This is a genomic window from Pseudomonas sp. QD4 (assembly GCF_049199125.1).
Classification (GTDB): Bacteria; Pseudomonadota; Gammaproteobacteria; order Pseudomonadales; family Pseudomonadaceae; genus Aquipseudomonas.
In genome coordinates, this window is sequence record NZ_JBLZOM010000002.1 from 171,340 (window position 1) to 225,013 (window position 53,674).

A 53,674-nucleotide genomic window follows, 5' to 3' on the forward strand; every position below is an offset into this window, starting at 1 on the left:
CCAGTAACCGTCGAAACGGCTCATGAGGATCACATCGTTGGCGCGCCAGTCATTGAGCACAAAGGCGCCACTGCCGGCGGCGTGGGTCACCAGCCAGGCGGCGCCCAGGTCGTTGTTCTTCTGGTGCTCCAGCACCTTCTTGCGGTCGAGGACAAACGCGCTGGGCGAGGTGGCCAGGGTGTTGAGCACCAGGAGCGGGTCGGTCGGCCGTGGCAGCTCGATGACAAAGGTAGTGGCGTCGGTGGCGCGCATGTACTGCTCGACGTTTTCCGCGCTGAAACCGTAGGCCTTCCAGGTCGAGGCCAGGGCCAGGTTGAGCTTGAGTACCCGCTGCAGGGACCAGGCGACGTCTTCGGCGCTCAGGGGGTTGCCGGACTGGAACTTGACGCCGGGACGCAGGGTGAAGGTCAGGGTCTTGCGGTCGTCGCTGACCTGCCAGCGTTCGGCCAGGGCCGGAACCAGGCGATCAGGCTGGGCCACATCCTGCACCAGCAGCATGTCGTAGAGGTTGGCGTTGATCTCCGAGACATCCAGCCCGGTGGCGGCGGCAGGGTCCAGGGACAACAGGTTGATCATGCTCATGCCGACAATCAGTTGATCGGCCGGGGTCTTGGCATAAGCGACAGGCAAGGTGGAGATCGCCAGAGTAGCCGCAAATACCCGCGCCCAAAGCGAGGGGAGAATGCTCATAGTGAGAGTGCCTTTCTTATATTTATTCAGGGCTCTCGGACGACCCGGCCTGGACCGGGAAGCCCGCGTTACACATCAGAAACTGTTGAGCGTGTTGGTCTCGATGAACTCGAAGTCGATCTCTTCACCCAGGCCCGGCAGGTCGGACAGATGGACGAAACCGTCGCTGTCCATCGGGTCGACCAGACGCTTGAGGTAGGCCGGGACTTCGTCGTAGTCCAGGTACGGGTGCAGCAGGCCACGCTCGTACCAGGTGCAGTTCTTGATTGCCCCGACCACCGCCAGGTTGGCCGCGCCATTGCCGTGGATCTCGCAATCCATGCCGAAGGATTCGGCCATGTGCGCCACCTTCAGGCAGGGGGCAATACCGCCGACACCGGCGACACCGGCGCGCAGGATGTCGCAGACATCGTTCTTCACCCAGCTGGCACGGCTCAGGTGCTTGCCGGCCAGGGTTTCCGGGCCGAGTACCGGAATATCCAGCTGCCCCGCCAACCAGGCGTAGGACTCGGCGGAGTCTTCCATCATCGGTTCTTCGAACCAGGCGAAGTCGAGCTTCTGCAATTCGCGACCAATGTAGAGAGCGTCGGTGCGGTTGTACCAGTGGTAGCCATCGAGCATCAGGGCGATGTCCGGGCCGACCGCTTCACGCACGGCGGCGCAGGCCTTGACGTCGATACGCGGGCTTGGCGCAAACGACACCGGCGGCATCCAGGTGTGCAGCTTGATCGCCTTGTAGCCGCGCTGGACCAGGGTCTCGGCAAAACGGCCGTAGTCTTCCGGGGTCGCCAGGCCGCCTGGCAATTCATCGCCACACATGGTCGAGCCGTACGCCGGCACCTTGTCGCGGAAACCGCCGATGAGTTTGTGCACCGGCACGTTGAACTTGCGCCCGGCCCAGTCCCACAGCGCCTGTTCCACCAGGGCCAGGGCACGGTCGGTGAGTTGGCTGGCGCTGCCGCGTTGCCAGTGCACCAGGTCGTGCCAGATCTTTTCGCGATCGAGGGCGTTCTGCCCGATCAGCACCTTGCGCACAAAACCATCGAGCACATAAGGACGGATCAATTCAGGGGCGCCGAAGGCATAACCCTCATTGCCGTCTTCGGTCTGGATGCGCAGCAGGGCCATCTTGGCCTGGGCGACATCACCGGGGTGGGCGTGGCCCGCACTGTCGACAGCGCGACGGGTCGGGTAGGAAAAAACCTGGACGTTGACTGCTGTAATTCTCATGGACGTCTTTAGCCTGCTTATTAGATTTATGACAGGAATGTCGCCTGCTGAAAATGATCATACGTCATCGTACAACACTTGAAAAGACGAAAAATAACCTCCGAATTTCCGCGCATTTTACCCCGTAAGCCCCGCAAAAGCCCCTATTTAAAGATGACTTAAAGACAACATAGTGATCTCTAGAGCCCTATCTATAGGCTATATATGTAACAAGGTGTTACAAACAGGGCCATAACCCGTAGACACCCCCATGGTCGTACGATAACGTATATCGACACCAAGAAATGAGACCTCCGCAACACCTCTGCTGCCAGCCGCACTGTTCACAAACCCAACAAAAACAATAAAAGAAGACTCCATGAACATCACATTCCGTACCCTCGTTACGCTCGCCACACTCAGCCTGCCTTTCTGCGCCAGCGCCGATTCCGCCAACATCAACTACCGCCACCAGTTCACTGAAGACGACAGCGCCCACGCCGATCGGATCAAGCTCGGCTATCGCCTGGACAGTGGTCTGGGGTTTGAGGCGGAGATGAAATACCGCACGGCCGGCGATCGCGAAGACGTCGCCTACGACAACATGGTCAACAACGGTCACGAGTTCACCGTCAGCTACAACTACAAGCTGAGCCCCCAGTCGACCCTGACCCCGGCGTTCCAGATGGACAGCTCGAAGGACTCGACCAGCTACAAGTTCGGGCTCAAGTACAACTACAAGATCAACGATGCCTTCTACGTCGCCACGCGCTACCGGCTCGATGCCAAGAAGCTCGACCGCGACCAGATCAACGAAGACTTGCCTGATCGCGCCAAGGACAACCAGAACACCAACCGTTTCGAAGGCTGGCTGGGCTATACCCCGGCCAGCAAGTGGGCCTATGAGTACCAGTTCATCTACTTCAAGACCGACTACATCCGCTACGACAACAAGAAGAGCGACTACGAGCAGAACATGATCGTCAAATACAAACTCACCAAGGAGTGGGTTCCGTTCATCGAGATCGGCGACGTCAAAGTCAATTCCACCAGTGATGACCGTCAAGCCCGCTGGCGCTTCGGGATCCAGTACAACTTCATGTAACAGTCGAGCCGGCCTGGCGATCGCGCATCGTTCACCAGGCCTGGCCGCCCCCTCCCCCTTCGCAACCACAGCTCTATGGAAGACCCGACCATGACCACACAGCCCCCTTCGCGCAAACCCTTCACCCGCATCCTGCTGACGGGCGCCGCCGGTGGCCTGGGCCAGATACTCAGGGAAACCCTGCAGGCCCACGCCGCCGTCGTCCGCTCCTCGGACATCAGCCCCATGGCACCCAGCCGCGGCGCGCATGACGAAGTGATCAACTGCAACCTGGCCGACAAGGCCGGGGTCGAAGCCCTGGTCAAGGACGTGGAGGCCATCGTCCACCTCGGCGGGATTTCCGTTGAGCGGCCCTTCGAAGAAATTCTCGATGCCAACATTCGCGGCACCTTTCATATTTACGAAGCGGCGCGCAAACACGGGATCAAACGCGTGGTGTTCGCCAGCTCGAACCACGTCACCGGCTTCTACCCGCAGGACGCAGAACTCGACGCCCACAGCCTGCGCCGCCCGGACGGTTATTACGCGCTGTCCAAGTCCTATGGCGAAGACCTGGCGACCTTCTACTTTCACCGCTACGGCATCGAAACCGTGAGCCTGCGCATCGGTTCGTCATTCCCCGAACCGCGCAACCTGCGGATGCTGTCCACATGGCTCAGTTACCAGGACCTCGACCACCTGGTGGAACGCGCACTGCTGGCCAGAGATGTCGGGCATAGCGTGGTCTACGGCGTATCCGCCAACCGCGACCTGTGGTGGAACAACCGTCACGCCGCGCACCTGGAGTTTGCCCCGCAGGACAGCTCGGAAAAATTTCGCCCGCAGATCGAGCAGCAGCCCAAGCCTGCGGCCGATGATCCCAACAGCCTGTTCCAGGGCGGCGCGTTTACCGCAGCCGGGCCGTTCGGCGACTGAGACTGCCCCTCTCCCTGCGCGGGGGGGGCCCCGGCCCCCCCCCCCCCCCCCCGGGGGGGCCCCCGGCTGTCTTGCCTTAACGCTGCTTCAAACGGTCGATAACCACCGCCAGCAGCAGGATCGAACCGCGAATCACGTACTGGTAAAACGTGTCGATGTTCTTCAGGTTCATGGCGTTCTCGATGATGGCCAGGATCAACACCCCGGCAATCACGTGGCGGATCATGCCGATCCCCCCGCTCAGGGACACCCCACCCAGTACACAGGCCGAGATCACCGTCAGCTCGAACCCCTGGCCGATCATCGGCTGGCCCGAGGTCATGCGCGACGCCAGGATGACCCCGGCCAGGGCACCGATCAGGCCGTGCACGGCGAAGATGATGATCTTGGTGCGGTCGACGTTGACCCCGGCCAGCAACGCCGCTTCCTGATTGCCGCCGATAGCCATGGTGTTGCGCCCATAGGTGGTGTAGTTGAGCAGCCAACCGAAGAACAGGAAGCACACCAGGGTAATCAGGATTGGCACCGGCACCCCGAACAGTTGCCCGTTGCCAAATACGAAGAAGCTTTCCTGGGAGACCCCCACGGCCTTGCCGTCGGCAAAGATATAAGCCAGGCCCCGGACAATCTGCATGGTCGCCAAGGTGGTGATCAGGGCATTGACCCGCAGCTTGGCGATGACGATGCCGTTGATCAGCCCCACCACCAGGCCCATCAGCAGCGCCGCGCTGACGCCGAGAAACACGCTGTTGGTAGAGCGCATTACCACCGCCGCGACGACACCGGCGCAGGCGATGACCGAGCCGACCGAAAGGTCGAAGTGCCCCGACGCCAGGCAATAGAGCATGGTGCAGGCCGCGATCCCGGTGGTGGAAATCGCCAGCCCCAGGCCACGCATGTTCAAGGGCGAAAGAAAGTTGTCGATCAGCAAGGTACACAGGGCGAAGATCGCGATTGCCGCCAGCAGCATCACCCAGTCATCCAGGAAGCGGCGCAGGTCAGGGGCTTTGCGCGGTGCACTCAAGGTGGTGTTTTGCGTACTCATAGAGACCTCTCGGATGGGCCAGGGCCTTGGCTGCGCTGGCCTGGCAATGCCAGTTGCAACAGATTGGATTCATTGGCCCGGGCACGGGGCAATTGGCCGCGTACCGCGCCTTCGCAAAGCACCAGGATGCGGTCGGAAATGCCCATGACCTCCATCAGGTCGCTGGAGACCACTATCACCGCGATGCCACTGGCAGCCAGGTTGTGGATGATCTGGTAGATCTCGGCCTTGGCGCCGATATCGATGCCCCGGGTCGGTTCGTCCAGCAGCAGGACTTTCATCGGCATCGACAGCCAGCGGCCGAGAATGGCCTTCTGTTGATTGCCGCCGGACAGGTACATGATTTTTTGCCCGGGCGATGGGGTCTTTACCTTCAGCGCCTTGATCTGCCTGTCGGCATTGCTCCGCTCCCAGTCGCCGCGCAGCAGGCAGCCCAGGGTCGAGTGGGCGCCACGGGCGCTGATGTTGATATTTTCCGCGACGCTGGCCAGCGGCAGGATGCCCTCCTTCTTGCGGTCCTCGGGGCACAACAGCACCCCCGCCGCGATCGCATCCCGGGGCGAACTCAGGGTCAGGGGTCGCCCCGCCAGTTCCAGGCTGCCGGCACTCTTGCGCGCCAGGCCGCTGAGCAACCGCAGCAACTCGGTACGGCCGGCGCCCACCAACCCGAACAGGCCGAGAATCTCGCCCTCGCGCACGTCAAAACTCACCGGCTCACGCAAGCCCGGGCCGAGCAGACCCTCGACCTTGAGCGCCACCGCGCCCGGCTCCCGCGGGCGGTAATCGTAAATATCCTGAATGTCCCGACCCACCATGCAGGTCACCAACTGGTCGTGGCTCAGCTCGCTCATCTGCTCGAACGTGCGCACATAACGCCCGTCCTTGAACACCGTCACCGCGTTGCAGATGCGGAACACTTCTTCCATGCGATGGGACACGTAGAGCACCACTTTGCCCTCGTCCCGCAGGCGCGCAATGATCGTCATCAGGCGCTCGATTTCCCGGGAAGACAGGCTGCTGGTGGGCTCGTCGAAGGCAATCACATGGGCGCCACGGGACAGCGCCTTGGCGATTTCAACCAATTGCCGCTGGCCCAGGGACAGCCGGCCGACCTTGTCCTGGGGGTCGATCTCATCGGCCAGGCCCTTGAGCAATGCCAGGGCTTTGCGCCGCAACTCGGCGCCTTTGACCAAGCCGAAACGCGACGGCAGATGACCGAGAAACAGGTTCTCGGCCACGGTCATTTCCGGCACCAGATGCAGCTCCTGGTGAATCACCGCGACCCCACTGGCAATGCTCTGCGCCGTGGACTTGAAACTCAGCACCTGCTCGCCGATCTGCAAGTGGCCGCTGCTCGGCGCGTAGGCCCCGCCAAGGATTTTCAGCAACGTCGACTTGCCCGCGCCGTTCTCCCCCATCAGGGCGTGAACCGTTCCCGGGTGCGCCACGAAGCTGATATCCGCCAGTGCCTGGACCCCGGGGAAACGCTTGCCGATGCCCGTGAAGCGAAGGCTGCCGCCCACGTTCACGGCCGCTGTAGTTGTTTGCGCCTGCATAGCCCCTCCTCGATCCGACGAGTGCGGCAACTGCCGCCCTCGCCTACCACCCGTTCAAGCGCCCCGGACCCGGGCCGCCAGCGACTCGCCCGGCGCTCAGTTCCACAGGCCGATTTTTTCCAGCTCCTGCTTGAAGTTGTCCCGAGTGATCAGGGTCACGTCGTCCATGGCGGTGTATTTGGGGGGTTCTTTGCCGGTGGTGATCCACTCGAACATCATGCTCGCGGTGTTGTAGCCCTCGATGTGCGGGCTGGGCAGCATCGAGCCGAAGAAGCCGCTGTTGACCTTTTTCAGCTCGCCAATAGCGTCGGTGCCGTTGATGCCGATGCCGATCACGTTGGCGGCGGCAAAGCCGGCGCTTTCCGTGGCCCGCACGCCACCGAGCACGGTGTTGTCGTTCATGCCGCCGATGATCAGGTTCTTGGCCGCACCTGGCAGCTTGACCAGGGCCGAATTGGTGGCGTCCATACTGCCTGGTACGTCGAGGGTCTTGAGTGCCGAGAAGATGATGTGATCCTCTGGCAGGCCGGCGTCCTTCAGGGATTTGACCGAGCCGTCAGTGCGCTTCTTGCCGGTGTCCAGCTCGTTGAAGGTGTTAATCACCGCGTAGGTGTCTTTCCAGTCCCAGCCGCGCTTCTTGGCCTCGGCAGCCATGGCGTTGCCCTGTTTCTGCCCGACTTCGAAGGCCGCCATTCCCAGGTAGGGAACGTCCTCCATGAACTTGCCGTTGGCATCGACGAAGCGGTCGTCCACCGCCATGACCTTGAGGTCGTTGAGCTTGGCCTTGGCCATGATGGCCGGGCCCAGGGACACATCCGGCGGGCAGATGACGAATCCTTTGGCGCCATTGGCCGCCAGGCTGTCGATGGCCGAAAGGGTTTTCTCGCCATCGGGCACGGCGATTTTGATCAGGGTAAAGCCCTTGTCCTTGGCGGCTTTTTCCGCGAAGGCCCATTCGGTCTGGAACCAGGGCTCTTCCGCCTGCTTGACCAGAAAGCCGATTTTTACCGCTTCGGCCGCCAGCAAGCTGCTGCTCAGGCTGACTGCGGTCACCGCCAGGGCGGCGCGACACAGGGAACGGAACCCACGACGACGATTCATAGCTCACTCCTTATTTTTATTGAAAGCCAACCGCCTCCAGGCACCACCTCCGATTGGGGGCTTTGCGCAGCCTGGCGGCGTATCTCGTTGCAGTCACAACTTCAAGCGAATAGTCATATCATATGATCATTGCGCTTCAGGCGAAGTTCTCAGCCCGAAACACTCCACCGTCAGTCGTGGTAGAGCACTGATCGCCCACCATCGATGGTGATGCACGACGCATTGATGAACGGCGCTTCATCGCTGGCCAGGAATACCGCGGTCATTGCCACCTCGATTGGCTGGCCGATGCGTCGCGGCGGGTGCAGGTCCAAGGCCCGCTGGCGCTCGGCATGGGGATCGGCAAAACCGTTCCAGTAATCGACGTTCAGTTGGGTCTCGATGTAACCCGGGGCGATGGCGTTGACCCGGATGCCCTTGGGCGCGTATTCGATGCCCAAGGCCCGGGTCAGCCCCAGCAGGCCGTGCTTGGCCACCGGGTACGGGAAGCAGCCGGGAATGATGTGGGTGGAGTGGGTCGAGGCGATGTTGATGATGCTGCCGAAGCCTTGCTCGATCATCTGCGGCAGCACCGCCTTGCAGCCGTACCAGGCGCCGTCCAGGTCGATGGCGAAGCAGCGTCGCCAGTCGTCCTCGGTCATCTGCAACGGGTCGCGGAACACATTGACCCCGGCGCAGTTGACCAGTACGTCGATCCGGCCGTGCAGCTCGATGGCCTGCCGGGCCAGTGCATCGAGGTCCGCCTGCCGCGACACATCGGCGCGCAGGGCCTGGACATCAGCGCCCTGCTCCCGCCAATGAGCCGCCACGCCCTCGACCTTTTCCGCCTGGATATCGCTGATCACCAGTTTTGCCTGCTGCGCGGCGAAGCAGGCAACAATCGCCTCGCCGATTCCCTGGGCCGCGCCGGTCAGCAGCACTACCTTGTTTTTCAAGCGTTCGCCCCGGGGCGGTTCAGGCACCGGCGGCAAGGAAAGAGCATCAGCCATGAATCGGGACTCCTGTGGCAGGGCACGACGAACGCCGGGCATCCAGGGATGACCGGCCAGCATCGACAGGGGTAGGTATGAACCGCGCACCGGCAGGCGCCGGCCGGCCTTGATGGCCTGAAACATCGACTCCGCTAAGGAGTGCGTAGGAAGATCTCTGCATCGCGTCACCGGTATTATTTTTTTAGTGTGAGTGCGTGGAGCTGTGGCCGACTATAAACCCGGCCCTTAAGAAATCTCAATATATAATTTTACATCCCACATATAGGGATTTAACCCGCGAAACGCGTGCATACCGTGCCCGCCACCGAGACCCGAACTGCCAGCACTGCACCGTCCAGCCCATGCGCCTGCGGGCTGGCGGCACTGGTGACGTACAGGGTCTGCAAGTCCTCCCCACCAAACACACAACTGGTGGGCCGACTGACCGGCAGCTCGATAACCTGATCCACCTCTCCATCCGGGGTCAGGCGCAGCAGGCAACTGCCATCCCAACGGGCGTTCCACAGGCAACCTTCGGCATCCAGTGCCGAGCCATCCGGCCCTCCACGGGGATGCTGCCCCAGCCAGGCTTGTGCCGGCCCGAGGCTGCCGTCAGCCGCGACGACATAGCGATTGAGGGTGCCGTCCAGGCTGTCGGCAAAATGCAGGGTGGCGCTCTGATCACTCCAGATCAGGGTATTGGGAATCCCCAGCCCCTGGAGCAGCGGCGTCACCTGCGCATTGGCGTCGACCCGGAACAGGCCGCCGCTGCGCTGCACCACGGGCAGGTCCTCGCCGTGGGGTCCGATGTTGTTCTGCATGGTGCCGAGCCAGAGTCGCCCCTGCTCATCGCAACGCGCTTCGTTGGCCCGGTTACCGGGGTGCGGATCGGCGACGCACAACAATTGCAGCCGGGGCACATCGGCCGGGGACTCCAGGTCGAGCCGATAGACCCCGCTGCTCAGGGTCACCAGGGCATCGCCACGCACCGTAGGAATAAAGGCAGACACGTGTTCCGGCAGGTGCCAGACCCGCAAGCCGCCATCCTTGAAGCGCAGCGCCTGCTTTGCAGCAATGTCCACCCAGTACAGGGCCTGTTCGGCACCGTCCCAGAATGGTCCCTCGCCCAGCAGGGCCCGATGCGGGGTAACCGCCTTCCAGTCCATACAAACTCCCGCTCTTATGGTGGTCAGGTGATATCAGCGTCCGGCAGCGCTGGCGGCCTTGCCGGCCATCAGATCCGGGTAGTAGCGCTTGATCGCCAAGGCCGCGTTGTCGATCAGGGTCATGCAGGCCCAGACGCTGCGCCCGGTATCCCGGGCGGCAATGGCGTGGGCCAGGTCCTTATGAATGGGCAAGGTGCGCCGCAGTTCGTCGGGGTCGGCGGCCGAGACTTCGAAGCACACCGCGAGCAGGGCCCCCAGGGCCGGCACCATTTGCTCGATGAACTGGTTATGGCTGGCGGCAAGAATGCACTCGTGGAAATACTGATCGGCGAGGTTGTAATCCAGGCCGCTGTCGACCGCGCGCTCAAGGGCGTTATAGGCCAGCGTTATGGCCTCGATCTGCTCCACCGACGCCCGCTCGCAAGCCCAGCGCACGGCCATGGGTTCGATGGTGCGACGCAGATCCAGCAAGTCGTCGACAAAGTTTTCCGGCAAGCCGTTGCGTGACAGCCAGCCCACCACCTGCGGATCGAACAGGTTCCAGCGCCGCACCGGCAATACCCGGGTGCCAACCTTGGGCCCGACTTCCAGCAAGCCTTTGGCAACCAGGGTCTTGATCGCTTCGCGGATCACCGTGCGACTGACCCCGAGCTGCTGGCCCAGGTCCGCCTCGACCTTGATCGCCTGCCCGGGCTGAACATGCCCGGCGGCAATCCAGGCGCCCAGCCAATCGACCGTCGACGCGTGAAAACTGTTGGACATGGACACCCTCGTGATGAAGAAAAACGGAGCCGTGCAGCATCGGCTCACGCTATTGATCATATGATTGGCTGTCAAAGGTTTTTCGACGGGCAGGCGACAACCTCAAGCAGCGTGATGCCGAGGTATCAACTGAGGGTAGCGCCTGGAGTCAGGGCTCAAGGCCGATAGGAAAGAACACACCGCCGCTCCAGACCCCGAGCCAGCGCTGGCCGTCGATTTCACGGGGCACTGCCAGCTCCACCAACTGGTAGAAGACGTTGCGATGAATCAGGGCTTCGAGGTTGCTGCGGATATGGACGTACGGCGCCGGTTCCTGGGTCTGGGGGTCGATGACCACGCGCAACGGATGCTCGGTACCGGCTTCGGCCTGCTCCTCGACGTTGGTGGTAAAGCGCAGCAGCTGGTGCTCGCCTTGGCCCTGCACGTCCAGGGTTACCGCGACAAAGGGTGCGTCGTCGACCTTGATCCCGACCTTCTCCACCGGTGTGATCAGGAAATAATCGTCACCTTCGCGCAGCATGATGGTGGAGAACAGCTTGACCATCGGTTTGCGCCCGATCGGGGTACCCAGGTAGTACCAGGTGCCGTCGCGGGCGATCCGCATGTCGATATCGCCACAGAAATCGGGGTTCCACAGGTGGACCGGCGGCAAGCCTTTTTCAGACTTGGGAATTTGCGCCAACAGGTCGTTGGCTTTGCCTGGACCACTCATCGATGTACTCCTTGTGCGTTGCTCAGTCGCTCAACCCCAGCAAACCACGGGCGTATTGCTGGAGCGGCGGACCGAGCAGGTCTTGCGGTTTGTTGTCGTGGAACGTCAGTAAACCGCCACGACTGCGAATCCGTGCAGTATCGATCAAATACTGGGTGCTGGTCTCGATCAGCATGATCTGGATGACGCCGGTGTCGACACCCAGGCGGTCCACAGCCTCTTGATCGAACCACTCATCGGAGTTGCCGATACGGTCGTCGGCCTTGGCAAAGCGAGCATAGAGCAGGTAGTGCGCACCGACTTCCCGGGCTTCTGCCATGGCCTGGTTGAGGCCTTCGGGCGCTCGGGCGCGGCGCACCATCGGGAAGTATTCGATAAAGCCGTTAAAGGCTTCTTCCGCCACGACGTTAGGTCGCGGATAGGCGCTGCCAGGCGGCACAAACGCGCCCTGGGCGATAAATATGAACGAGTCCGGCTGAATGCGGAACGAACTCGTGCGGCGCGTATCGCTGTGATCGAGCATGCCCGAGTCGCTCAAGTGATAACGCACGCCCTCGCCCATATCGCTGACATTCATGCAGCCGCCAAGCGCCAAAAAGGCCAGCAGCAAAACCAGGCTACGCATCCTACCCTCCAGAAGCCGGTGACGGAAAACCGGCGAATGGGCACGAGATGCAGCTTCCGCGCCAGCTTGCCCGACGGCCAGCAATGACCACGGCCAGCGATCAGCCACCGATGATTTTCATCACCGTTGCGCCACCGGAGAATGCAACCTCCTGCTTATCGCCCAGGGCCTTCATCAACAGCCCCTGCAGCGCCGGCAATGCCTGGTGCCGAGGCTTGTCCAGCAAGTCGCCGACGTAGTGCCGATTGCTCGACGACAGGCAGCCGTGCAGCCACCCCGTGGAGGACAACCGCAGGCGCGAGCAGGTCCGGCAAAACGGCACGCTTTCGTTGGCGATCACGCCAAAGTGCCCCCTTCCCGGAATCGCATAGCGCACCGCCGTCGCATCCACCGGCGCGTCGGCCTGCTGATATTCATAACGCTCGCCGATCAGACTCAGCAGTTGCTGCAGGCTGACAAACTGTTGCAGGAAGGCATTCGAATCACTGGCCAGGTGGCCCATGCGCATCAATTCGATAAAGCGCAGCTCGTAGCCCCGCTCCAGGCAGTAATCGAGCAGCGGCATGACCTGGTCCAGGTTCTGTCCACGCAGCGGCACCATATTGACCTTGATCTTCAACCCCGCTGCGCTGGCCTGATCCATGCCGTCCAGCACGGTGGCCAGGTCACCACCACGGGCAATGCCACGGAAGGCCGCAGCGTCCAGAGTATCCAGGGAAACGTTGATCCGGCGGATACCGGCGTCTACCAGCAGCGGCAGTTTGCGCGCCAGCAACTGGCCATTGGTGGTCAGGCTGATATCGTCCAGGCCCATTTGTCCGACGGCGCCCATGAAGGCTTCCAGCTTCGGACTGACCAGCGGTTCGCCGCCCGTAATGCGCAGGCGCTCGATGCCCGCGGCTTCGATCAGGTAGGCCACGCCTCGCGCCATTGCCTCGGCCGACAGTTCATCCTGCGCAGCCACCAACCGCTTGCCATTGGGCACGCAGTAGGTACAGGCGTAGTTGCAGGCTGAGGTCAAGCTGATCCGCAGATTGCGAAAACGCCTGCCTTGACGATCAACGATCATGGGGTACTCCGGCGGAGGAAGTAGAGAACCGGCAAAACCTGACTTATAAATCAGGTTTTGGCAAGTCCCATGCCTGAGTATATTCCTGGGGCACTGCGCCATATAGGAGAATCACGGCGCAATCAGGCTGCTGAATGAATCAGCTGCTCGGGGTGTCGGTGTCGCGCTTGCGCTTATTGCCCATGCGCACGCCGATATCCATCAGAAACTGGAAGAAGCCTTCCTGATCTTCCAGCACATTGCTCCAGAACGGCGAGTGATACAGCGCGACCGCGCCGTGCACCAGCGCCCAGGCCGCGCAGTAATGGAAGTAAGGCGGCACGTCTTCAAGCTTGCCTTCGCTGATGCGCCCCTTGATCAACAAGGTCAGGCGTTCGAAGTTGGAGGCACGGATCTTGTGCAACTCCTCGACCATCTCCGGCACCTGGTTGCCCTTGACCACTTTCTCTTCCAGGCGATCGAACAGCCGATAACGCTGCGGATCGCGCATGCGGAATTCAAAGTAGGCGCGGGACAGGGCTTCCTTGTCTTTGTCGACATCGGCCGAGTGCAGCAACTCGTTCAAATCGCGCTCGTAGTCGAGCATCAGGCGCAGATAAATCTCGGCCTTGGATTTGAAGTGTTTGTAGATGGTGCCTTTGCCGATACCCACGGCATCAGCAATCATCTCGACGGTGACGCTGTCTTCACCTTGGTCGAGGAACAGCTTGAGCGCGGTATCGAGAATTTCTTGCTCACGGCGACGAAACTCACGGACCTTACGAGGTTCTTTCTGCATAAGAAAAGGTCTGTCGGGGTCAAAATCGAAGCCGCGTATTATGCCTAACTTGCGCAAAAATGCACGGATCATCCGAAGATGACGATGTATCTGGATGATTTTGCATCGACTGCGGGTGCCAGCCATTTGCCCCGGGGGCTCCGGCCCTGCTCCTGCTTATCCAGCCGATGCGGCCTTGGCGCAGCGGAAAAAACACAGAACTCTAAAGCCACTCCGCGGCGCCATCGAGACTCTACAGTACTTGCGCAGCAATTGTATGAACGCTTATCCGACCCACCACATCCAATATCGACGCCTGATGCGCAACGGGTCAGAAACACAGCGTAGGCCAGCCCTGCGTCATCTTGATAGTGTTTTCACGAACGGGCCCGCATCAGCCAGGGAGGCCTTCCAGGCACCTGAACTGCAACAGGGTGTGTGCTGGAAGCGCCTTGAGAAACCCGGGCGTTGGCCGCTGTTGACGACAGATAGGCGCTGATCCGCCAAAGCGTCCGATGGTGCCGGGCCGTCCGGGACAATGAGAACCCAACCGAAGCGGGCGTATTCCAAAATTGTTTAAAAAACGAGCAGCCCTAACTGGACTGAACGCGATAGTGATCAATACTTGAACTGTCGGCGTGACATCTCCCCCAAGTGAAGCGCCGATGAAGGTACCGAAGGACCGCGTGCCTTTGTTTTACTCCTAATGGTCTTAACCCGGATTCACCCCCCAGAACCCGGGTTTTTTTTGCCCGGGATTCAGCCAGGCCCCTCCCCTTGGACCCACCCCGCGCCGTTACAGCGGCGTTCTCAGTCAGCTCGCCCGACATGGGCCAACGGAAACAGGCGCTGGAAATTCTCGGTGGTCTGTGCGGCAAAGGCGTCGTAGGACTCACCGCGCAGCATCGCCAGGAACTCCGCAACTTCGCGTACGTACTGCGGCAGATTGGGCTTGCCGCGATAAGGGATAGGCGCCAGGTACGGCGAGTCGGTTTCCACCAGCAGGCGATCGGCCGGCACCTGGCGCGCAACATCACGCAGCGCGTCGGCATTGCGGAAGGTGACGATGCCAGAAAGAGAAATATAGAAACCCAGGTCCAGGGCCGCCTTGGCCATGTCCCAGTCTTCAGTGAAGCAATGCAGCACGCCGGCCTGAGGCAGGGCCGCCTCGCGCAACAGCGCCAGGGTGTCGGCCCGCGCCCCACGGGTGTGCACGATCACCGGCTTGCCGGTCTGCTGGGCCGCTTGCAGATGTAGACGAAAGGACGCCTGCTGCAACTCGGCGGCTTCCGGCTCGTAGTGGTAATCCAGCCCTGTTTCGCCGATGGCCACCACCCGCGGATGATCCAGCTCGCGCAGCAGCCAGTCGAGAGCAGGAGCGGCCCCCGGTTGCACGTCCAGCGGGTGCACGCCGACCGAGCAATCGACATCGGCGTAGCGCTCGGCCAGGGCCTTGACGTCGGCAGCGTTCTCGACGCTGACCCCGATACACAGGAAGTGCCCGACGCCGCGCTGGCGCGCCGCGTCCAGCGCAGCATCCAGAGAGCCGTCATGAGCGGCAAGGTCAAGGCGATCGAGGTGGCAATGGGAATCTACGAGCATAAGAGGCCGCAACTACATCCAGTCAATGAAAGGGCCGCAGCCGGGGCGGCGGCCAATGGTTCGGTGTGCTTGAGGACGGGGCTTAGCGCTGGCCGGGCAAGGCCGCCCACTGCACCAGCAGGGCTTCGAGCAGCAGCACACGGTTGAGGTTAGCCTTGCTCAGCACTTTCTGGCGGTGAGCGAGGATCCAGTCCTGAATATCCAGGACCTTGCCCTGAGTCGACTTCTGCGCCAGGTACTGCACCACTTTGCGCATATCGGCCAAGCCCAGGCCCTGCTCATCTTCGGTCAATTGATAACGCAGGATCAGGCTCGACCAGTCGCAGAACCAATCGAACAGCAACAGCAGCGGAATCGCGTTCCAGCTTTCAGCCAGTTGGGTCGGGGATTGCTGCTGCTTGAGCAGCTTCTTGACCCCTTCCACCACCTGCGCCCGCTGCTCGCGAGCGCCCTGGGTGTGCAAGCTCACCGCCGCCAGCGGCGAACCGGCAGCCAGGGTCAGCAGCTCCACCCGCTCTTCTTCGCCGCAATCCGGCAGCGCCCGGGCCAGCCATTGCAGACTCAAGGCCTCGCTGGGCAACGGGCAGGCCTGCTGCACACAGCGGCTCTTGATGGTCGGCAACAAGCGGCTCGGCTGGTGGCTGACCAACAGCAACACCGTCTCTCCGGAAGGTTCTTCGAGGCTTTTCAGCAGGGCGTTGGCCGCGTTGATGTTCATCGACTCCACCGGCTCGATCAGCACCACCTTGCGCCCGCCCAGCTGCGCGGTCTGCACCACGAAACTGACCAGATCACGCACCTGGTCGACCTTGATCGCCTTGTCGGCCTCTTCCGGCTCCAGCACGTAGTTATCCGGGTGGCTGCCAGCGTGCAGCAACATGCATGACTTGCAGGTCCCGCACGCATCCAGCCCATCCGGACGCTGGCACAGCAAGCGCGCCATCAGGCGCTCGGCCAGGGCCCGCTTGCCGATACCGACCGGGCCATGCAGCAGATAGGCATGGGCATGCTGGGTACGGCCCGCCAGCTGCTGCCAGAGGGCGTCCTGCCAGGGATAGGCCTCAGCCACGGTAAAGCTCCAGTAATTGCGGCAGCAATGCATCCAGCGCCTGCTGGACCTGCGTCAGCGGTTGCGCCGCGTCAACCAGGCGATAACGCACAGGGTCCGCTTCGGCACGGGCCAGGTAAGCGCTGCGTACCGCATCGAAAAATGCCCGGCCTTCCTGCTCGAAGCGGTCCAGCCGACCACGGGCGCTGGCGCGCGCCAGGCCGACTTCTACCGGCAGATCAAACACCAGGGTCAGGTCGGGACGCAGGTCGCCCTGGACGAAACGCTCCAGGGTGGCAATACGCTCCACCGAAAGGCCACGGCCGCCGCCCTGATAGGCGTAGGTCGAATCGGTAAAACGATCACAGAGCACCACGGCGCCACGGGCCAACGCCGGGCGAATCACCCCGGCCAGGTGCTGGGCGCGGGCGGCGAACACCAGCAGCAGCTCGGTGTCTGCATTCATGACTTCGTCACCAGGGGTCAGCAGCACTTCGCGGATGCGCTCGGCCAATGGTGTGCCGCCGGGTTCGCGGGTCAGCAGCACTTCGATACCCGCGGCGCGTAAACGCTCGGCGAGGTATTCGCGATTGGTGCTCTTGCCGGCGCCTTCCGGGCCTTCCAGGGTAATAAACAAGCCAGTCACGGGCGGTCCTTAATCAAAGTCATTGCGGGCTTTTCGGCTCAGGCTCGACGGGAGCCTCGGCCGGCGCTTGCTGCGGTACAGGCGCGGGCGGCGCGGCATCCGGTTCGGCTGCCGGTGCCGGGCTCGGTACCTCCTGAACCGCTGGGGCAGGCGCTGGCGTCGGTGCCGGGCTGGAGCGGTAGTCGGCGCGGCGTTTTAGCTGGAACTCGCGAACCGCGCTGTTGTGCGCGTCCAGGTCATCGGAAAACACATGACTGCCATCGCCACGGGCAACAAAGTACAAGCTTTTGCCCGGCACCGGGTTGAGCGCGGCATGAATCGCCTCGCGACCGACCATGGCAATCGGCGTCGGCGGCAAGCCGGCATTCACATAGGTGTTGTACGGGGTCGGCTCCTTGAGGTGAGCCCGGGTCAGCTTGCCGGTGTAGCGCTCACCCAGGCCGTAGATCACGGTGGGGTCGGTCTGCAGCAGCATGCCGATCTGCATGCGCCGCACGAACACCCCGGCAATCTGCCCGCGTTCCTGAGGCACGCCGGTTTCCTTCTCCACCAGCGAGGCCATGATCAGCGCCTGGTAGGGGTCGGTATAGGGCACATCGGCGGCGCGTTTGCTCCACTCCTTGGCCAGCACGTCATCGAGCCGGTCGTAGGCTTTTTCCAGCAGTTCGGCGTCGCTCATGCCACGCACAAAGCGGTAGGTATCGGGGAAGAACCGGCCTTCGGGAAAGACCCCGGGGTGGCCGAGTTTTTCCATGACCTGGGTGTCGCTGAGGCCGGTCAGGGTCTGTTCGAGTTTTTCATGCTTGGCCAGGGCGGCGCGTACCTGGCGGAAGTTCCAGCCCTCCACCAGGGTCAGGCTGTATTGCACCACTTCGCCACGCTGCCAGACACCGATCAGGCTTTGTGCAGTCATGCCGGGGGTCATGCGGTATTCGCCACTGTGCAGTGGCTGGCCATTGAGGTTGAAGCGCCAGTACAGGCGCAACCAGAACGCGTCCTGCAGCACGCCGTCGGCCTCCAGGCGATTGAAGGTCCCGGTCGGTGTCGAACCTGCGGGCACATCGAGCAACTGCTCCTGTGGCAGGTTGAGCGGTTGCTCCAGGGCCGAGTGCAGTTTCCAGGCGCAAGCGCCCGCCAGCAGCCCTGCCAGAACCAGTCCGGTTTCCAGCAGAAGCAGTAATTTACGTCTCACGAATCAAACATCCAGTAGCGCGCGGGAAATGCCCTGCAGTTTACGGGTGAGCGGCCCAACCGACCAGCTCAGGTCAGCACAGGCCCGTACCGGCCAGATGCCATAAACGCTATTGCAGACAAAGACTTCGTCGGCCTGTCGCAACCGATCGAGGCCGATATCGGCGATTTCCACGGGAATGCCCAAGGACTCGGCTTGAAACACTATTTCAGCGCGCATCACCCCGGCCACGCCGCAGCGGCTCAAATCCGGGGTCAGCAAGCGCCCTTCAGCCACCAGGAACAGGTTGCTGAACACGCCTTCGATCAGGCGGCCGCCTGTGTCGCACATCAGCCCTTCGGCATGCTCGACATCGCGCCACTCGGAGCGAGCCAGGACCTGCTCAAGACGATTGAGATGCTTGAGACCGGCCAGCAAGGGCTGCTCGGACAGACGGGTGGCACAGGGGAACAGGCAAATGCCCTGTTCGGCATGGGCGGCAGGATAAGTGGCGGGCGGGCTGCCCTGGAGAATCCGACGCGCCTGGGCGGCAGGGTCGGCGGCATAACCGCGCAAGCTGTCGCCACGGGTGAGGATCAGCTTGAGCACACCCTCCCCCAACGCTGCCGCATAGGCCAGCAGCTCACTGCGGATCAGCGAGTGGTCCGCAGTGATCGCCAGCCGCAGACAGCCCTCGGCCAGACGGGCCAGGTGCCGCTCCAGCAACAGCGGCTGCCCGGCCTTGACCGCAATGGTCTCGAACAGGCCGTCGCCATACGCCAGGCCCCGGTCTTTTAGCGACAACGTGTCCGCCGGCTGACCGTCGACCCAGCTCTGCATCACTCGGCGAACCGGCGGAACACCAGGGAGCCGTTGGTCCCGCCAAACCCGAAGGAGTTCGACAGCACTACGTCGATGTCCATGCTGCGCGCGGTGTGCGGCACGAAATCGAGATCGCAGCCTTCATCGGGCTCATCCAGGTTGATAGTCGGCGGCGCCACCTGGCTGTTGATCGCCAGCACGCTGAAGATCGCCTCGATCGCGCCCGCAGCACCCAACAGGTGACCGGTCATCGACTTGGTCGAGCTCACGGCCAGCTTGTAGGCGTGATCGCCGAACACCGTCTTGATCGCCTCGGCTTCCGCCAGGTCGCCGGCCGACGTCGAGGTGCCGTGGGCGTTGACGTACTGCACCTGCTCGACGTTCAGCTTGGCATCCCGCAGGGCGTTGGCGATGCAACGCGCAGCACCTGCGCCATCGGCGGGTGGCGAGGTCATGTGATACGCATCACCGCTCATGCCGAAACCTATCAGCTCGGCGTAGATGGTGGCGCCACGCGCCTTGGCGTGCTCCAACTCTTCAAGCACCAGGGCCCCAGCACCGTCGGACAGGACGAAACCGTCGCGGCCCTTGTCCCACGGACGGCTGGCACGGGTCGGCTCGTCATTGCGGGTCGACAGCGCACGGGATGCGCCAAAGCCACCCATGCCCAGGCCACAGGCAGCCATTTCGGCGCCGCCGGCGATCATCACGTCAGCCTCGCCGTAGGCGATATTGCGCGCAGCCATGCCGATGCAATGGGTGCCGGTGGTGCACGCCGTGGAAATGGCGTAGTTAGGTCCCTGGGCACCCAGATGGATGGACAGGAAACCGGAAATCATATTGATGATCGAGCCTGGCACAAAGAACGGAGAAATCCGTCGTGGGCCGGAATCATGAAGTGTGCGGCTGGTTTCTTCGATATTGGTCAAACCGCCAATACCCGAGCCCATGGCTACACCGATGCGCTCGCGGTTGGCGTCAGTGACTTCCAGACCGGAGTTGCGCACCGCCTGAAACCCTGCGGCCAGACCGTATTGAATGAACAGGTCGAGCTTGCGCGCTTCCTTGACCGACAGGTATTCCTCGACATTGAAGCCCTTTACCGAACCGCCAAAACGGGTGGAATAGGCAGAAAGGTCGGTGTGTTCGATCAGACCAATGCCACTGCGGCCAGCCAGAATGCCCTGCCAGCTGCTCGGCACATCTGTACCCAGTGGCGACAACATACCCATACCGGTGACTACGACGCGTCTACGCGACACAGCACTCTCCTTTTTCTAATGACGACTTTGCATCAGGCCTAAAGAAAAAACCGCACGCCATGAGGCAGTGCGGTTTTTCCATGACAGCAAGCAACGACTACAAACTATTACGCCTGGTGGCTAGTAACGTAGTCGATAGCAGCTTGAACAGTAGTGATCTTTTCAGCTTCTTCGTCAGGGATTTCGGTCTCGAATTCCTCTTCCAGAGCCATCACCAGCTCAACGGTGTCAAGGGAGTCGGCACCCAGGTCTTCAACGAAGGAAGCGGTGTTAACAACTTCTTCTTCTTTAACGCCCAGTTGCTCAGCAACGATTTTCTTGACGCGCTCTTCGATGGTGCTCATACCTTGTTTTCACTCCTAATGGACAAATTCAGGCAGCTGGCCAGTGGGTAAGTGTATAGAAAGGCTTTTCAGCTTTTCAACTGAAAGCTTCACTCCTCAAACCCTTTGGCCATCTGCCTATAAATAGATTGCAGCTTTATAACGGATTTTAGACAGCTCGTATGACATTTTTTTGAAGCAATCCGTCACATTTAACTCACATATACATCCCGCCGTTGACCGGGATTGTAGCCCCAGTAACGTATGCCGCACCGTCAGAAGCCAGAAAAGCGACCACTTGCGCGATCTCTTGTGCCTGCCCCAGACGGCCCAGCGGAATTTGTGTCAGCAAGGCATCACGCTGCGCTTCAGGCAATTCGCGAGTCATGTCGGTATCGATGAAACCCGGTGCTACCGAGTTGACCGTAATCGACCGCGAACCCACTTCACGCGCCAGAGCACGACTGAAACCTTCCAGACCCGCCTTGGCGGCTGCGTAGTTTACTTGGCCTGCGTTGCCCATGGCACCCACTACCGAGCCAATACTGATAATTCGACCCCAACGAGCCTTGGTCATGCCGCGCAAAACGCCTTTGGACAGGCGAAACAGACTGTTCAAGTTGGTATCGACCACGTCGTACCACTCGTCATCTTTCATGCGCATCATCAGGTTGTCACGGGTGATACCGGCGTTATTGACCAGGATCGCCGGCGCGCCGAACTGCACCTGAATGCTCGCCAGGACCGCCGCAACCGATTCGTCGCTGGTGACATTGAGCTCAAGGCCAGTGCCTTGAATGCCGTGTTCCTTGAGGGTCGCAGCAATGCGCTCGGCACCCGAGGCGGAAGTCGCGGTACCCACGACAATCGCGCCCAGACGACCCAGCTCAAGCGCGATGGCCTGGCCAATACCGCGGCTCGCGCCAGTCACCAGTGCAACTTTACCTTGCAGACTCATGCAGGCTTCTCCTAATTCAGGCCAGTGCTGCGCGAGCGGCAGCAAAGGCATCGGGGGTATTCAGGTTGGAGGTCGATACGCCTTCGGCGCAGCGCTTGTTCAGGCCGGCAAGGACCTTGCCCGGACCGCATTCGACCAGCTGGGTCGCACCTTTGGCTGCCAGGGCCTGGACCGACTCGACCCAACGCACCGGCTTGTACAACTGCTCCAGCAGGTCGCGCTTGAGGGTCTCGAGGTCTGCCGGCACTGCCGCGCTGACGTTTTGCACCACCGGGATCTGCGGCGCCTGCCAGTCGATCGCGGCGATCGACTCGGCGAAACGCTCGGCAGCCGGGCGCATCAGCTCGCAGTGCGACGGCACGCTGACTGGCAACGGCATGGCACGCTTGGCGCCGCGCGCCTTGCAGCCTTCGATGGCGCGCTCTACAGCCGCCTTGGCACCGGCGATCACCACCTGGCCAGGGGAGTTGAAGTTGACTGCGCTGACCACTTCACCTTGAGCCGCCTCGGCACAGGCCGCCAGCACGTCGGCATCTTCCAGGCCGAGAATCGCAGCCATGCCGCCCTGCCCCGCAGGAACAGCTTCCTGCATCAGTTGGCCACGACGCTCTACCAGCTTCACCGCGTCACCAAGACTCAGGCTGCCAGCGGCGACCAGCGCGCTGTATTCACCCAGGCTGTGGCCTGCGACGAACGCCGGGCGAGCACCGCCTTCTGCCAGCCACAGACGCCACAAGGCGACGGACGCAGTCAGAATGGCCGGCTGGGTTTTATGGGTTTGATTGAGCAGCTCTTCCGGACCTTGCTGGGTCAGAGCCCACAGGTCGTAGCCCAGAGCATCGGAGGCTTCTTTGAAGGTGTCGAGGATCAACGGGTATTGCGCGCCCAACTCGGCCAACATGCCGAGGGACTGCGAGCCCTGTCCTGGAAAGACGAATGCGAGGGAAGCAGACATGTAACAAGCCCCTAATGATCTTGTCGTCGGAGAATTGACGCCCTGCCGAAGCGGACGCAAGAAACTGACAGTTGGATGGCCAATTGAACTGAGCGGTCACATTTAAGCACTCCCGAGGGGAAACGCCTAAAGCAACAGATCCTCAAGCCGCCCGTGCAGACGCTCGGGAAGGTTCTCCTGAATCTCTATCAGCGCCCGCTGGATGGCACTCTGAAAGCCCTGAACTCCTGCCGAACCATGGCTTTTCACCACGATCCCCTGCAAACCCAGAAAACTCGCACCATTGTGCCGCGCCGGCGCCAGATCAGCCTGCAGACGCCGCATCAGCGGCAATGCCAGGGCTCCCACCAGGCGCGAAGCGACATTGCGCTTGAACAGCGCCTCGATCCGCGCGGCAATCATGGTCGCCAGGCCCTCGCTGGACTTGAGCAGGATATTGCCGACAAAGCCGTCGCACACCACCACATCCGCTTCGCCGCGATACAGCCCATCACCCTCGACAAAGCCGATGTAATTCAAGCCACGAGCATTTTGCAGCAAGGTCGCCGCGAGCTTTACCTGCTGGTTACCCTTGATGTCTTCGGTGCCGATATTCAGCAGCGCGACCCGCGGACGCGCGATGCCCAGCGTCTCGGCCGCGACCGACCCCATCACCGCAAACTGGAACAGGTGCTCGGCGCTGCAATCGACGTTGGCCCCCAGGTCCAGCAACTGGCAATAGCCACGCTGGGTCGGGATGGCGGCCACCATCGCCGGACGATCAATCCCCGGCAGGGTTTTGAGCACATAGCGCGACAACGCCATCAGCGCACCGGTATTCCCCGCACTGACACAGGCCTGGACCTTGCCTTCACGCAACAACTCAAGGGCCACCCGCATAGAAGAGTCGGGTTTGCCGCGCAGAGCCTGGGAGGGCTTTTCGTCCATGCCGATCACTTCGGCGGCCGGCACAATCGTCAGGCGAGCGCGATCCACAGCCGAATGGCCGGAAATCAGATCTTCTAAAAGGGAGGGTTGACCGACAAGGGCCAGGTGCAGCGAGGGCGTAGCAGACAGGCAAGCAAGACTGGCCTGAACAATGCTGCGGGGACCGAAGTCCCCGCCCATTGCGTCAATCGCGATGACTTGAGCAGACAAGTGATTACTCGTCAGCGCCCTTGTCGATCACTTTACGGCCACGGTATACGCCTTCTGGCGATACGTGGTGACGCAGGTGAATTTCACCGGTGGTTTTTTCTACAGACAGAGTGCTCGCCGTCAGGGCGTCGTGCGAACGACGCATGTCACGGGCAGAGCGGGATTTTTTGTTCTGCTGAACAGCCATAATTGATTAACTCCTAAACGTTTGGGTCACGCTTTAACTGCGCCAATACACTGAACGGGTTGGACCGCGTTACCTCGTCCTCGCTCGGTTCGGGCTCATCGAGACCCGCCGGCTGCTGGCATTCTTCCGGATGATGAGCAGGCACAATGGGCAAGGCGAGCAGAAGCTCCTCCTCGATCAGTGACTGCAGATCCAAAGGATCTTCGCCCAGTTCCAGCACGTCATAACCTTTCGGCAACGACTGGGTATTCGCACCCTCCTTCACCACAGCATAACTGCATTCGCTATGGATCGGCAGGGTGACCAGCTCAAGACAACGCTGGCAAACCATTTTGACTTCGGTGTCGATAAAACTGTGAATTACCACAGCCTTACGTTCATCTCGTTCAAAAACGAATTTTGCCTGCACCGTACCGACATCGTCGGAAAGCGGGTCGCAGAGTCTCTTCAAATCGGCCAGCAGCAGTTCACCTTGAAGGGTGGTGCCACGGTCAGCCAATTTGCGCGGGTCAACGTGAGGTGGAATCGGGTCATTCAACATAGGCGCAGCATTATAGGGATGCACCCGGCCATGTCAAAGGAAATTCAACCCTGTCGGTCACTTGCAAGCCTCGCTAGAATCCGCAACCCGCCTCAGGAGATGCGCATGCTGCCTTTATTACTCGCTTCAAGCTCGGTCTACCGCCGAGAATTGCTGGCCCGCCTGCGGCTGCCGTTCACCTGCGCCTCCCCGGACATCGACGAAAGCCGTCGATCCGGAGAGACCGCCACGCAACTGGTCAATCGCCTGGCCAGGGAAAAAGCCCAGGCGCTCGCCGCCACTCATCCGCAACACCTGATCATCGGCTCGGACCAGGTTGCCGTGCTCGGCGAGCGCATCATCGGCAAACCTCACAGCTTCGAAAAGGCCCGCGACCAGCTTCTCGCCGCCAGCGGCAACAGCGTGACCTTCCTCACCGGCCTGGCCCTGCTCAACAGCCAGACCGGAGCCTGCCAGGTCGACTGCATTGCCTTCACCGTACACATGCGCAGCCTCACTGCAGAACGCATCGAGCGCTACCTGCACGCCGAGCAACCCTACGACTGCGCCGGCAGCTTCAAAGCTGAAGGCTTGGGTGTCAGCCTGTTTCGCAGCACCGAAGGCCCTGACGCCACCAGCCTGGTCGGCCTGCCGCTGATTCGCCTGGTGGACATGCTCCTTGCCGAAGGCATCGAGATTCCCTGACCCGCGCCCACGAAAAAGCCGGCGCGAAGGCCGGCTTTTTCCTGGATACAGAAGAACTTAACGCAGGGCAGGCCCCTGGAAGCCCATCCACATTGCCAACTGCTCAGCCACACTGGCGCCGAGCTTCTTCGAGAAGCGATCAAACGGCGACTCCTGAACGGTGAAGTCCACCAACTCTTTCTCACCAATCACATCGCGCGCCACCGAACTGGTATTACCCAGGCCGTCGATCAAGCCCAATTGCAGCGCCTGCTGACCCGACCAGATCAAACCGGAGAACAGCTCGGGGTGATCCTTGTCCTTGAGACGATCGCCACGCCCCTGCTTGACGCTGGCAATGAACTGCTGATGAGTGGTATCGAGCACACCCTGCCAGAACTTGGTTTCGTCGGGCTTCTGCGGCTGAAACGGATCGAGGAACGACTTGTGCTCACCCGAGGTGTAGGCGCGCCGCTCCACCCCCAGCTTCTCCATGGTGCCGACAAAGCCGTAACCGGCCGCCGTCACACCAATGGAGCCCACCAGACTGGCCTTGTCGGCGTAGATCTGATCAGCAGCGCTGGCGATGTAATAGGCACCCGAGGCACCCAGGTCGGAAATCACCGCATAAACCTTGGTGTCGGCATGCAAGCCGCGCAAACGGCGAATCTCGTCATAGACATAGCCGGACTGCACCGGACTGCCGCCCGGGCTGTTGATGCGCAAGACAATGCCCTTGACCTTGGGATCCTCGAACGCCGCGCGCAGGCTGCCGACAATATTGTCAGCACTGGCCGCTTCCTTGTCGGCAATCACACCCGTCACGTCGATCACCGCCGTGTAGCCCGCCCCCCGGGTGGCACTTTTTTCCATGTCCATCAGCGGCGTAAACAACACCAGCGCGCCGAACAGGTAAATAAACGTCAGAAACTTGAAGAAGATCCCCCAGCGCCGCGAACGCCGCTGCTCCTGCACACTGGCCAACAGGGTCTTTTCCAGGAGCTTCCAGCTCTTGTCATCGCCGCCTTCAGCGCTCGCCTTGCTCGGCGCCTTCCATTCATCGGTCATGCCATCTACCCCAGCAAAAACTTAATTGGCGCGCAGGCTAAGCCAGGCGTGCAACTCAGGAAAACTATCAATAGCGATGCGCGGCTCGAATGCGCGCAAGGCCTCCAGCGATTGAGCTCCGTAACTGACAGCAACCGAGTCCATGCCCGCATTGCGTGCCATCAACAGATCGAAAGAGGAGTCACCCACCATCAGCGCCTGCTCGGGACGCACGTCGCAATGGGCAAGAATCTGCTCCAGCATCAGCGGATGGGGTTTGCTGGCGGTTTCATCGGCAGCGCGGGTGATATCAAAATAATCCTCCCAGCCATGAGCCCTCAACACCCGATCCAGCCCCCGCCGCGCCTTGCCTGTAGCCACCGCCAAGCGGTAGCCCTCCGCCCGGAATGCGTCAAGGGACTGCACCACCCCAGCGAACAGCGGCGAAGGCTCCGCCTCAAGGGCGATATAGCAATCAGCATAATGCTGGCGAAAGGCAATTAGCTGCTCGTCGTCGATTTCCGGGTACAGGGTGCGAATCGCCTCCGGCAGCCCAAGACCGATAATGCCCTTGACCGCGAAGTCATCGCGACGCGCAAAATTGGAACGATCGGAGGCCACATGCATGGCCTCGACAATCCGACCAACGGAGTCGGCCAGAGTGCCGTCCCAATCAAAAATCAGCAGCTTGTAATCAGGGTGCACTCAGGCGCTCCACAGTCTTGGCCCAGATCTCATCCACTGGCGCCTGCAACTTGAGCTCACCCCCATCGGGTAGCGGCACAGTCAGCATGTAAGCGTGCAGGAACAGGCGCTTGCCGCCCAGATCACGAATTTCCTTGCTGAAGTCGTCGTCGCCATACTTGGTGTCGCCGGCAATGCAATGCCCGGCGTGCAAGGTATGGACGCGGATCTGGTGAGTCCGGCCGGTGATCGGCTTGGCTTCGATCAGGGTGGCAAAGTCGCCGAAACGGCGCAGAACCTTGAATACGGTGACCGCTTCCTTGCCTTCGTCTTCGTCGACCTCGACCATCCGCTCGCCGGAACGCAGGTTGCTCTTGCCCAACGGCGCCCGAACTTGCTTGATCGAGGCCGCCCAGTTGCCACGCACCAGCGCCATGTAGCGCTTGTCCACGCCATCGCCGCGCAGGGCCGCGTGCAAGTGCCGCAACATGCTGCGCTTCTTCGCGATCATCAGCAGGCCGGAGGTATCACGATCGAGCCGGTGAACCAGTTCCAGCTCCTTGGCATCAGGGCGCAACTGGCGGAAGGCTTCGATCACGCCGTAGGTCAGGCCGCTGCCGCCGTGAACCGCAATGCCGGTGGGCTTGTTGATCACGATCAGCGCCTTGTCCTCGAAGACAATCGAGGCCTCAAGGCGCTGCAGCAGGCCCTGTGCCAGCGGCACTGGCTCGTCGCGCTCAGGCACGCGAACCGGAGGCACGCGCACGATATCGCCCGCCTGCAGCTTGTATTCGGGCTTGATCCGCCCCTTGTTCACCCGCACTTCGCCTTTGCGCAAAATGCGATAAATCAAGGTTTTGGGCACGCCTTTGAGCCGGGCGAGAAGGAAGTTGTCAATTCGTTGGCCGGCATATTCCGGCGAGACTTCAAGCAGTTGCACGCTTGGAGTCGAGGGGGCAGTAGTCGTCATGCCGCAAATGATAACAATTTTTTATGGAATTGAAGCACTTAATGATTGCTGCTATAGTCGCGAACGCCGCCAAAAGCGGCCTGGACAGCGGACTAACGGTCAAAAACCGGCCCTGACCAACGCAATTCACCAGGACGCGAGGCCGTCCTACGGGGCTTTCGCTACGTAACGGTGGAGTTTGCAGGTGTAACGAGCGCAGGTGACATGAGGCCTGAATCAAGCGGCAAAGCAGAGTTTTCACTCGCCTTGCGAGCCAATATTCATGGCCAGTTCACAAAGTGCAGTCAGCTGCGAATGACCCCGAGCGAAGGCTTCGGAAACAACGCCTAAATTAGCCATGATGCGTGACCTCCCCTTTCGGAGCTCACGGTAAATGCCAACCCGCTGCGGATTCTGCGCGCGGCAGCACCCGAACTATCAGGGATACGTGTAGGGTGGAGATGCACAACCGTCGGACTGTGTAGCATTAGGCTTTATCAAGACGCTTCATCTCGTCCACAGTTACCGGTTGATTCCTCCTCCTGACAAACTTTTGCTTAAGCGGTGCCTTATGTCACCACAGCAAGCAGGACGCGTGAGTCGCGACTTCGCCCCCTTTGGTCGAACCTCGCTAGACACTCGAGTGGCCAACCACTCCTGACGCACCTGACACCGACCGTGAGAAGTCGTGTGTGCCGAACGCCGTTTCCGGCAGCCCGGAAACCGACGGTACTACATGAAAAGAATGCTGATTAACGCAACTCAACCCGAAGAGTTGCGTGTTGCACTGGTAGATGGCCAGCGCCTCTACGACCTGGACATCGAATCCGGTGCACGCGAGCAGAAAAAGGCCAACATCTATAAAGGCCGGATTACTCGCATCGAACCAAGCCTCGAGGCTGCCTTTGTCGATTTCGGCTCTGAGCGCCACGGCTTCCTGCCCCTCAAAGAAATCTCCCGCGAATACTTCAAGAAAGCCCCCGAAGGCCGCGTGAACATCAAGGACGTCCTGAGCGAAGGCCAGGAAGTCATCGTTCAGGTCGAGAAAGAAGAACGTGGCAACAAGGGCGCCGCCCTGACCACCTTCATCAGCCTGGCCGGTCGTTACCTGGTTCTGATGCCGAACAACCCGCGTGCCGGCGGCATTTCCCGTCGCATCGAAGGCGAAGAGCGCAACGAACTGCGTGAAGCTCTGAACGGCCTGGTTGCCCCGGCTGACATGGGTCTGATCGTGCGCACTGCCGGCCTGGGCCGCAGCAGCGAAGAAATGCAGTGGGACCTCGATTACCTGCTGCAACTCTGGACCGCCATCAAAGAAGCCTCGCTGGATCGCTCCGCGCCCTTCCTGATCTACCAGGAAAGCAATGTGATCATCCGCGCGATCCGCGATTACCTGCGCCAGGACATCGGCGAAGTGCTGATCGACAGCGTTGAAGCCCAGGACGAAGCCCTGACCTTCATCCGCCAGGTGATGCCGCAGTACGCCAGCAAGATCAAGCTGTACGAAGACAGCGTTCCGTTGTTCAACCGTTTCCAGATCGAAAGCCAGATCGAGACCGCTTTCCAGCGCGTCGTTGAACTGCCTTCCGGCGGCTCCATCGTTATCGATCCGACCGAAGCCCTGGTGTCCATCGACATCAACTCGGCGCGCGCCACCAAAGGCAGCGACATCGAAGAAACCGCCCTGCAGACCAACCTTGAAGCTGCCGAAGAAATCGCCCGTCAGTTGCGCCTGCGCGACATCGGCGGCCTGATCGTCATCGACTTCATCGACATGACCCCTGCCAAGAACCAGCGCGCCGTGGAAGAGAAAGTCCGCGAATGCCTTGAAGCCGACCGCGCTCGCGTGCAGGTCGGTCGCATCTCGCGCTTCGGCCTGCTGGAAATGTCCCGTCAGCGCCTGCGTCCATCCCTGGGCGAAAGCAGCGGCATCGTCTGCCCACGTTGCAACGGCACCGGCATCATCCGTGATGTGGAATCGCTGTCGCTGGCCATCCTGCGCCTGATCGAAGAAGAAGCCCTGAAAGACCGCACCGCCGAAGTTCGTGCCCAAGTGCCGATCCCGGTAGCTGCGTTCCTGCTCAACGAAAAACGCAACTCGATCACCAAGATCGAACTGCGCACCCGCGCCCGCATCGTCATCCTGCCGAACGATCACCTCGAAACGCCGCACTTCGAAGTTCAGCGCCTGCGCGATGACAGCCCGGAAGCCAGCATCAACCAGTCCAGCTACGAAATCGCCGCTGCCGCTGCTGAAGTTGAAGAAGTCCAGCCAGCCGCCGCGACCCGCACCCTGGTTCGCCAGGAGGCCGCCGTCAAGACCGCACCGGCACGTGCCAACGCTCCGGTTCCAGTTGAAGCCGCAGCGCCGGTCGCCGCTCCAGTTGCAGTCGCCGAGCCAAGCCTGTTCAAGGGCCTGGTGAAATCCCTGGTCAGCCTGTTCGCAACCAAGGAAGAGCCTGTCGCCCCGGTCGTGGTTGAAAAGCCTGTGACCGAGCGCCCTGCTCGCAACGAGGAGCGTCGCAACGGTCGCCAGCAAAGCCGCAACCGTAACGGTCGCCGCGACGAAGAACGCAAGCCGCGTGAAGAACGTGCACCTCGCGAAGAACGCGCCCCACGTGAAGAACGTGCGCCGCGCGAAGAGCGTCAGCCACGTGAAGTACGCGAGGCTCGCGAAGAAGTTCAAGCCACCGCTCGCGAAGAACGCGCACCACGCGCGCCACGTGAAGAGCGTCAACCACGTGCACCGCGCGAAGATCGCAAGCCTCGTGGCGAGCGTGAAGAGCGTCCGGTCCGTGAACTGCGCGAACCTCTGGATGCCGCCCCGGCCGTTGCAGCTGCTGCTGCCGCGACCACCGAGGAACGTCCAGCTCGTGCGCCACGCGAAGAACGCCAGCCGCGTGCACCGCGTGAAGAGCGTCAACCTGCTGCTGAACAAGCGGCTGCCGTTGCCGATGAAGAGCTGCTGAACAACGAAGAGCAACTGTCGGAAGACGGCCAGGAGAACGCCGAGGACGATCGTCCACGTCGCCGCTCCCGTGGCCAGCGTCGCCGCAGCAACCGTCGTGAACGTCAGCGTGATGCCAACGGCAACGTGATCGAAGGTTCGGAAGAGAACAGTGAAGAACCAAGCTCTGCCGATCTGGCTGCCGGCCTGGCAGTCACTGCCGCCGTTGCCAGCACCGTGATCAGCGCACCTGCCGAAGCCCAGGCCAACGAGCAGGCTGAGCGCGCTACTGCCGCTCTGGAAACCGCAGTGGTTGAAGCGCCTGTGGTTGAAGCCACCACGCCGGTAGAAGCACCTGTCGCTCCTGCGGTTGAAGTACGCGAAGTTCGTGAAGTTCGCGAAGAGCAACTTCAGCTTGAAGTCTCGGTCGAGCCTGCTGTCATTGCCGAACCGGCCACTCCAGTTGTGATCGAGCAACCGGTGATCAGCGAAGCCGTTACTGCAGAACCTGAGTTCCAGGCTCCTGCCGAGCAGGCCGCTGCACCTGCCGAAGAAGCGCCAAGCGCTTTCGAACGCATTGCCGAATCGATCGTGGTCGAAGCACCTGTCGAGGCTCCAGCCCCGGTGGTTGAGGCCGTGGTTGAGCAAGCAGCTCCAGTGGCAGCCGAAGTCGTTGAACCGACTCCAGCCGCCGTTGAAGCTCCGGTTGCTGCCGAAGTGGTTGAGCCAGTGGTCGAAGCCGCTCCTGTGAGCGCCTTGGGCAGCAATGGCCGCGCGCCGAACGACCCACGTGAAGTGCGTCGCCGCAAACGTGAAGCCGAGCGTCTGCAGAAAGAAGCCGAACAGGCTGGCGCCGCAGCTCCAGTTGTGGCGCAAGAGCCTGCTCCGGTTGCGGCCCAAGCCGAACCTGCGGCAGTGGTCGAGCCGGTTGTTGAACAGCCAGCTTCCATCGACGAGAGCCCTCGGGTGGTCGAAGAAGCGGTAGAGCAGCAACCTAAAGCCCTGGAAGAAGAGCACGAGCCTAAACCCCTCGTCTGATTCCGGTCGCTACTGAAAAGCCCCGCCTGGTCACCCAGGCGGGGCTTTTTTATGGCTATTGTCGTGCTCCTGCACTCAACCGCTGAACAGCAGCGCCTGCGGCACATCCACATCCCACAGCACACCTGGGTCCGTTACCGACACCGGAACCAGCGTCCCCTGCGCAAACAGCCGCCTGGCCCCACGATCACCGGACAACCCCAGCAACGCAGCGCCATAGCCTCGGCCAAACCCCACCGGATGCCCATACTCGGCGCCCAGCACGGGGACGCTGATAGCGCCCTCCTCCATCTCCTGCAACACGCGCTCGACAGTCGACGCCAGGATGAACGGCATATCCCCCGGCATCACCAGCCAACCGCCCGCATCGGTACAGGCGCCGACCCCGGCCGCAATGCTATGGCCCATGCCCGGCGAATCCACGCGCAGCACCTGGCACCCATAGGCTTGGCCCAGGCGTGCGACTGCGTGTCGATCTGCCGTCGTCACCAACAGCCGCCGGGACAACCGCGCAGGCAGGTTGACCAGCACGTGCTCAAGCACCGGTCGCACCACCCCATCGCGACCGATACAGGGCGCTAACAGCTTGTCCTGATCAGCCCCCGCCAACTGTCGGTAGCGGCTGCCCTGCCCCGCCGCCAGCACAATCACCGCAGGCTCCTGACTCAAGCCGGCGCCTCGTCCACGACCAGCGCGGGCTTTTTCTGCAGCAAGTCGATGCCATTTTTGATCGCCACAATCTCCGACATCAGGGACAGGGCAATTTCGGCCGGCGTATGACTGCCGATATGCAAGCCGATCGGCCCATGCAACCGCTCGATGGCGTCTGCCGACAGCCCCAGCTGGGCAAGGTTGTCTCGCCGCTTCTGGCTGTTGATCCGCGAGCCCAGCGCGCCGACGTAGAACGCCGGCGAATTCAGCGCCGTGAGCAACGCCATGTCATCCAGGCGCGGGTCGTGGGTCAGCGCGACAATCGCCGTGCGCTCATCGGTCTCGATAGTCAGCACCGCGTCATCCGGCATACCACCGACGAACCGACCCTGCTGGTCTTCCCAGCCATGGACGAACTCCTTGCGCGGGTCACAGACCAGGACTTCGAAATCCAGCAAGCGCGCGATCTGCGCCACGTACCGCGACAATTGGCCGGCCCCGATCAACAGCAAGCGCCAGCGCGGTCCGTAGATTGCCCGCAGGGTCTGGCCATCGCAGCTCAAGACGTCGCTCTTGCTCGCCACCTCAAGCTCGACCGCCCCGGTTTTCAGGTCCAGCACCCGGGCGACGATTTCATGGGCCTCGCAGCGCCGCAGCAGTTCGGCGACCCAGGCCGGATCGCCGACCCGCTCTTCGGCCAGGCGCAAGGTGCCACCACACGGCAGGCCGAAACGCGCGGCTTCGTCACGACTGACACCGTAGGTAATCCACTGCACCGGCGGCCCCTCTGCGGGCAAGCGCCCGTCTTGCAAGCGGGCAATCAAATCATCTTCGATGCACCCGCCGGACACCGAGCCAATCACCACTCCATCTCCGCGCAAGGCCAGCATGGCGCCAGGGGGCCGCGGCGCACTGCCCCAGGTCTGGACCACGCTGTAGAGCACCACAGCGTGCCCGGCACGGCGCCAATCCAGCACACTGCGCAAGACATTCAGATCGACGCTGTCCATCAACTGGCGGCCTTTTGCTGCCAGCCCTGCAACTGATAGCGCACCGGCAGGTTGCGAATCCGCTGCCCGGTGGCGGCAAAGATCGCATTGCACAACGCCGGGGCGATCGGCGGCACGCCCGGCTCACCCACTCCACCCAGGGGTACGTTGCCCGGCGGAGTGACCAAATGCACCGCCACCTGTTTCGGCGCCAGGGACATCCGCGCCACTTCGTACATATGGAAGTTGTCCTGCTGGACCTTGCCCTCCTTGAAGCTGATCTCACCCAGCACCGCATTGCCCAGCCCCATCACGCAGGCGCCTTCGAACTGCGAGCGAATGCGCTCAGGGTTGATCTGCGGGCCGCAGTCCACGGCAATGTCGGCCTTGTGCACGATCAGCGTGCCATCGTCCTTGACCTCCACTTCAATCACCGCCGCCACGTAGGTGACAAAGCTGTAGTGCACCGCCAGCCCCAGGCCTCGGCCTTTGGGCAGGCTCCGGCCCCAGCCGGCGGCCTTGGCTGCGACTTCCAGCACGCCACGCAAGCGCGCGGTATCGATGGGATAACGTTCCGGGGATTCGCCGTAGTTCCACTCTTCGCTGAGGGTTCGCGGATCGATCTGACGATCCGGCCCCAGCAGCTTGAGCTGGTACTTGAGTGGGTCCTGCCCCGCCTTGTGCGCCAGTTCGTCGACAAAACTCTGAATCGCGAAGCCGTGGGGAATATTCGACACCGAGCGATACCAGCCGACGCGGGTATGGGCTGCAGCCTCGGGGTTCTCCAGGCGCACGTTGGGGATCGCGTAGGCCATGTTGGTAAAGCCCATGCCCAGCTCGAACGCGCCCTCGTGGTTCATGCCCGGGGCAAACAACGCGGTAATGCTGGGCGCCACGGTGCGGTGCAACCAGCCGGAGGGCATGCCGTCCTTGCCCACGCTGGCCTTGAGGTACTCCGCCGAGACGGTATGGAAGTAGGAGCAGTGGATGTCGTCCTCCCGGGTCCATTGCACCCGCACCGCCTTGCCGGGCACCGCCTGAGCCAGGATCGCGGCCTCGAGGATGAAGTCCGGCTTGGATTTGCGGCCGAAACCGCCCCCGAGCAAGGTCACGTTGACCGTGACCTTGTCGAAGGCAATCCCTAAGCGCTCGGCGATCCGCTCGCGGGTGACCTGTGGCGCCTGGCTCGGAGCCCAGGCCTGGCATTCACCGTTTTCGAAACGGGCCACGGCCACCATAGGTTCCATGGGCGACTGGGCCAGGTGCGGCAGGTAGTAGGCCGCTTCCAGGCTGCTGTCGGCGCTGTTCAGCGCGGCATCGATATCGCCGGTGCTGCGCACGACCTTGCCGGGCTTGCGGGCGGCATCCTCCAGTTCCTTGCGGTAGGCAATCGAGTCATAACCGGCATTGATCCCGTCATCCCACTCGATCTTCAAAGCTTCGCGGCCCTTGATCGCCGCCCAGGTGTTGCTGGCAATGACTGCTACACCGCCCAGGGGCTGGAACTCCGAAGGCAGCGGCCGACTGTCGATCTGCAACACCTTGATCACTCCAGGCACTTTCAGCGCTGCGCTGTCATCGAAAGATTTGACCTTGCCGCCATAGACCCGTGGGCGCGCCACGGTTGCATACAGCATGCCGTCGAAATGCACGTCGGCGCCGTACAGCGCCCGGCCATTGACGATATCCGCGCCATCGATGGCGCGGGTGGCCTCCTTGCCGATGTAGCGAAACTCCGACGGCTGCTTCAGCCGCAGGCTGTCGCGAGCCGGTACAGCCAAGGCCGCCGCGGCCACGGCCAGGGCTCCGTAACCCAGTTCACGCCCGCTGGGTGGATGCACCACCTTGTGCAACTGCGCCCGGCATTCACCCAGCGGCACATTCCACTGGGCGGCAGCGGCCTGTTCGAGCATGGCCCGTGCCGCAGCGCCGCAGCGCCGCATGGGCTCGTACCAGTGGCGCATGCTGCGCGAACCGTCGGTGTCCTGGTTGCCAAAGCGCACTTCATCGCCCGGGGCCTGTTGCACCTTGACCAGGGCCCAGTCGGCGTCCAGTTCATCGGCGACCACCATGCTCAGGCTGGTACGTACCCCCTGGCCCATTTCCGAACGGTTGCAGACCACCGTCACGCTGCCGTCGGCGGCGATGCTCACATACACCTTGGGATCGTCGACCCAGCCATGGGGCATGCCATCGGCGCCGAACTTCTTGTCGTCGGCAAAGGCATCCTGCCAACCCCAGCTCGCTGCCAACACCAGGGCACCGGTCGCACCGACGCCCTTGAGAAAACTGCGCCGGCTGAGGTTGCTCAGGGTGAAATCATGGGGTAACTGGCTCATGCCCGGCCCTCCTTGAGGTGGGTCGCGGCCTGGCGAATGGCGGTCTTGATCCGGTTATAAGTGCCGCAGCGGCAGATATTGCCCAGCATGGCCTCTTCGATCTGCTCGTCGCTGGGGTTGGGGTTGACCTTGAGCAAGGCGGTGGCGGACATGATCTGCCCGCCCTGGCAGTAGCCACATTGCGCGACAGCGGTGTCCAGCCACGCCTGCTGCACGACTTGGCCGACAGGGTCGGCGTACAGGTTGTCGATGGTGCCGACGTTCTGCCCGAGTACCGAGCCGATCGGCGTGATGCAACTGCGTGCCGGCGAGCCGTCGATATGAATGGTGCAGGCACCGCACAGCCCCATGCCGCAGCCGAATTTGGTGCCGTTGTAACCCGCCACATCGCGGATCGCCCAGAGCAGTGGCATGTCCTCGGTGACATCCAGTTGATGATCTTGACCATTGAGCTTCAGGGTAATCATGGGCACGCCCGCATAGGTTCGGTTATGGGGTCGAGCAATCTGCCGTGGGATGGCGCGGTTCGCGGCGCAAACAGATTGACTCAGGCTAATGGGCTCTCTTGTGAGGACGAATCTTCACCGGGCCTTTTGGGGGGCAAAACAGCTGCATTGTCAGCAGGTCACGTTAAGCCGCCGTTAATAAAAAAGCCTTGCCTGGAGTGACCCAGGCAAGGCTTTGGTTCAAGCATTGAGACTAGCTCAAGCCAGGATACTCAATAGAGGTTGGGCTCCATCTCAAGGTTCACTTTGAAACGCCGGGCAACGTCCTGCTGGATCTTTTGCGCCAACTGCAACAGCTGCAAACCGGTGGCCGCCCCGTAGTTGACCAGTACCAGCGACTGCAGGCGATGCACCCCGGCATCGGCCTCGCGAAAACCCTTCCAGCCTGCTTGCTCGATCAGCCAGCCAGCGGCCAGCTTCACCTGCCCATCGGCTTGTGGATAACCCACCAGCCCCGGGTATTGAAGCTTGATCTCGGCCGCCAGGGCCGCCGGAATCACCGGGTTCTTGAAGAAGCTGCCGGCATTGCCCAATACCGCAGGATCCGGCAGTTTTTCGCTGCGAATGCTGCAAATGGCCCTGCTGACATCGCTGGCGGTCGGCTGATCGATGCCCTGCTCGGTCAGGCGCTGGCGCACCGGGCCATATTCCAGGTGCAGATGGGCCACTCGCTGCAAGGTAAAACGCACGCGCAGAATCAGCCAGCGCCCGGCCTGGCGTTTGAACAGGCTGTCGCGGTAGGCAAAGTCGCAATCGTCGACACTGAACTCGCGCAACTCGCCGGTCTGGCGATCGAGGGCGGTCAGGCCGGCGAACACATCCTTGATCTCCACACCATAGGCACCGATGTTCTGCATCGGCGCGGCGCCGACAGTGCCGGGGATCAGGCTCAGGTTTTCCAGACCGGACAGGCCCTGGCCCAAGGTCCACAACACAAACGGATGCCAGGCTTCACCGGCTTCGGCCTCGACCACGACCCGCTGGCCGTCGTCGCTCAGCAAACGCAGGCCACGGGTCGCCATGCGCAGCACCAGTGCCGGGATATCGGCAGTCAACAACAGGTTGCTGCCACCGCCGATCACCAGCAGCGGCAACTGGTGTTCGGCGCAGTAGGCCAGGGCCTCGCGCACGTCGGCATCGTTATGGGCCTCGGCGAACTGCTGCGCCTGCACATCGACGCCAAAGGTGTTGAACGACTTGAGGGAAACACGGGCCTGCACCTGCAAGGTCATAGGCGCCCCTTCAATTCGATCACCAGCCGGTCACAGGCCTGTTCAATCAGGTCCAGCACCTGCTCGAAACCCTGGTCGCCGTCGTAGTACGGGTCCGGCACCTCATCCACCACGCCTTCGTAGCGGCGCAGGAACAAGTCCAGCTCAGCCTTGGCCCCCGCTGGCTGCAGGGCCTTGAGGTTGCGCAGGTTGCTCTGGTCCATGGCAAGGATCAGGTCATAGCGAGCGAAGTCTTCGCGGCAGGCCTGCTGGCCACGTTGCGCCGACAAATCGTAGCCCCGCGCCAGGGCCGCCCGCTGGCTGCGAGCATCTGGAGGCTTGCCGACGTGCCAGTCGCTGGTGCTGGCCGACGCCACTTCGACCTGCTCGGCCAGGCCCGCCTGAAGCAGCTTGTGGCGCAGCACGCCCTCGGCGGTTGGCGAGCGACAAATGTTGCCCAGGCAGACAAACAGAACCCGCATCAGGCCTCCAGCAGGCGACGAACGCGCTCAAGGTCTTCGGCGGTATCCACCCCCGGCGGCGGCGCTTGCAGCGCGTCGGCCACATGGATACGCACGCCGTGCCACAGGGCACGCAATTGTTCCAGGGATTCGGTGTTTTCCAGCCAGCACGGGCCCCAGCTGACAAAGTCATGCAGGAAGCCGGCGCGGTAGGCATAGATGCCGATATGCCGCCGATACGGTACGCCTTCCGGCAACAGCCCGGGGTTCCTGGCGAAGGCATCACGGGCCCAGGGCAAGGTGGCGCGGCTGAAGGTCAGCGCCAGGCCATTGAGGTCGCTGACCACCTTGACCACGTTCGGGTTGAACAGGGTCTCGACGTCTTCGATCGGCTCGGCCAGGGTCGCCATGCGCGCCTCGGTGTGGGCGGCCAGGTTGGCGGCCACCTGATCGATCACCGCAGGCGGGATCAAGGGCTCGTCGCCCTGCACGTTGACCACGATGGCATCTGCCGCCAGGCCCAGCTGGGCAGCCACTTCCGCCAGGCGGTCGGTGCCGGAGTTGTGGTCTTCACGGGTCAGCACGGCTTCGGCGCCAAAGGCCTGGCAGGCCTGGAGGATGCGCGCATCATCGGTCGCCACCACCACGCGCTCGGCGCTGCTTTTGCAGGCCTGTTCCCAGACATGCTGGATCATCGGCTTGCCGGCGATCAGGAGCAGCGGCTTGCCCGGCAAGCGGGTGGAGGCATAACGCGAGGGGATGACAACGGTAAAGGCGGTGGTCATTTATCCAGGCGCTCGTCATTGCTGAGGGTACGGGCTTCGCTTTCCAGCATCACCGGAATGCCATCGCGGATCGGGAAGGCCAGGCCGGCGCCCTTGCTGATCAGCTCGGTCTTGTCGGCGCTGAGTTTGAGCGGCCCCTTGCAGATCGGGCAGGCGAGGATATCGAGCAATTTGGTGTCCATGAGAATTCCCTGGATAACAGCGTTAAGGCAAAAGACGAGCAGGCAACAGGCGCATCAGTTGGGTATCGAACCAGGCCACGAAGGCCGGCGACGGCACCGCATCCACCGCCAGGTACCACCAGTCGGCCGCCGCAAAAGTGCGGCACTTCACCGCGTCCTTTTCGGTCATGACCACGGGCAGCGACGGCGTGAAACTCAAGGCCTGGGCACTGTATTCGGCGTGGTCGGCAAAAGCATGGGGGACGGGTCGCCAGTGTAGCGTTTCAAGGGTAGTGAAGAAACGTTGCGGGTTGCCGATACCCGCCACCGCATGCACCCCCTGGCCTGGCGCAAAATGCTCGAGCCCACGGCGCTCGCCAGTCAGCAGGTTGACCAGCGCCGTGGGCTCCAGGCGAAAGGCAAAGCCATCCTCGCGATCATCACCGGCGCCGTTATAAAGCACGGCATCGACGCTTTGCAGACGCTCCACCGGTTCACGCAGGGGGCCGGCAGGCAGGCAGCGGCGATTGCCCAGGCCCCGGGCGGCGTCGATCAGTACCAGCTCCAGGTCACGGGCCATGCGGTAATGCTGCATGCCGTCGTCGGAAAGAATCAGGTCCAGAGGTTCGGCGGCGAACAGCGCTTGCACGGCACGGCTGCGATCCGGATCGATCATCAACGGCACGCCGCTGCGCTGGACAATCAGCAACGGCTCGTCACCGGCGACCTGCGCGCTTTGCTCGGGCGTGACGCGCCAGGGCAGTTGTGGCGGCTTGGCGCCATACCCTCGGCTGACCACGCCAACCCGCAAACCGCTGCGCTGGCAGTGTTCAATCATCCACAAGATCAGCGGCGTCTTGCCGGTGCCGCCAACGGTGATATTGCCGACCACGATCAACGGCACCGGCGGCTGGTAGACAGCCCCCTCTCCCGCCAGAAAGCGCTCGCGCTTGCGCACCACCACCCGTCGATACAGCCATTCCAGGGGCTGCAGCAGCTTCAACGCGGGATGGCCGTTGTACCAGGCGGCGAGCAAGCGATCAGAAAGTGCCATCAGGGTGCCGGTGCCGCCTCGACGGTGGTCATGCGCAAATGGCTGAAACCGAGCTTGCCGGCGGCGTCCATGGCTGTGATGACCGCCTGGTGCTGGGTCTTGCCATCCGCACTGATGGACAGCGGCATATTGGTGTCACCCCCCGACTCCTTCTGCAAGGCATCGATCAGGCCGGCCAGGTCGTTTTTCGGCAGCAATTGGTTGTTTACCGAAAACACCCCATCGGCACTGATGGCGATATCCAGTTGCTTGATCTGCTGGTCTTCAGCGGGCGAACCGCTGACGGCCTCGGGCAGGTCGACACGCAATTGGGTTTCGCGGGTGAACGTGGTGGTGACGACGAAAAACAGCAACAGGATAAACACCACGTCGATCAATGACGCGAGGTTGATATCGACGGTTTCCCGAGGTTTGCGGCGGAATTTCACGCTTTGCCCTCGACCATGTCGACGTCACGGTCGCCCTGTACCACTTCGACCAGCTTGATCGCTTCCTGCTCCATGCCCACGACCAGTTCATCGACCCGGCGTTGCAGGAAACGGTGGAAGAACACCGCAGGGATACCCACCATCAAACCGGCCGCTGTAGTAATCAGCGCCTTGGAGATACCACCCGCCAGCACCGCGGCGTTGGTGGTCATGCCCGAGCCCATGAACGAGCTGAAGATATCGATCATGCCCAGTACCGTCCCCAGCAACCCAAGCAATGGGGCCATGGCGGCGATGGTGCCGAGGGCGTTGAGGTAGCGCTCCAGTTCATGAATGACCCGGGCCGCTGCCTCTTCGATGCATTCCTTCATGATCTCGCGACCATGCTTGGAGTTGGCCAGGCCCGCCGCGAGGATTTCCCCCAGGGGCGAATCGGCACGCAGCTCCTTGAGCTTGTCTTTATTGAGTTGTTTGTCCTTGATCCAGCGCCATACCTGACCCAGCAAATGGGGCGGAGTGACACGGCTGGCGCGCAGGGTCCACAAACGCTCGGCGATGATGCCGACAGCGGCGATGGAACTCAGAATGATCGGCAACATCATCCAGCCGCCGGATTTGACCAATTCCCACACAGTGACAGCCCCCTCGAAAAAGTGCGCCACTCTAACATAGGGTCCGGGCGCACCGAAGACCGTGATGTCGCATCCTCCGACGCTTTAATAACTCACGGCTATTTAAGGAGATGCTGACGCCTGGCGCCAAAACCTGGGTTGCGCGCGCATCACCTGCGGCGCGCTGAAAGTGCCCAATTGCAGCCTCAGGGCGCCGTGGCGCGCGCTGTCGTACACCTCGCTTCCGAGCCGCCGATAACGCTCCAGCACCTCGGGGTGCGGGTGGCCAAAACTGTTGCCGTGGCCCCGGGAAATCAGCACCGCCTCCGGTGACAACTGCTGCAACAAGGCCATGGATGACGAACTGCGACTGCCATGGTGCGGCGCCTGCAACCAGTCGGTGGCGACCGCCAATGGCCCTGCGAGCAATCGGGCTTCGGCCCAGGTGTCGATATCTCCCGTCAGCAACAGGCGCTCGCCATTGGCCTCGACTTGCAGCACACAGGAACGCTGGTTGCCGGTCGCCCCGTCGAGTGCCTGCCAGAGCCTGAAGTTCACCCCATTCCACTGCCAACCGCGTCCGCTTTCGCAAGGACCGGCCTGCAAGCCGGCGGGCAAGGCACCCGGCTCACCACTGACGACCTCAGCCACGGGCAAGCCGCGCTGAACTGCCAAGGCTCCGCCCGCGTGGTCGGCATCGGCATGACTGAGCAACAACAGATCCAGGCGCCGGATCGCCAGTTGCCCCAGGGCCGGCAACACCACGCGTTCGCCCAGGTCGAAGTCGCCAAAGCGCTGGCCGGCGTCGTACAACATCGCGTGATCGCGGGTGCGCAGAATAACCGCCAGGCCCTGTCCGACATCCAGTTGCCAGACTTCGACCTGTCCTTCGGGCACCCGGTTGCCCGGCGGATACACCGCCAGCAGCAACATCGGCCAACCCAGCAGGCGCATCGGCAGGCCCTTGGGCAATAAAAGCAACAGTGCGCCCAAGGTGCTGATCACCCAGGCCCAGAACGGAATCAGCGGTGCGACCCAGGCCGGCCAATAGCCGGCCACCAGTGCCAGGGCCCAGAACAAGCCGTCGAGTAATCCACCGGCCAACCACAGCAACCCTTCGCCCACAGGCGGCAGCGGCAGCAGCAAGGTCCCGAGCAGGGCCAGCGGCAACACCACCAGGCTGACCCAGGGCACCGCCAGCAAGTTGGCCAAGGGGCCGCTGAGACTGATAGGCAGCCCCAACGCCAGCAACACGGGGCACAGGCCGATGGCAATCAGCCATTGGGCACGGGTCCAGGCCTGCCACCAGCGCCACGCCCCCAATCGCCCGCCAAAGGTGAAGATCAGCACCGCCACCGCGGCAAAAGACAACCAGAATCCCGGCTGCAGGCTGGCCAGCGGCTCCCACAACAACAGCGCATTCAATGCCAGTAGCAGCGGCCACCAGGCCCCCAGATGGCGAAAGCGCAGGCGCCAGAGCAATACCAGGCCGACCATCACGCAAGCGCGCTGCACCGGCACATCGAACCCCGCCAACAGCCCGTAACCCAGCGCAGCGGCAAAAGCCAGCGCACAGGCACACGGCAACCAGGGCACGCGTCGTGGCCACAGCCCGTAGCGTGCCAGCCCTGCAACCGCGGCGTAGATCACCCCGGCCAGGAGGCTGATGTGCTGCCCGGAAATCACCATCAAGTGCACGGTGCCGGTGTCCTGCAGCACCCGCCAGTCCTCCCTCGTCAGCCCTGATCCGTCGCCCAGCACCAGGGCCACCAGGCCGCCTTCGCGACCTTGGGCATCGACTTCCAGCAGACGCCGGCGCAGGTCATCACGCCAGGGCGCGCGGGCGGAGCGCAGTAACTGGCCGTCCTTGACCGTGCCGGTGGCACCGATGCGCTGGGCAAATAACCACGCCTCATAGTCAAAGCCTTGCACATTGAGCAGCCCCACCGGACGCTTGAGTTTGACCGCCAGCCGCCAGCGCTGGCCGGCATGAATCGGCGGCCCGCCATACCAGGCAAGGCGCAGACGCTGCGGCAAGCGCCCACGCCTGGAGCGAGCCTCTTCCAACTCAAAACGCACCACGCCGTCCACCTGCTGCGGCAAGCCGCTGACCCGCCCTTCAAGCCAGCGGGTCTGGCCGTCGAGCTCAAGCGACAGACGGTCATTCAACGCCCACTGCGCGCTGATGCAGGCCCAACTGAAGCCAAGCAGCCAAAAAGCCAGCGGATAACTGCGAAACGGCAACAGCATCAATGCCAGTAACGGCATCGGCCACAACAGCCAGCCAGGCGGCAACTGCGGCAGAAAACGCAGCGTCAGCAGCCCCGTAGCCAGCGCCAACATCCCTGTGCGCATAAGCCAGTCCTTGAGAATCCCCTCTCCTGGCTTAGCTCAGCGGCGGCCGCCACCGCTATATCATTTGTCACAAAGTCTGAATGGGCGCCTCGTATAATCCGGGCATACTTGCCCCTCGAACCGACCGAGAAGCCTTATGCCCCGGCGCTTAATCAGACGTTACATGCCCGATCCGAGCAGCATCAGGGAACACAAATCCTTACGCTTTCTAGGCACCCTGCTGCATGACCCGAACCTCTGGCACCTGAACCGGCACTCGGTGGCCCGAGCCATGGCGGTGGGTCTGTTCGCGGCCTTTATCCCGATACCGATGCAGATGCTGCTCGCCGCCGTGCTCGCGGTGACGGTGCGCGGCAATATGCCGATTGCAGTCAGCCTGGTGTGGCTGACCAACCCCATCACCATGCCTCCCGTGTTCTTCTGCACTTACCAGCTCGGCGCCTGGCTGATGAATGTACCGCCTCGCAGCTTGCCCGATGAGCTGACCTGGGAATGGATCAGCAGCCAGCTCTCGACCCTGTGGCAACCATTCCTGCTGGGTTCGGTGGTGGCCGGCGTGGTGCTTGGCGCCCTCGCCTATTGCCTGACGATGCTCTATTGGCGCTGGTGGGTGGCTCGACAATGGAAGCGCCGCAAGCGCAGCCGCTCCTGAAATGCAAAAAGGCCTCCACATGGGAGGCCTTTTTCATGCAACGGTCGTGGCCATGACGCCTACTGGCGCATGCCGCGCCCGCTGACCAGCAACCGCGCGCACCCGATGTACAGGACCACGGTCGCCACCAGCATAAAGGTGATGGCCACGCTGATCTTGATGTCCGAGACACCCAGGATGCCGTACCGGAAGGCATTGACCATGTGCAGCACCGGGTTGGCCAGGGATACGGTCTGCCAGAACGGCGGCAGCAGGGTAATGGAGTAGAACACCCCGCCCAGGTACGTCAGTGGCGTCAGGACGAAGGTCGGGATAATCGATATATCGTCGAAGTTGCGCGCAAAAACGGCGTTGATAAAGCCCAGCAGGGAGAAGATCGTCGCCGTCAGCACCACCACCAGAATCGTCAGGCCCAAGTGATGCACCTGCAAATGGGTGAAGAACAGCGAGAGCAAGGTCACGATCACCCCGACCATCAACCCGCGCAGCACGCCGCCCAGGGTGTAGCCGATCAGAATGGTGTGCGGCGACACCGGCGATACCATCAGCTCCTCGATGGAGCGCTGAAACTTGCTGCCGAAGAAACTCGACACCACGTTGCCGTAGGAGTTGGTGATCACCGACATCATGATCAGCCCCGGCACGATGTACTCCATATAGGTGAAACCACCCATATCGCCGATTTGCCGACCGATCAGATTGCCGAAGATCACGAAGTACAGAACCATGGTGATCGCCGGCGGCAGCAGGGTTTGGGGCCAGATCCGGGTAAACCGCCGCACCTCGCGGTAGACAATGGTGTTGAGCGCGACAAGGTTGGGCTGCAGCTCGGAACTCATACCGCCACCTTCGACAAGTTTTTCTCCACCAGGGACACGAACAACTCCTCAAGGCGATTGGTTTTATTACGCAGGCTCAGGACTTCGATGTTCTGCAATGCCAACTGCCCGAACAACGCAGTGATGCCCACGGCTTTGTCGACCTGCACTTCGAGGGTGTGGCTGTCGACCAGACGGTTCGGGTAACCGATCAGTTGCGGCGCCACCTGCATGTCGTTTTTCAGATCGAGCAGGAAGGTTTCCACATGCAGCTGACCCAGCAGGTTACGCATGCTGGTGTTCTCGACGATGGTGCCGTGGTCGATGATGCCGATGTTGCGGCACAGCTGTTCAGCCTCCTCCAGGTAATGGGTGGTGAGGATGATGGTGATGCCTTTCTGGTTCAGTTCGGTGAGGAAGGTCCACATCGAACGCCGCAGCTCGATGTCCACGCCAGCCGTCGGTTCGTCGAGAATCAACAGACGCGGTTCGTGCACCAGGGCCCGGGCGATCATCAGGCGCCGCTTCATCCCACCGGACAGCGAGCGTGAGGGCACATCGCGCTTGTCCCACAGGCCAAGCTGGGTCAGGTACTGCTCGGCGCGCTCCTTGGCGATTTTCGCCGGGATGCCGTAGTAGCCCGCCTGGGTCACGACGATGTCGAAGGTCTTTTCGAACTGGTTGAAGTTGAATTCCTGCGGCACCACGCCAATGCAGCGCTTGAGCGCGGCCGGTTGACGATCCAGGTCGTGGCCGAAGATGTTCACCGTACCGCTGGTCTTGTTCACCAGGGTCGAGAGGATGCCGATGGTGGTGGATTTACCGGCACCGTTGGGGCCGAGCAAGGCAAAAAAGTCACCTTCGGCGACGTCCAGATCGATACCACTCAGGGCCTGGAAACCGTTGCCGTAGGTTTTGGTTAACTGCCGGATGGACAGAGCGGAACTCATATCGGATTCATGCACCAAGAAGGGGGAAAGAGAATAAATAAGGGCGCACCGTTGCAATTACAACGGCGTCGAACCCGGCAATGTTGCTTGGCGACGCCGCACAAGTACAGTCACGCGTAGTGATAGTCAGTATTAAGTCAACGCGGTCATGACCGCCAGGCGATACGCAGGGCGCGCCTTCAAACGTTGATACCAGGCCTCTAGATTGGGCATCTGCGGCCGCTCGACGGGCATCTCGAACCAGGCATAAATAAAGCTGCCGAGGGGAATATCGCCGACACCGATTTCCTCGCCGGACAGGTACGGATGCTGCGCCAGTGCCTGATCGACCACCTGCAACAGATCACCGCAAGTTTTCAGCGCAGCGTTGATCTTGACCCAGTCCTGCTCCGCCGCAGGAGTGCGCAACACGCCCCAGAACAGATGCCGGAACGGTTCGGCAAAGGTCGAGGTGGTCCAGTCCATCCACTTCTCGGCGCTGGCTCGGGCCTGGGGATCAGCGGGGTACCAGGACGAATCGGCGGCGTGGCGCGCGGCCAGGTAGCGCACGATAGTGTTGGATTCCCAGAGCACGAAACCGTCGTCCTCGATCAACGGAATCCGCCCGTTGGGATTCATCGCCCGGTATTCAGGCGTATCGACCACACCAAAGGCGCCTCCGGCATCCAAGGCCTGGTAGCTCAGCCCCAGTTCCTCGGCGCACCACAGTGCCTTCCTGACGTTCGATGAGTTTTTCCGACCCCAGATCTTCAGCATGACCGCTCCTAAATAGTGAGTGCGCAGCAGTCTACGCCGGATCAGCCGCGACTCAAATCACTCTGCATGTCCCCCAACAGCTGGGGTTGCTGCTCGCCAAACAGGTGGGGATAGCATTTTTCCAGGTGGGCAAAGAAGAAGGTCTCGGGCACATCGGGGAACTGGCCGTGGTCCACCAGATACTCCATCAGCGGCGCGCCCTGACGGTTGAACGGGTGGAACACGCTGTCGTGCACCCCGTCGAACTCCAGCGGCGCCACATCGAACAGGGTGCACAAACCTTCGTTGAAGGCAGGCGTGGCCTTGACCCAACGGCCTTCCAGGTACAGCTCGGTATAGCCGTGCATGGCAAACACATCGCTGCGCAGCAACGCCAGCAGGCGCGGAGTCGACAGATGATTGCGCACGTCGGCCAGGCCGATCCGCGCCGGTATCGCGCACTGCCGGGCACAACCGGCAAGCAGGGTGGCCTTGGGCACGCAGTAGCTTTCGCCAGCCTGCAACGCGTAGCTGCCGCACAGGGTCTGGGGATCGAGACTGAAGGTGTAGGGGTTGTAGCGCACCGCTTCGCGAACCGCGTAGTAGAGGCTTATCGCCTGCTGTCGAGGGTCACGACTGGAACCTCGATGAGTTTCGGCGAACTCCACCACCGCTGGGTGGTCACTATCGATGAAGCGGCTGGGGCTCAGGTACTGATGCATGAGGCTGGTCTCCGGCGCAAACCTGGAGTCTAACCAGGCATCCGGCCCAGAGATAACGACGTTTCGGCCAATTATCAGTGCCTGGCGCTGTGTGCTGCACCCCACTCAAGAACCCGCCTGACGTTGTCTGTCGGCTATTTCTTACCGATTCAAAGGTACCGCGCTGATCACCCGTTTTATCGGATGCCGACTAAGCTCTGAGGGTGATTTTGCCCCTGGTTTCACGGAGGATTAAATATGCTGTTGTTGTGGATACTGGTTCTGGTGGTCGGTATTGCCTATCTGGCACACCGGCGCATCGCCCCCCTGCCCGCCCTGGGTGTGGTCGCCGTTTACCTGTTGGCCATGGGCGCATTCAGCCACGCGCTAGGCTGGCTGCTGCTGATTTTCTGGGTGCTGCTGGCGGCCGTTGCCGCGCCGTTGCTGCTGCCTGACCTGCGGCGCAAGCATTTCAGCGCGCCGCTGTTCAATTGGTTTCAAAAAGTATTGCCACCGATGTCGCAGACCGAACGCGACGCCATCGATGCCGGCACCGTCTGGTGGGACGGCGAATTGTTCAGCGGGCGGCCGAATTGGGACACCCTGCTGGCCTACCCCAAAGCCCAGCTGAGCGAAGAGGAACAGGCCTTTATCGATGGCCCGACCGAAGAGCTCTGCGCCATGGTCAGCGATTGGCAGATCGGCCAATCCATGGACCTGCCGCCTGAAGCCTGGGACCACATCAAGCAACATGGCTTCTTTGCCCTGATCATTCCCAAGGAGTACGGCGGCAAGGGCTTTTCCGCCTACGCCCACTCGCAAGTGGCGATGAAGCTGGCGACCCGCAGTGGCGACCTCGCCTCCACCGTGATGGTCCCCAACTCCCTCGGCCCGGCCGAATTGCTGCTGCACTACGGCACCGACGAGCAACGCAACCACTACCTGCCGCGGCTGGCCCGTGGCGACGATATTCCCTGCTTCGCCCTGACCGGCCCGTTGGCCGGCTCCGACGCCGGTGCGATGCCCGATACCGGGGTGATCTGCAAAGGACAATGGCAAGGCGAGGAAACCCTCGGCCTGCGTCTGAACTGGGAAAAGCGCTACATCACCCTCGGCCCGGTCGCCACGTTGCTTGGCCTGGCCTTCAAGGCCTATGACCCGGACCATCTGCTGGGCGACAAGGAAGACCTGGGCATCAGCCTGGCATTGATCCCGACCGAAACCCCGGGTGTCGACATCGGCCGGCGCCACCTGCCTCTGGGCGCGGCGTTCATGAATGGCCCGAACTCGGGCAAGGATGTGTTCATCCCCCTCGAATTCCTGATCGGCGGCCAGGAAATGCTCGGCAAGGGCTGGATGATGCTGATGAACTGCCTGTCGGTCGGGCGCTCCATCTCCCTGCCGGCGGTGGGCACCGGCGCGGCCAAGTTCACCAGCCTGGTGACCGGCCAGTACGCCCAGGTGCGTGAGCAGTTCAATGTGCCCCTGGCCGCCTTCGAAGGTATCCAGGAAGCCCTGGCGCGCATCGGCGGCAACGCCTGGCTGATGGACAGCGCGCGCATGCTGACCGCCAATGCCGTCGACCTCGGGGAAAAACCCTCGGTGCTCTCGGCCATCCTCAAGTACCACCTGACCGAACGCGGCCGCGAATGCATCAGCCACGCCATGGATGTGCACGGCGGCAAGGGCATCATCATGGGCCCGAACAACTACCTGGGCCGCAGCTGGCAGGGCGCACCGATCTTCATCACCGTGGAAGGCGCGAATATCCTGTCGCGCAACCTGATGATCTTTGGCCAGGGAGCAATTCGCTGCCATCCGTTCGTGCTCAAGGAAATGGCCCTGGCCGGGCGTGAAGACAAGGATCAGGCCCTGCGCGAATTCGATGGCCTGCTGCTTGACCACATTGGGTTTGCGGTGAGCAACGCCGCCAGCACCCTGGTCCTGAACCTCGGCTTCGGGCACCTCGAACAGGCCCCCGGCGACAAGCTCAGCCAGGGCTATTTCCGCGCCCTCAACCGGCAGGCAGCGGCGTTTGCCATGCTGGCCGACCTGAGCATGATGCTGCTGGGTGGCGAATTGAAGCGTCGTGAACGCCTCTCGGCGCGCCTGGGCGACGTGCTCAGCCATATGTACCTGGCCTCGGCGGCGCTCAAGCGGTATCACGATCTCGACTCGCCGGAATACCTGCAGCCGCTGTTCGCCTGGGCCATGGAGGAAAGCCTGGGGCATTCCGAGCGCGCACTGGATGAACTGCTGAGCAACTTCCCGAGCCGGATTCTCGGCTGCCTGTTGCGAGTGGTGGTATTTCCCTTTGGCCGTCGTCACACCGGGCCTTCGGACACGCTGGACGCTGAAGTCGCGGCCATCCTGGGTCGGGCCAAAGGTGACCCGGCGCTGGAGGCGGTGCTTGCCGGCTGTTATCGCCCGCAATCGAGCGACGACCCGGTGGGTGCCCTGCAACACGCCTATGACTTGCTGGGCGCCAGCCATCCGCTGCAGAAAAAACTCCACGAGGCGCTCAAAAGCGGCCAGGTCAAACCTGCCGCGGGTGAACATGCCATCGACGCCGCGCTGCAAGCCGGCGTCCTGCAGCCTGGGGAAGCCCAGACCCTGCGTGATGCAGAAGCTGCGCGCCGCCGCGTGATTGATGTGGATGATTTCGCCAAGGAAGAGTTGACCTTGAGCGAGGGGAAAATCCGCTAGGCCAGATCGCCTCGCAGCGGGGCGATTATGAAACCGGGCGCCGGAGCTATATACTCCCGCGCCCGTTTTGCTCTTGAGGACTTATGTCATGTCCAACGTCGTCGCCGATCATCTTGTCCTGCTTGACCACCTGCGCAGCATTCTGGTCGCGGTAGGTGAAGCCGAGCAGGTTCCCGAAGAAAGCCACGCCCTGTTTCTGGAACGTTTCGACGAACTGCGTGCCCTGCTGCCGGTCGACCCGATCGAAAGCCAGTACCTGGGCCAGGACCTGATGTGCCAGGTCATCCAGCGTTATCCACAAGTGGCACACCTGGTGCCGCGGGATTTGCTGTGGTTCTTCGCCGGTGACTGCCTGCACTACATGCCCGATGAAGAAATCGACCTGTACCAGGCCCTCGAAGAGCGTCGCTTCGAAGCGGAGCAGAATGACGAGCCGTTCGATTGGAACCAGGAAAAACAGCTGCTGGCGCTCTCCGCCCAGGACAGCAAGCACTGAGCCCGAATCGCTTGCTAAAAAGGCCCGCACGGTAACCCCGGCGGGCCTTTTTTTATGCTGGAACCGGCGCCCTAGAGCAGGCCGTCGCACTCGGGCAATTCGTATTTACCCGCAACCCGCATCGCGTCGCCCTGCTTGCCCGGCTTGCTCAAGGTCGGCTCCTTGGCCAGGCACTCCACCAGGTAGTCGATAAACACCCGCAACTTGGGCGGCAGATAACGGGTCGGTGAATGCAGCAGCCAGGCGCCGCCGTGGTAGGAGGCGTGGAAGGTCCAGTCCGGCAGTACCTGCACGATCAGCCCCTGGGCCAGGGCATGGCGCGCGGTGAAATAAGGCAGGCTGCCGATGCCGATATGTTCCAGCACCGCGCCCAGGCGCACACCGGTGTGATTGGCGGCGTAGCGCCCGCGGACGCCCACGGTCACCGCTTTCGAGCCTTTCTTGAATTTCCAGCGGGCGTCGCTCGGGGTTTCTCCCAGGTAGATGCAACTGTGATCGAGCAGGTCATGGGGGTGGCTGGGAGTGCCATGCTGCGCCAGGTAATGGGGTGTCGCGCAGAGGATGTGATCGATGGTCAACAACTGGCGCCCCACCAGCCCCGCCGGCGGCCGATCGGTGATGCGGATCGCCAGGTCGACGTTATCGTCGATCAGATCGACGCTGCGATCCTCCAGCAGCAACTCCACATCCACTTTGGGATAACGGCGCAGAAATTCCGGCATATGGGGGTGCACGACAAACCGCCCCACGGCCTTGGGCACGCTGATACGCACCAATCCTTCGGCCTCGTGGGTGAACTGGCCGCTGATCTCCATCACTGACTTGGCGGCGCTGACCATCTCGCTGCAACGCTTGAACACCTCCTCTCCGCCTTCGCTCAACCGCAGCTTGCGCGTGGTGCGTTGCAGCAAACGCGTGGCCAGGGCCTTTTCCAGACGGGAGATGCTGCGGCTCACCGCCGAGGGCGACGAGCCCAGTTGCCGCGAGGCCTCCGAGAAGCTTCCGGTCTCCACGACTTTGACGAAAATCGCCATTTCACCCAGCAGCGGCAGCGGAAGATTTATGCTCACAACGCAACAGTCCTTTGATGTTTGAATGGATTATCACGCAATCAGCCCCTTCATATAATTAAAAATTCAATTTTAATAAGAGCCGGGAATATGACGCTTCGCCTCTTCTTCCACAGCGATGAACTCAAGGCCAACGTGGAAGTTCTCGAGTGCAGCGCTCACGAGGACCACTTTGCGGTCGTGCTGCGCGCCACCCTTTTCCACCCTCAAGGCGGCGGACAACCCTGCGACACCGGCTGGATCGGCGAAAGCCAGGTACTGAAAGTAGTCCAGGAACCGGAGCGCATCGTGCATTACGTCGACCAGCCGGTGAAACCGGGGATGATTCAGATCCAGGTCGACCCCCAGCGACGCCAATTCAATACCCGGATGCACTCGGCCGGCCACCTGATCGGCCACTTCGCCGAAACCCTGGGCTGGATACCGACCAAGGCCCACCACTGGCCGGGCGAAGGTCGGGTGTCATTCAAACCCGGGGAAAACCCTCAGGATTTCGACACCGCGACCATTCAGCACGCCCTCGAACAATGGATCGACAATGACCTGCCACGCCTGATTTCCCTACGCGAAGGCTCGCGGGAAATCGGCTTCGGCGAGTTGCCTGCCTACGGATGCGGCGGCACTCATGTCAAGCGCCTACAGGAGTTGGGCACAGTCAATATCGCTTCCCTTTCCAACAAGAAGGGCACGCTCTCGGTTCACTACAGCGTGGACTGACTCATTCAGCGATGTCGCTGCAGACATCACGCGCGACTCATCGCCTGAAGCAAGGGGGGATTGCGCGTGCGCGGTCCCCAGGACTATCTAATAGAGGGATCTAGGACATGATGCTTGACGTCGAGCGGCTCGATGAAACGTGCATAAAAAAACTGGCCAACGAGGAAGTGCTCGCCCTGAGGCTGAAAAACTTCCTGGGCCAGCCCCAGGCGATCGAACTGGGCGACAAGATTCTCGCCCCCGGCTTTGAAGGCTATATCAATGCCCCCAGCATCGGGCGCATCGGCATGGCGTTCTACGAAGCGGAAAACCAGCCGCTGCTGATCGAGGACTACTTCGAGCGCGCCACCTCCAACATCACCGAACTGCGCAATCGCTGCGCGCCCTTCGCCTCCCCCGTCGACACCCTGCGCTGCATGCTCGACGAATCCTGGCCCGCCGGCGCCCACCTGGAGAACCTCTACGGACGCAAGATGTACGTCGGCCTGTCGCGCGTGGTCAAACCCGGCGTGTGCTTTCTGGCTCACCACGACATCTTAGCCAAGGACGCGCCGGAGAGCTTTCAGGCCCGCAGCCTGGAAGCGCAGTTTGCCTGCAACGTCTACCTGAACATGCCCGACGCCGGGGGCGCCTTGCAGATGTGGGACCACGACATTTCCCCCGACCAGTTCGACGAAATGCGCGGCGACAGCTACGGCATCGACCCTGCCCTGCTCGGCCCGCCGACCCTGGAAATCCTGCCCGAGCCCGGGGATTTCATCATGTTCAATTCGCGACGCATGCACTCGGTCACGCCCGGCATCGCTGCGCCGCGCCTGAGCCTGTCGTTCTTTGTCGGCTACCGCGGCAATTCGTCGCCCCTGACTTTCTGGAGTTGAAATGCTTTCCAACTATCTTGGCGAATTCCTCGCCCTGGCGACCATCCACTTCCTGGCCGTGGTCGCCCCCGGCCCGGACTTTGCGGTGACCATCCGCCAGAGCGTGCGTTTCGGGCGAATGGTCGGGCTGTGCACCGCCATTGGCATTGGCGCCGGTATTTCCGTACACGTGCTGTACACCCTGCTGGGGGTCGGCGCGCTGATGCACACCACGCCCTGGCTGCTGACGGTGGCCAAGGTGATCGGCGGGGCCTACATCCTGTACCTGGGGATCAGCCTGTTGCGCAGCAAACCCAAGACCGCCGTCGAAGGCAGCAACGATAGCGTCGAACCGGCGCAACAGCAGACGCTGGGCAAAGCCTTTATGACCGGCTTTCTGACCAACGCCACCAACCCCAAGGCCACGCTGTTTTTCCTGGCGATTTTCACCACGGTCATCAGCGCCAGCACGCCCCTGAAGATTCAGGCGCTGTACGGGATGTGGATGTGCATGGTCAACGCGCTGTGGTTCATCATCGTCGCACTGTTCTTTTCCAGCGCCCGCGTGCGCCAGTTGTTCATGCGCCTGGGGCATTGGTTCGAACGCTGCATGGGGGTGATCCTGATTCTTTTCGCCGGGCGCCTGATCCTGTCGATGTAGCCTCACGCATACCAAAAAGGCCCCCCGGCAAAGGTTGCCGGCGGGGCGTTTTTTTTTTAGCGTGTGGTGAATATTTAGCGCGCCAGCAAAAAAGTGT

General features: G+C 61.9%; 54 protein-coding genes (1 of these 54 cut by a window edge). 10 read left to right on the forward strand and 44 right to left on the reverse strand.

Annotated features, from left to right (window positions below; translation table 11 throughout):
- Together ACOZJV_RS11555 and ACOZJV_RS11560 are read right to left on the reverse strand one after the other, a co-directional pair.
- Nucleotides 1-690, reverse strand: partial view of an ABC transporter substrate-binding protein gene (locus ACOZJV_RS11555; protein WP_201129004.1) — the start only. It extends 921 nt beyond the left edge of the window; 690 of the gene's 1,611 nt are visible here — the first part of the coding sequence; its start codon is at nt 688-690; its stop codon lies beyond the left edge, outside the window.
- A gap of 75 nt (nt 691-765) precedes the next feature.
- Nucleotides 766-1,920, reverse strand: a complete 1,155-nt coding sequence (locus ACOZJV_RS11560; protein ID WP_078469320.1) for a mandelate racemase family protein — start codon at nt 1,918-1,920, stop codon at nt 766-768.
- A gap of 358 nt (nt 1,921-2,278) precedes the next feature.
- On the opposite strand from ACOZJV_RS11560, the gene ACOZJV_RS11565 reads away from it, so the two are divergent.
- Nucleotides 2,279-3,004, forward strand: a complete 726-nt coding sequence (locus ACOZJV_RS11565) for an oligogalacturonate-specific porin KdgM family protein (protein WP_078469319.1) — start codon at nt 2,279-2,281, stop codon at nt 3,002-3,004.
- Between the two features lie 90 nt (nt 3,005-3,094).
- Nucleotides 3,095-3,919 (forward strand): NAD-dependent epimerase/dehydratase family protein, encoded by an 825-nt coding sequence (locus ACOZJV_RS11570; protein WP_421547691.1) that lies wholly within the window; start codon nt 3,095-3,097, stop codon nt 3,917-3,919.
- 76 nt (nt 3,920-3,995) lie between these two features.
- Here the strand turns inward: ACOZJV_RS11570 and araH are convergent, their stop codons facing one another.
- The 22 genes from araH to ACOZJV_RS11680 all read right to left on the reverse strand — a co-directional run bounded on the left by araH (nt 3,996) and on the right by ACOZJV_RS11680 (nt 24,335).
- Complete coding sequence (gene araH, locus ACOZJV_RS11575; protein WP_078471101.1) at nt 3,996-4,964, reverse strand: L-arabinose ABC transporter permease AraH; 969 nt, start codon at nt 4,962-4,964, stop codon at nt 3,996-3,998.
- The gene (araG, locus tag ACOZJV_RS11580) at nt 4,961-6,520 is read right to left on the reverse strand and encodes an L-arabinose ABC transporter ATP-binding protein AraG (protein WP_421547692.1); all 1,560 of its coding nucleotides are present in this window, start codon (nt 6,518-6,520) and stop codon (nt 4,961-4,963) included. The genes araH and araG overlap by 4 nt, the downstream gene beginning before the upstream one ends.
- Nucleotides 6,521-6,616: 96 nt before the next feature.
- Entirely contained in the window at nt 6,617-7,621 is a 1,005-nt protein-coding gene (locus ACOZJV_RS11585) for a substrate-binding domain-containing protein (RefSeq protein WP_421547693.1), read from the reverse strand.
- A 170-nt stretch (nt 7,622-7,791) separates the two neighbouring features.
- On the reverse strand, nt 7,792-8,610 hold the full coding sequence (locus tag ACOZJV_RS11590) for an SDR family oxidoreductase (protein ID WP_421547694.1): 819 nt from the start codon (nt 8,608-8,610) through the stop codon (nt 7,792-7,794).
- 272 nt (nt 8,611-8,882) lie between these two features.
- Nucleotides 8,883-9,758 (reverse strand): SMP-30/gluconolactonase/LRE family protein, encoded by an 876-nt coding sequence (locus ACOZJV_RS11595; protein WP_421547695.1) that lies wholly within the window; start codon nt 9,756-9,758, stop codon nt 8,883-8,885.
- A 33-nt stretch (nt 9,759-9,791) separates the two neighbouring features.
- Nucleotides 9,792-10,520: a FadR/GntR family transcriptional regulator gene (locus ACOZJV_RS11600; RefSeq protein ID WP_201130132.1), complete on the reverse strand. Its 729-nt coding sequence runs from the start codon at nt 10,518-10,520 to the stop codon at nt 9,792-9,794.
- Nucleotides 10,521-10,668: 148 nt separating this feature from the next.
- Nucleotides 10,669-11,232 carry a DUF1285 domain-containing protein gene (locus tag ACOZJV_RS11605; RefSeq protein ID WP_078471096.1) on the reverse strand — a complete coding sequence of 188 codons (564 nt, stop codon included), beginning with the start codon at nt 11,230-11,232 and terminating at the stop codon, nt 10,669-10,671.
- Between the two features lie 22 nt (nt 11,233-11,254).
- Nucleotides 11,255-11,857, reverse strand: coding sequence for a DUF4823 domain-containing protein (locus ACOZJV_RS11610; protein ID WP_020300280.1), 603 nt, complete (start codon nt 11,855-11,857; stop codon nt 11,255-11,257).
- Nucleotides 11,858-11,957: 100 nt separating this feature from the next.
- Nucleotides 11,958-12,926 carry a GTP 3',8-cyclase MoaA gene (locus ACOZJV_RS11615; protein ID WP_078471095.1) on the reverse strand — a complete coding sequence of 323 codons (969 nt, stop codon included), beginning with the start codon at nt 12,924-12,926 and terminating at the stop codon, nt 11,958-11,960.
- Nucleotides 12,927-13,065: 139 nt separating this feature from the next.
- Nucleotides 13,066-13,704 (reverse strand): TetR/AcrR family transcriptional regulator, encoded by a 639-nt coding sequence (locus ACOZJV_RS11620; RefSeq protein WP_020300278.1) that lies wholly within the window; start codon nt 13,702-13,704, stop codon nt 13,066-13,068.
- A gap of 789 nt (nt 13,705-14,493) precedes the next feature.
- Nucleotides 14,494-15,285, reverse strand: coding sequence for a TatD family hydrolase (locus tag ACOZJV_RS11625; RefSeq protein ID WP_020300277.1), 792 nt, complete (start codon nt 15,283-15,285; stop codon nt 14,494-14,496).
- Between the two features lie 82 nt (nt 15,286-15,367).
- A complete protein-coding gene (locus tag ACOZJV_RS11630; protein ID WP_421547696.1) occupies nt 15,368-16,354 on the reverse strand; it encodes a DNA polymerase III subunit delta' in 987 nt (328 codons plus the stop codon).
- A complete protein-coding gene (gene tmk / locus ACOZJV_RS11635) occupies nt 16,347-16,979 on the reverse strand; it encodes a dTMP kinase (protein ID WP_078471093.1) in 633 nt (210 codons plus the stop codon). The genes ACOZJV_RS11630 and tmk overlap by 8 nt, the downstream gene beginning before the upstream one ends.
- 19 nt (nt 16,980-16,998) lie before the next feature.
- Entirely contained in the window at nt 16,999-18,171 is a 1,173-nt protein-coding gene (gene mltG, locus ACOZJV_RS11640) for an endolytic transglycosylase MltG (protein WP_421547697.1), read from the reverse strand.
- Nucleotides 18,172-18,174: 3 nt separating this feature from the next.
- On the reverse strand, nt 18,175-18,990 hold the full coding sequence (pabC, locus tag ACOZJV_RS11645) for an aminodeoxychorismate lyase (protein ID WP_421548315.1): 816 nt from the start codon (nt 18,988-18,990) through the stop codon (nt 18,175-18,177).
- A complete protein-coding gene (gene fabF, locus ACOZJV_RS11650) occupies nt 18,990-20,234 on the reverse strand; it encodes a beta-ketoacyl-ACP synthase II (RefSeq protein ID WP_201130127.1) in 1,245 nt (414 codons plus the stop codon). Before fabF ends, pabC begins: the two co-directional genes overlap by 1 nt.
- A gap of 107 nt (nt 20,235-20,341) precedes the next feature.
- On the reverse strand, nt 20,342-20,578 hold the full coding sequence (gene acpP / locus ACOZJV_RS11655) for an acyl carrier protein (protein ID WP_003175607.1): 237 nt from the start codon (nt 20,576-20,578) through the stop codon (nt 20,342-20,344).
- A 196-nt stretch (nt 20,579-20,774) separates the two neighbouring features.
- Nucleotides 20,775-21,515, reverse strand: a complete 741-nt coding sequence (fabG, locus tag ACOZJV_RS11660) for a 3-oxoacyl-ACP reductase FabG (protein ID WP_020300271.1) — start codon at nt 21,513-21,515, stop codon at nt 20,775-20,777.
- A 16-nt stretch (nt 21,516-21,531) separates the two neighbouring features.
- Nucleotides 21,532-22,470, reverse strand: a complete 939-nt coding sequence (fabD, locus tag ACOZJV_RS11665) for an ACP S-malonyltransferase (RefSeq protein ID WP_421547698.1) — start codon at nt 22,468-22,470, stop codon at nt 21,532-21,534.
- A gap of 126 nt (nt 22,471-22,596) precedes the next feature.
- Complete coding sequence (plsX, locus tag ACOZJV_RS11670) at nt 22,597-23,607, reverse strand: phosphate acyltransferase PlsX (RefSeq protein WP_078471088.1); 1,011 nt, start codon at nt 23,605-23,607, stop codon at nt 22,597-22,599.
- Nucleotides 23,608-23,611: 4 nt separating this feature from the next.
- Nucleotides 23,612-23,794, reverse strand: coding sequence for a 50S ribosomal protein L32 (rpmF, locus tag ACOZJV_RS11675; RefSeq protein ID WP_008152339.1), 183 nt, complete (start codon nt 23,792-23,794; stop codon nt 23,612-23,614).
- A gap of 13 nt (nt 23,795-23,807) precedes the next feature.
- Nucleotides 23,808-24,335 carry a YceD family protein gene (locus ACOZJV_RS11680; RefSeq protein WP_421547699.1) on the reverse strand — a complete coding sequence of 176 codons (528 nt, stop codon included), beginning with the start codon at nt 24,333-24,335 and terminating at the stop codon, nt 23,808-23,810.
- A 105-nt stretch (nt 24,336-24,440) separates the two neighbouring features.
- Between ACOZJV_RS11680 and ACOZJV_RS11685 the strand changes: the two genes are divergently transcribed.
- Nucleotides 24,441-25,019, forward strand: a complete 579-nt coding sequence (locus ACOZJV_RS11685) for a Maf family protein (protein WP_421547700.1) — start codon at nt 24,441-24,443, stop codon at nt 25,017-25,019.
- 57 nt (nt 25,020-25,076) lie between these two features.
- On the opposite strand, the gene sppA is transcribed toward ACOZJV_RS11685, so the two are convergent.
- The 3 genes from sppA to rluC are packed head-to-tail and all read right to left on the reverse strand — an operon-like array spanning nt 25,077 to nt 27,699.
- The gene (sppA, locus tag ACOZJV_RS11690) at nt 25,077-26,066 is read right to left on the reverse strand and encodes a signal peptide peptidase SppA (RefSeq protein ID WP_078471086.1); all 990 of its coding nucleotides are present in this window, start codon (nt 26,064-26,066) and stop codon (nt 25,077-25,079) included.
- Nucleotides 26,067-26,087: 21 nt separating this feature from the next.
- The gene (locus ACOZJV_RS11695) at nt 26,088-26,750 is read right to left on the reverse strand and encodes an HAD-IA family hydrolase (RefSeq protein ID WP_421547701.1); all 663 of its coding nucleotides are present in this window, start codon (nt 26,748-26,750) and stop codon (nt 26,088-26,090) included.
- Nucleotides 26,740-27,699, reverse strand: coding sequence for a 23S rRNA pseudouridine(955/2504/2580) synthase RluC (gene rluC, locus ACOZJV_RS11700; protein ID WP_201130122.1), 960 nt, complete (start codon nt 27,697-27,699; stop codon nt 26,740-26,742). The genes ACOZJV_RS11695 and rluC overlap by 11 nt, the downstream gene beginning before the upstream one ends.
- Before the next feature lie 715 nt (nt 27,700-28,414).
- On the opposite strand from rluC, the gene rne reads away from it, so the two are divergent.
- Nucleotides 28,415-31,663, forward strand: a complete 3,249-nt coding sequence (rne, locus tag ACOZJV_RS11705) for a ribonuclease E (protein WP_421547702.1) — start codon at nt 28,415-28,417, stop codon at nt 31,661-31,663.
- 75 nt (nt 31,664-31,738) lie between these two features.
- Here the strand turns inward: rne and ACOZJV_RS11710 are convergent, their stop codons facing one another.
- From ACOZJV_RS11710 to ACOZJV_RS11765, 12 genes are all read right to left on the reverse strand, one after another.
- On the reverse strand, nt 31,739-32,332 hold the full coding sequence (locus ACOZJV_RS11710; RefSeq protein WP_421547703.1) for a nucleotidyltransferase family protein: 594 nt from the start codon (nt 32,330-32,332) through the stop codon (nt 31,739-31,741).
- The gene (locus ACOZJV_RS11715) at nt 32,329-33,324 is read right to left on the reverse strand and encodes an XdhC family protein (protein ID WP_078471081.1); all 996 of its coding nucleotides are present in this window, start codon (nt 33,322-33,324) and stop codon (nt 32,329-32,331) included. Before ACOZJV_RS11715 ends, ACOZJV_RS11710 begins: the two co-directional genes overlap by 4 nt.
- Nucleotides 33,324-35,642 (reverse strand): molybdopterin cofactor-binding domain-containing protein, encoded by a 2,319-nt coding sequence (locus ACOZJV_RS11720; RefSeq protein WP_421547704.1) that lies wholly within the window; start codon nt 35,640-35,642, stop codon nt 33,324-33,326. The genes ACOZJV_RS11715 and ACOZJV_RS11720 overlap by 1 nt, the downstream gene beginning before the upstream one ends.
- A complete protein-coding gene (locus ACOZJV_RS11725) occupies nt 35,639-36,109 on the reverse strand; it encodes a (2Fe-2S)-binding protein (protein ID WP_421547705.1) in 471 nt (156 codons plus the stop codon). The genes ACOZJV_RS11720 and ACOZJV_RS11725 overlap by 4 nt, the downstream gene beginning before the upstream one ends.
- A gap of 251 nt (nt 36,110-36,360) precedes the next feature.
- Entirely contained in the window at nt 36,361-37,380 is a 1,020-nt protein-coding gene (murB, locus tag ACOZJV_RS11730; RefSeq protein ID WP_421547706.1) for a UDP-N-acetylmuramate dehydrogenase, read from the reverse strand.
- Nucleotides 37,377-37,841 carry a low molecular weight protein-tyrosine-phosphatase gene (locus tag ACOZJV_RS11735; RefSeq protein WP_421547707.1) on the reverse strand — a complete coding sequence of 155 codons (465 nt, stop codon included), beginning with the start codon at nt 37,839-37,841 and terminating at the stop codon, nt 37,377-37,379. The genes murB and ACOZJV_RS11735 overlap by 4 nt, the downstream gene beginning before the upstream one ends.
- The gene (kdsB, locus tag ACOZJV_RS11740; protein ID WP_201130106.1) at nt 37,841-38,605 is read right to left on the reverse strand and encodes a 3-deoxy-manno-octulosonate cytidylyltransferase; all 765 of its coding nucleotides are present in this window, start codon (nt 38,603-38,605) and stop codon (nt 37,841-37,843) included. Before kdsB ends, ACOZJV_RS11735 begins: the two co-directional genes overlap by 1 nt.
- Entirely contained in the window at nt 38,602-38,787 is a 186-nt protein-coding gene (locus ACOZJV_RS11745; RefSeq protein WP_020300256.1) for a Trm112 family protein, read from the reverse strand. The genes kdsB and ACOZJV_RS11745 overlap by 4 nt, the downstream gene beginning before the upstream one ends.
- A 22-nt stretch (nt 38,788-38,809) precedes the next feature.
- Entirely contained in the window at nt 38,810-39,820 is a 1,011-nt protein-coding gene (gene lpxK, locus ACOZJV_RS11750) for a tetraacyldisaccharide 4'-kinase (RefSeq protein WP_421547708.1), read from the reverse strand.
- On the reverse strand, nt 39,820-40,248 hold the full coding sequence (locus ACOZJV_RS11755; RefSeq protein ID WP_078471074.1) for an ExbD/TolR family protein: 429 nt from the start codon (nt 40,246-40,248) through the stop codon (nt 39,820-39,822). Before ACOZJV_RS11755 ends, lpxK begins: the two co-directional genes overlap by 1 nt.
- A complete protein-coding gene (locus ACOZJV_RS11760) occupies nt 40,245-40,880 on the reverse strand; it encodes a MotA/TolQ/ExbB proton channel family protein (protein ID WP_020300253.1) in 636 nt (211 codons plus the stop codon). The genes ACOZJV_RS11755 and ACOZJV_RS11760 overlap by 4 nt, the downstream gene beginning before the upstream one ends.
- Before the next feature lie 102 nt (nt 40,881-40,982).
- On the reverse strand, nt 40,983-43,214 hold the full coding sequence (locus tag ACOZJV_RS11765; protein WP_421547709.1) for a DNA internalization-related competence protein ComEC/Rec2: 2,232 nt from the start codon (nt 43,212-43,214) through the stop codon (nt 40,983-40,985).
- Between the two features lie 136 nt (nt 43,215-43,350).
- Between ACOZJV_RS11765 and ACOZJV_RS11770 the strand changes: the two genes are divergently transcribed.
- Complete coding sequence (locus ACOZJV_RS11770) at nt 43,351-43,866, forward strand: DUF2062 domain-containing protein (protein ID WP_078471071.1); 516 nt, start codon at nt 43,351-43,353, stop codon at nt 43,864-43,866.
- A 59-nt stretch (nt 43,867-43,925) separates the two neighbouring features.
- Here ACOZJV_RS11770 and ACOZJV_RS11775 read toward each other — a convergent pair whose 3' ends face one another.
- The 4 genes from ACOZJV_RS11775 to ACOZJV_RS11790 all read right to left on the reverse strand — a co-directional run bounded on the left by ACOZJV_RS11775 (nt 43,926) and on the right by ACOZJV_RS11790 (nt 47,091).
- On the reverse strand, nt 43,926-44,705 hold the full coding sequence (locus tag ACOZJV_RS11775) for an ABC transporter permease (RefSeq protein ID WP_020300250.1): 780 nt from the start codon (nt 44,703-44,705) through the stop codon (nt 43,926-43,928).
- Nucleotides 44,702-45,634: an ABC transporter ATP-binding protein gene (locus ACOZJV_RS11780; RefSeq protein WP_020300249.1), complete on the reverse strand. Its 933-nt coding sequence runs from the start codon at nt 45,632-45,634 to the stop codon at nt 44,702-44,704. Before ACOZJV_RS11780 ends, ACOZJV_RS11775 begins: the two co-directional genes overlap by 4 nt.
- Nucleotides 45,635-45,766: 132 nt before the next feature.
- A complete protein-coding gene (locus tag ACOZJV_RS11785) occupies nt 45,767-46,390 on the reverse strand; it encodes a glutathione S-transferase family protein (protein ID WP_078471070.1) in 624 nt (207 codons plus the stop codon).
- 41 nt (nt 46,391-46,431) lie between these two features.
- Nucleotides 46,432-47,091, reverse strand: a complete 660-nt coding sequence (locus ACOZJV_RS11790) for a transglutaminase-like domain-containing protein (protein ID WP_421547710.1) — start codon at nt 47,089-47,091, stop codon at nt 46,432-46,434.
- A 237-nt stretch (nt 47,092-47,328) separates the two neighbouring features.
- On the opposite strand from ACOZJV_RS11790, the gene ACOZJV_RS11795 reads away from it, so the two are divergent.
- Together ACOZJV_RS11795 and ACOZJV_RS11800 are read left to right on the forward strand one after the other, a co-directional pair.
- Complete coding sequence (locus ACOZJV_RS11795) at nt 47,329-49,776, forward strand: acyl-CoA dehydrogenase (RefSeq protein ID WP_421547711.1); 2,448 nt, start codon at nt 47,329-47,331, stop codon at nt 49,774-49,776.
- 88 nt (nt 49,777-49,864) lie between these two features.
- The gene (locus ACOZJV_RS11800) at nt 49,865-50,272 is read left to right on the forward strand and encodes a PA2817 family protein (RefSeq protein ID WP_020300245.1); all 408 of its coding nucleotides are present in this window, start codon (nt 49,865-49,867) and stop codon (nt 50,270-50,272) included.
- 71 nt (nt 50,273-50,343) lie between these two features.
- Here the strand turns inward: ACOZJV_RS11800 and ACOZJV_RS11805 are convergent, their stop codons facing one another.
- Complete coding sequence (locus ACOZJV_RS11805; RefSeq protein WP_421547712.1) at nt 50,344-51,342, reverse strand: LysR substrate-binding domain-containing protein; 999 nt, start codon at nt 51,340-51,342, stop codon at nt 50,344-50,346.
- 90 nt (nt 51,343-51,432) lie between these two features.
- Here ACOZJV_RS11805 and ACOZJV_RS11810 point away from each other — a divergent pair, with 90 nt between their 5' ends.
- The 3 genes from ACOZJV_RS11810 (at nt 51,433) to ACOZJV_RS11820 (ending at nt 53,577) form a co-directional block, all read left to right on the forward strand.
- The gene (locus ACOZJV_RS11810) at nt 51,433-52,059 is read left to right on the forward strand and encodes a hypothetical protein (RefSeq protein ID WP_078471066.1); all 627 of its coding nucleotides are present in this window, start codon (nt 51,433-51,435) and stop codon (nt 52,057-52,059) included.
- Nucleotides 52,060-52,166: 107 nt separating this feature from the next.
- Nucleotides 52,167-52,937, forward strand: coding sequence for a 2OG-Fe(II) oxygenase (locus ACOZJV_RS11815; RefSeq protein WP_421547713.1), 771 nt, complete (start codon nt 52,167-52,169; stop codon nt 52,935-52,937).
- Nucleotide 52,938: 1 nt separating this feature from the next.
- Nucleotides 52,939-53,577 (forward strand): LysE family translocator, encoded by a 639-nt coding sequence (locus ACOZJV_RS11820; protein WP_078471064.1) that lies wholly within the window; start codon nt 52,939-52,941, stop codon nt 53,575-53,577.
- Nucleotides 53,578-53,674 lie beyond the last annotated feature (97 nt).

Excerpts from the sequence above, each read along its gene's own strand:
- ACOZJV_RS11800 (WP_020300245.1), top strand. The coding sequence starts at position 49,865 with ATGTCCAACGTCGTCGCCGATCATCTTGTCCTGCTTGACCACCTGCGC.
- lpxK (WP_421547708.1), bottom strand. The coding sequence starts at position 39,820 with ATGGCACTTTCTGATCGCTTGCTCGCCGCCTGGTACAACGGCCATCCC.
- rpmF (WP_008152339.1), bottom strand. The coding sequence starts at position 23,794 with ATGGCTGTTCAGCAGAACAAAAAATCCCGCTCTGCCCGTGACATGCGT.
- ACOZJV_RS11605 (WP_078471096.1), bottom strand. The coding sequence starts at position 11,232 with ATGAGTGGTCCAGGCAAAGCCAACGACCTGTTGGCGCAAATTCCCAAG.
- acpP (WP_003175607.1), bottom strand. The coding sequence starts at position 20,578 with ATGAGCACCATCGAAGAGCGCGTCAAGAAAATCGTTGCTGAGCAACTG.
- ACOZJV_RS11620 (WP_020300278.1), bottom strand. The coding sequence starts at position 13,704 with ATGCAGAAAGAACCTCGTAAGGTCCGTGAGTTTCGTCGCCGTGAGCAA.
- ACOZJV_RS11720 (WP_421547704.1), bottom strand. The coding sequence starts at position 35,642 with ATGAGCCAGTTACCCCATGATTTCACCCTGAGCAACCTCAGCCGGCGC.
- araG (WP_421547692.1), bottom strand. The coding sequence starts at position 6,520 with ATGCAGGCGCAAACAACTACAGCGGCCGTGAACGTGGGCGGCAGCCTT.
- ACOZJV_RS11725 (WP_421547705.1), bottom strand. The coding sequence starts at position 36,109 with ATGATTACCCTGAAGCTCAATGGTCAAGATCATCAACTGGATGTCACC.
- fabD (WP_421547698.1), bottom strand. The coding sequence starts at position 22,470 with ATGTCTGCTTCCCTCGCATTCGTCTTTCCAGGACAGGGCTCGCAGTCC.
- ACOZJV_RS11715 (WP_078471081.1), bottom strand. The coding sequence starts at position 33,324 with ATGGACAGCGTCGATCTGAATGTCTTGCGCAGTGTGCTGGATTGGCGC.
- ACOZJV_RS11735 (WP_421547707.1), bottom strand. The coding sequence starts at position 37,841 with ATGCGGGTTCTGTTTGTCTGCCTGGGCAACATTTGTCGCTCGCCAACC.
- kdsB (WP_201130106.1), bottom strand. The coding sequence starts at position 38,605 with ATGACCACCGCCTTTACCGTTGTCATCCCCTCGCGTTATGCCTCCACC.
- ACOZJV_RS11775 (WP_020300250.1), bottom strand. The coding sequence starts at position 44,705 with ATGAGTTCCGAGCTGCAGCCCAACCTTGTCGCGCTCAACACCATTGTC.
- araH (WP_078471101.1), bottom strand. The coding sequence starts at position 4,964 with ATGAGTACGCAAAACACCACCTTGAGTGCACCGCGCAAAGCCCCTGAC.
- ACOZJV_RS11595 (WP_421547695.1), bottom strand. The coding sequence starts at position 9,758 with ATGGACTGGAAGGCGGTTACCCCGCATCGGGCCCTGCTGGGCGAGGGA.
- ACOZJV_RS11590 (WP_421547694.1), bottom strand. The coding sequence starts at position 8,610 with ATGGCTGATGCTCTTTCCTTGCCGCCGGTGCCTGAACCGCCCCGGGGC.
- murB (WP_421547706.1), bottom strand. The coding sequence starts at position 37,380 with ATGACCTTGCAGGTGCAGGCCCGTGTTTCCCTCAAGTCGTTCAACACC.
- ACOZJV_RS11615 (WP_078471095.1), bottom strand. The coding sequence starts at position 12,926 with ATGATCGTTGATCGTCAAGGCAGGCGTTTTCGCAATCTGCGGATCAGC.
- ACOZJV_RS11565 (WP_078469319.1), top strand. The coding sequence starts at position 2,279 with ATGAACATCACATTCCGTACCCTCGTTACGCTCGCCACACTCAGCCTG.
- ACOZJV_RS11585 (WP_421547693.1), bottom strand. The coding sequence starts at position 7,621 with ATGAATCGTCGTCGTGGGTTCCGTTCCCTGTGTCGCGCCGCCCTGGCG.
- ACOZJV_RS11600 (WP_201130132.1), bottom strand. The coding sequence starts at position 10,520 with ATGTCCAACAGTTTTCACGCGTCGACGGTCGATTGGCTGGGCGCCTGG.
- ACOZJV_RS11785 (WP_078471070.1), bottom strand. The coding sequence starts at position 46,390 with ATGCTGAAGATCTGGGGTCGGAAAAACTCATCGAACGTCAGGAAGGCA.
- sppA (WP_078471086.1), bottom strand. The coding sequence starts at position 26,066 with ATGACCGATGAATGGAAGGCGCCGAGCAAGGCGAGCGCTGAAGGCGGC.
- ACOZJV_RS11810 (WP_078471066.1), top strand. The coding sequence starts at position 51,433 with ATGACGCTTCGCCTCTTCTTCCACAGCGATGAACTCAAGGCCAACGTG.
- rluC (WP_201130122.1), bottom strand. The coding sequence starts at position 27,699 with ATGACGACTACTGCCCCCTCGACTCCAAGCGTGCAACTGCTTGAAGTC.
- pabC (WP_421548315.1), bottom strand. The coding sequence starts at position 18,990 with ATGCAGAGCTGGGTCGACGGTCAGCCGGCGGACACGTTGTCGCTAAAA.
- ACOZJV_RS11560 (WP_078469320.1), bottom strand. The coding sequence starts at position 1,920 with ATGAGAATTACAGCAGTCAACGTCCAGGTTTTTTCCTACCCGACCCGT.
- ACOZJV_RS11820 (WP_078471064.1), top strand. The coding sequence starts at position 52,939 with ATGCTTTCCAACTATCTTGGCGAATTCCTCGCCCTGGCGACCATCCAC.
- ACOZJV_RS11780 (WP_020300249.1), bottom strand. The coding sequence starts at position 45,634 with ATGAGTTCCGCTCTGTCCATCCGGCAGTTAACCAAAACCTACGGCAAC.
- ACOZJV_RS11685 (WP_421547700.1), top strand. The coding sequence starts at position 24,441 with ATGCTGCCTTTATTACTCGCTTCAAGCTCGGTCTACCGCCGAGAATTG.
- ACOZJV_RS11680 (WP_421547699.1), bottom strand. The coding sequence starts at position 24,335 with ATGTTGAATGACCCGATTCCACCTCACGTTGACCCGCGCAAATTGGCT.
- fabG (WP_020300271.1), bottom strand. The coding sequence starts at position 21,515 with ATGAGTCTGCAAGGTAAAGTTGCACTGGTGACTGGCGCGAGCCGCGGT.
- ACOZJV_RS11770 (WP_078471071.1), top strand. The coding sequence starts at position 43,351 with ATGCCCCGGCGCTTAATCAGACGTTACATGCCCGATCCGAGCAGCATC.
- ACOZJV_RS11570 (WP_421547691.1), top strand. The coding sequence starts at position 3,095 with ATGACCACACAGCCCCCTTCGCGCAAACCCTTCACCCGCATCCTGCTG.
- ACOZJV_RS11765 (WP_421547709.1), bottom strand. The coding sequence starts at position 43,214 with ATGCGCACAGGGATGTTGGCGCTGGCTACGGGGCTGCTGACGCTGCGT.
- rne (WP_421547702.1), top strand. The coding sequence starts at position 28,415 with ATGAAAAGAATGCTGATTAACGCAACTCAACCCGAAGAGTTGCGTGTT.
- ACOZJV_RS11745 (WP_020300256.1), bottom strand. The coding sequence starts at position 38,787 with ATGGACACCAAATTGCTCGATATCCTCGCCTGCCCGATCTGCAAGGGG.
- ACOZJV_RS11795 (WP_421547711.1), top strand. The coding sequence starts at position 47,329 with ATGCTGTTGTTGTGGATACTGGTTCTGGTGGTCGGTATTGCCTATCTG.
- ACOZJV_RS11625 (WP_020300277.1), bottom strand. The coding sequence starts at position 15,285 with ATGCTCGTAGATTCCCATTGCCACCTCGATCGCCTTGACCTTGCCGCT.
- ACOZJV_RS11815 (WP_421547713.1), top strand. The coding sequence starts at position 52,167 with ATGATGCTTGACGTCGAGCGGCTCGATGAAACGTGCATAAAAAAACTG.
- ACOZJV_RS11610 (WP_020300280.1), bottom strand. The coding sequence starts at position 11,857 with ATGCGTAGCCTGGTTTTGCTGCTGGCCTTTTTGGCGCTTGGCGGCTGC.
- ACOZJV_RS11790 (WP_421547710.1), bottom strand. The coding sequence starts at position 47,091 with ATGCATCAGTACCTGAGCCCCAGCCGCTTCATCGATAGTGACCACCCA.